Genomic DNA, 57,124 nt, shown 5'->3' with positions numbered 1-57,124 from the left:
TCGCCACGGTGACCGCGCTGGCGCTCGGCTATCTCGTGGCGCGCTACATGGTCACGTCCACCTACGGCAAGGTGCTGGTCGCCATCCGCGACGCGGAATCGCGCGCGCGCTTCCTCGGCTACCGGGTGGAGCACTACAAGCTCGTCGCCTTCACCGTCTCCGCCATGATGGCGGGCGTCGCCGGCGCCCTCTACGTGCCCCAGGTGGGCATCATCAACCCGAGCGAGTTCTCGCCCGCCAACTCCATCGAGGCGGTGGTGTGGGTCGCCGTCGGCGGCCGCGGCACGCTCGTCGGCGCGGCCCTCGGCGCCGTCGTCGTCAACACGGCCAAGTCCTGGCTCACCGGCGCCCTGCCGGAGCTGTGGCTCTTCGCGCTCGGCGCGCTCTTCATCATCGTCACTCTCTATTTGCCGAAGGGCATCGTCGGCACGCTCGCCGAGTGGCGGGACAAACGCCGGGCGACGGTCTCGGCAAAGCCGGCCGAGGTCGCGGCCGGGGCGGCGGAGTGAGGCCATGACCAACGCCGCCCTCACCAACACGGTGCTCTATCTCGACGGCGTCTCCGTCACCTTCGACGGCTTCCGCGCCCTCAACAAGCTCTCGCTCGCCATCGCGCCGGGCGAGATGCGCGCCATCATCGGCCCCAACGGCGCCGGCAAGACAACGATGATGGACATCATCACCGGCAAGACGCGCCCCGACGAGGGCGAGGTCTTCTTCGGCGGCATGATCGACCTGACCATGCTCGACGAGGCCGAGATCGCGACCCTCGGCATCGGCCGGAAGTTCCAGAAGCCCACGGTGTTCGAGAGCCACACCGTGGCCGACAACATCCGCCTGGCCCTCGCCGGCGAGCGCTCGCCCTTCTCCGCCCTGTTCGGAGCCCGCAACCGCATCCCGGAGGAGCGCATCGACGCCGTCCTGTCGACCGTGCGCCTCACCGAGCATCGCGAGCGCCTCGCCGCCGATCTCTCGCACGGCCAGAAGCAATGGCTCGAGATCGGCATGCTGCTGGCGCAGGATCCGAAGCTGCTGCTCGTCGACGAGCCGGTCGCCGGCATGACAGACGCCGAGACGGCCGAGACGGCGCATCTGCTCAAGGCCATCGCCCGCGAGCATTCTGTCATCGTCGTCGAGCATGACATGGCCTTCGTCCGCGAGCTCGGATGCAAGGTGACCGTCTTGCACGAGGGCTCGGTGCTGGCAGAAGGCTCCATCGACGCCGTCTCCGCCAACGAGCGCGTCATCGAAGTCTATCTCGGGCGGTAAGTGACATGCTGAGCGTCGATTCCATTGATCTGCACTACGGCGCCGCCCAGGCGCTGCGCCGGGTCTCGCTCGAGGCTGCGCCCGGCAAGGTTACCTGCGTGCTCGGCCGCAATGGCGTCGGCAAGACCTCGCTGATGCGCGCCATCGTAGGCCGGCAACCGATCTCGGCCGGCCGCATCACCCTCGATGGCGAGGACATCTCGCGGCTCGAGCCCTACGAGCGCGCCCGGCGCGGCATCGCCTTCGTGCCCCAGGGGCGCGAGATCTTCCCGCTGCTCACCGTGCGCGAGAACCTGGAGACCGGCTTCGCGCCGCTGAAGCGCGCCGAGCGCTACGTGCCCGGCGAGATCTTCGACCTCTTCCCGGTGCTCAAGGACATGCTCGGCCGGCGCGGCGGCGACCTCTCCGGCGGCCAGCAGCAGCAGCTCGCCATCGCCCGCGCGCTCGTCACCCGCCCGAAGGTGCTGGTGCTCGACGAGCCGACGGAAGGCATCCAGCCCTCGATCATCAAGGACATCGGCCGCGCCATCGACTATCTTCGCAGCAAGGGCGAGATGGCGATCGTGCTCGTCGAGCAGTTCTTCGAATTCGCCCGCGACCTGTGCGATACCTTCGCCGTAATGGAACGTGGCCAGATCGTCCTCGCCGGCACGCGCGACACCATGGTGGAGGACGATGTCCGCCAACGCCTTGCGGTCTGACATGCGGCCCGACATCGACCAGGCCGCCACGGCTGCGGCCGCACCCGTGCCGAACGTGCCCGCTTTCGTGCGCGCGAGGGGCGGCGTGCGCGTCGCCTTTGCCACGGCAGGCGGGCGCACGCATCCGCTGACGGTGGCGGAGAGCGGCGGCTACCGCATCCGCTTCCCGCGCAACGCGCAGACGTGCGAAGGCACCATCATCAACACCGGCGGCGGCATGACCGGCGGCGACCTGATGCAGGTCGATGTCGCCCTGGCGCCCGGCGCGCAGGCCCTCCTCACCAGCCAGGCGGCCGAGAAGCTCTACAGGGCCGAGGCGGACCCCACGCGCATCGAGGTCGCGCTGCGGCTTGGCGCGGGCAGCACCCTCGCCTGGCTGCCGCAGGAGATGATCCTCTTCGACAGGGCGCGCCTCGTGCGCCGCCTCACCGTCGACATGGCGCCGGACGCCTCCCTCACCCTTGCCGAAAGCATCGTCTTTGGCCGTACTGCCATGGGCGAGGAGGTCGTCGAAGGGCAGCTCGACGACCGCTGGTCCATCCGCCGGGGCGGCCGGCTCGTTCTCGTGGAGGCGGTGCGGCTCGAGGGCGCCGTCGCCGCCCGCCTTGCGCGCCGGGCCGTTGGCGGTGGGGCACGGGCGCTCGCCACGATCGTCCATATCGCCCCAGATGCGGAGGCGCGGCTGGAGGACATGCGGGCGGCCCTCGCCGGCGGCGCGAGCGAATGCGGCGCGAGCGCCTGGAACGGCCTCGTCGTCGCCAGGCTGATCGGCTCCGACCCGGCGGCCCTGCGCGCCGACCTGGTGCGCACGATCGAAACTTTCCGCGGCCAACGGATGCCGCGCTACTGGTAGCTGGAGGAACGCGATGAACCTCACCCCGCGCGAGAAGGACAAGCTCCTGATCGCCATGGCGGCCATGGTCGCCCGCCGGCGTCTGGAACGCGGCGTCAAGCTGAACTACCCCGAGGCCGTCACCCTCATCACCGACTTCGTCGTGGAGGGCGCGCGCGACGGCCGCTCCGTCGCCGAGCTGATGGAGGCGGGCGCGCATGTGCTCACCCCAGACCAGGTGATGGACGGCGTCGCCGAAATGATCACCGAGGTGCAGGTTGAGGCGACCTTCCCGGACGGCACCAAGCTCGTCACCGTGCACAATCCCATCCGCGGCGCGACCGGCAAGCTCCAGCCCGGCGAGACGCTGCCCGCCCCCGGCGAGGTCACCCTCAACGAGGGCCGCGAGACCGTGACGCTCACCGTCTCCAACACTGGCGACCGGCCGATTCAGGTCGGCTCCCACTACCACTTCTATGAAACGAACCCTGCCCTGTCCTTCGACCGGGAAAAGGCCCGCGGCATGCGCCTCGACATTCCCGCCGGCACGGCCGTGCGCTTCGAGCCCGGCCAGACGCGCGAGGTGACGCTCGTCGCCCTCACCGGCGAGCGCAAGGTCTACGGCTTCCGCCAGCAGGTCATGGGCAAGCTCTGAGGGAGACACGAACGATGGCCTACAAGTTCTCCCGCGCGGCCTATGCCGACATGTTCGGCCCGACCACGGGCGACAAGGTGCGGCTCGCCGACACGGACCTCTTCATCGAGGTGGAGCGCGACTTCACCACCTATGGCGAGGAGGTGAAGTTCGGCGGCGGCAAGGTGATCCGCGACGGCATGGGCCAGAGCCAGGCCACGCGGGCGCAGGGCGCGGTCGACACCGTCATCACCAATGCGCTCATCGTCGACCACTGGGGCATCGTGAAGGCCGACGTGGGCCTGAAGAGCGGGAGGATCGCGGCCATCGGCAAGGCAGGCAACCCGGACATCCAGCCGAACGTGACCATCGTCATCGGCCCGGGCACCGAGGTCATTGCCGGCGAGGGCAAGATCCTCACCGCCGGCGGCTTCGATACCCACATCCACTTCATCTGCCCGCAGCAGGTGGAGGATGCGCTGATGTCCGGCATCACCTCCATGCTCGGCGGCGGCACCGGCCCGGCGACGGGCACCAACGCGACGACCTGCACGCCCGGCCCCTGGCATATCGAGCAGATGATCCGCGCCGCCGATGCGCTGCCGGTGAACCTCGCCTTCGCCGGCAAGGGCAATGCGGCCCAGCCGGGCGCGCTCGTCGAGCAGATCGAGGCCGGTGCCTGCGCCCTGAAGCTGCACGAGGACTGGGGCACCACGCCAGCGGCCATCGACTGCTGCCTGTCGGTGGCCGACGATTACGACGTCCAGGTGATGATCCACACGGACACGCTGAACGAGTCCGGCTTCGTCGAGGACACCATCGCCGCCTTCAAGGGTCGCACCATCCATGCCTTCCACACGGAAGGGGCCGGCGGCGGCCATGCGCCTGACATTATCAAGGTGGCCGGGCTGCCGAACGTGCTGCCCTCCTCCACCAATCCCACGCGCCCCTTCACGGTGAACACGCTCGACGAGCATCTCGACATGCTCATGGTGTGCCACCATCTCGACCCGTCAATCCCCGAGGATCTCGCCTTCGCCGAGAGCCGCATCCGCAAGGAGACCATCGCCGCCGAGGACATCCTGCACGACATCGGCGCGCTCTCGATGATGTCGTCCGACAGCCAGGCCATGGGCCGCGTCGGCGAGGTCATCACCCGCACGTGGCAGACGGCGCACAAGATGAAAGTGCAGCGCGGCCACCTGCCGGGCGAGAGCGGCAACGACAACCTGCGCGTCAAGCGTTACATCGCCAAGTACACCATCAACCCGGCCATCGCCCACGGCGTCTCGGCCCACATCGGCTCGGTCGAGGTCGGCAAGCTGGCGGACCTGGTGCTGTGGTCTCCCGCCTTCTTCGGCGTGAAACCGGACCTCGTCATCAAGGGCGGCGCCATCGTCGCCGCCGCCATGGGTGACCCCAACGCCTCCATCCCCACGCCGCAGCCGGTGCACTACCGCCGCATGTTCGGCGCCTACGGCAAGGCGCTGACGGAGACGAGCGTCACCTTCGTCTCGAAGGCCGCCCTCGACCGCGGCATCGACCATCGGCTTGGCGTGGAAAAGAAGCTGCTGCCCGTCGAAAACACCCGGTCCGGCATCTCCAAGGCTTCGCTCATCCACAACGGCGCGACGCCCGACATCCGCGTGGACCCCGAGACCTATGCCGTGACGGCCGACGGGGAACTGCTGGTGTGCGAGCCAGCGAAGGTGCTGCCCATGGCGCAGCGGTACTTCCTGTTCTGATCGAGGCATGCCGACATGGGCGTTTCCTGCTACTTAACGCGGCACATGCCCGACTGAACTGGAGAACGTCATGCTCCGTGCCGCTTCCGTCGTCCGCCGCCCGGCCGTGAAGGCCGAGCGCGTCGTCGACACCGTCACCCTCGCCCACGATGACCGCCACCGCCGGCGCGTGACCCTCACCGCCGACGGCGGCCTCTCCTTCCTGCTCGACCTCGAGAAGGCGACCGTGCTCGACGACGGCGACGCCCTGAAGCTCGAGGACGGGCGGCTCGTCGTCGTACGCGCCGCGCCGGAAAAGCTCCTCGAGATCCGTGCGGAGAGCCCGGTCCGCCTGCTCAGGGTTGCCTGGCACATCGGCAACCGCCACACCCCGGCCGAGATCACCGCGGATGCCATCTACATCGCCGAAGACCATGTGCTCGCGGAGATGGTGCGCGGCCTCGGCTGTTCTGCCACGCCGGTGGAACGCCCCTTCCGCCCCGAACGCGGCGCCTACGATCACGGCGGGCACCATCATCATGGCCACGGGCACGCCCACGACCACGGCCATGCGCACGGCCATGCCCATGACCATGCGCATGACCATCACCACCACGATCATGGGCACTGCGGATGCGGCCAAGAGCATCACGACCACCCGCATCACGACCACCCGCATCACGACCACCACGGACACGACCACGGCCCCCACGATCATGGGCACGACCACCGGTGAGGCGGCGCCGGCCGGCGCTTCGCCCCTGCTGACCCTCATGACTTGGCTGTCGCCGGCCTTCCCAGTCGGCGCCTTCGCCTACAGCCACGGGCTCGAATGGGCGGCCGAGGCGGGCGACGTCCGGGATGCGGCGAGCCTGGAGGAATGGCTCGCCGACGTTCTCGCCCACGGCGCAGGCCGCAACGACGCCATCCTGCTCGCGGTCACCCACCGCGCCGTGACGACGGCAGACGGCACCGCCCTTGCCGGCGCGGCGGAACTGGCGCTCGCCCTCGCCACGAGCCGAGAGCGCCTGCTCGAGACCGTCACGCAGGGCAACGCCTTCGTGCTGACGGTCCGCAAGACATGGCCGACGCCCGCCTTGGACCTGCTGAGGGAAACGTGGGCGGGCGACGTGGCCTACGCGGTCGCGCTCGGCGTCGCCGCGGCCGGCCACGGCCTGCCGCTCGTCCAGACGCTCGAGGCCTTTCTCGCCGCCTTCGCCGCCAATCTCGTCTCCGCCGCCGTGCGCCTCGGCGTCGTCGGCCAGACGGACGGACAGGCGGTCACCGCGGCGCTCCTGCCGCATTGCCGCCGGATCGCGGCAGAGGCCGCCACGGCGGAGCTCGACGATATCGGCGGTGCCGCCTTTCGCAGCGATCTCGCGTCGCTCAGGCACGAAACGCAGTATACGCGCCTGTTCCGCTCGTGAACGGGCAGACACCAGGAGAAAGCCCCATGCCCTCCCCCAACGGTCCCCTGCGCGTCGGCATCGGCGGTCCCGTCGGCTCCGGCAAGACGGCGCTGATGGAGGCGCTGTGCAAGCGCCTCGCCAGCACCTACGACCTCTGCGCCATCACCAACGACATCTACACGAAGGAGGACGCCGAGATCCTGACGCGCGCCGGCGCCCTGCCGGCCGAGCGCATCATGGGCGTGGAAACGGGCGGCTGCCCACACACTGCCATCCGGGAGGATGCTTCCATCAATCTCGCCGCCGTGGAAGAGATGATGCGCCGGTTCCCGAAGCTCGACCTCGTGCTCATCGAATCGGGCGGCGACAATCTCGCCGCGACCTTCTCGCCCGAGCTCGCCGACCTCACCATCTACGTCATCGACGTCTCGGGCGGCGAGAAGATCCCGCGCAAGGGCGGGCCAGGCATCACGCGCTCCGACCTTCTCGTCATCAACAAGATCGACCTTGCGCCCCACGTCGGCGCCAGCCTCGAGGTGATGGAGCGGGACACGAAGCTCATGCGCCCCTCGCGTCCCTACGTCTTCACCAACATCCGCAGCGGTGAAGGCGTCGATGCCGTGGTGCGCTTCATCGTGGAGGCCGGCGGGTTGAAATCGGCCGCCTGACTGGCCCGACATTTGCTCCGCATCCGGCGACAGCGTAACCGAAGAGGCCATCCATGCCGAACAGAATTGCCCGCCTTGCCACCCTCGGCGTCCTTGCCCTCTCCGCTTCCCCCGCCCTCGCCCACACCGGCGCGGGCGCGGCCGTGAGCTTCATGGACGGGTTCGGCCATCCGCTCGGCGGGCTCGACCATGTCCTCGCCATGGTCTGCGTCGGCCTGTGGGCCGGCTTTACGGGCGGGCGCGCCACATGGGCCTATCCGCTCGCCTTCATCGCCTTCATGGCCGTCGGCGGCCTGCTCGGCATCGCCGACATCGGCCTGCCCGCCGTGGAGACCGGCATCGCCCTCTCGGTCGTGGTGCTGGGGGCGGCGCTCGCCTTCGGCCTTAAGCTGCCTGCCGCGTTGGGGGCAGCGCTCGTCGCCGCCTTTGCGGTCTTCCACGGCCACGCGCACGGGGCGGAGATGGCGGCCGGGGCCAACGCTGCCGGCTATGCCGCCGGCTTCATGGTCGCCACGGGCCTGCTGCACGGCCTCGGCATCGCGCTCTCGCCCCGCGCCCTGCCGCGCCTGCCGGTCGTGGCGGCCCGCGCCGCCGGCGGCGCCGTGGCGCTCGCCGGCATCAGCCTGCTCGTTCTCTAGGCAGATGCCCGCTCGGGCGGCAGCGCGTCAGGCGCGCGGGCGCCCCTCCACCGGGTAGGCCGGATCAATGTACTGCGGAATGGCCGTCGTGCCGGGGCGAACCACGGCATCGACGGCCGCCTCGTCTTCCGCATCGAGCGTCAGGTCAAGCGCAGCGAGATAGGCCTGCCACTGCTCCATGGTGCGCGGCCCGGCGATGACGCCCGTCATCAGGGGATTGGCCAGCACCCAGGCGGCGGCGAAGGCGCCCATGTCGTATCCCCGCCGGTCGCAATGGGCCTTGAGCCGCGCCGCGGCCTCGAGGTTGGCGGGGTGAAACTCCGTCTCGTTGATGCGCTTGTCGCCGCTCGCAGCGCGGCTGCCCTCGGGGGCAGGAACGCCGGGCGCGTACTTTCCGGTGAGCACGCCGCGCGCGAGCGGGCTGTAGGCGACGGTGCCGATACCCAGCGCCGCGCAGGCCGGGAGAAGCTCGACCTCCGCCGGCCGATAAAGCGCGTGGTAGTAGAGCTGGCACACCACCGGCCGGTCGATGCCGATCTCGTCGCAAAGCGCGGCGATGCGCGCCACGCGCCAGGCACGGTGGTTCGACACGCCGAAATAGCGCACCTTGCCGGCGCGGATCAGATCCGCCATCGCCCGCACGGTCTCCTCGAGCGGCGTCTCGTTGTCTTCCTTGTGCAGGTACTGGATGTCGATGGCATCGACGCCGAGCCGCCGCAGCGAATCCTCCGTCGCCTGCACGATCCAGCGGCGGGAGAGGCCGCGCCGGTTGGGCCCCTCGCCCATCGGATTGGCGACCTTCGTGGCGAGCACCCAGTCGAACCGGTGCGCCCGGATGGCGCGGCCGACAATCTCCTCCGACCGGCCATCATTGTACACATCCGCCGTGTCGATGAAGTTGACGCCCGCCTCGCGCGCATGGGCGATGATGCGGGCCGCCTCCGCCTCGTCGGTGCGCCCACCGAACATCATGGTGCCGAGCACGAGGCGCGAAACAGTCAGGCCCGAACGGCCGAGCCGCCGCATGGGCATCGTCTGGGTCACAGTATCTTCCCTCCCGGAATTGGCCGGACAGTCGCCAGTCACGGCAGCTCAACATGCCCGCAGCCCGGGAACAAGCCCCGCGCAGCCGCCGAACCTTACAGAACGATCGTGTCAGCTATGTCGGCCTCGCAGAGCACGAGCCCGGGAAAGAAGCCCCTGTCGAGGAAAGGCTGGCGGTCCGCTTCCTTCGCGACGAACACGGCCGTGCGGGCAGTGTCCGCCGGCTGCAGGCCCGCTTCGTCGGTCAGTACCGCGATGTCTTCCCGCAGGCCGAGCTCCCGCAGCATCTTCTCGAGCGCATCGGGATTGCTGAAACCCTTGAGAAGCAGCTTCTCCACCTCCGCAGCGCCGGACACGAGCAGTGCAAGCGACTGGACGGCAGCCGGCACCGCCAACGTTTGGCGGTACTGCTGCACCATAGGATGCTCGCCGAAGCCCGCATAGACGAGGCGGGAGCAGATCTCGTAGGCCCTGAGATAATCCTTCCGGTTCACCCACATGCGCATCGCAACCGACATGCGCGTGGCGGTGAACTGCTGGATCTGCTTGTCGAAGAGGGCCCGGCGCTCCGGCGTCAAGCGGACCACGCCGCGCCGTGCGCCGAAGTTGAGGTAGTACTCCAGCCCGCCGCGGTAGCGATCCCAGGCCGTCATCGCCTCCTCGTGCCCCGCCTGGGTGCGGTCGCGGCCGGCGGCCGACTGCATGACGGCACGATAGAATGGTTTCCGCAGAAACGCCACGGAACTCTTTGCCAGAAGATGCGCCAGGGTGGCGAAGAACACGAAGGCAAAATGCCGGTCCTGCCAGGCCGAACGCAGCACCGACGACCGGAAGACGGCGACCTCAGGAAACACATGCCGCTCGATGAGGAAGCTGAAGACCTGCTCGAAGGCATCCTTGGCGAACTTCAGATCGCTTGGATTCTCGTAGAAGAGGCCGGTGTCCATGCCCTCGACCTCGTTATGCAGGTACCAGGGCGCGTAACAGACCCCCACGTCGGGATGGGCGTCGAGGTAGTTGACGGCGTTCACGAGGCCGTCGATGACGAGACTGTCGTCGTCGGCGTGATACATGCTGTACACGCCCCGCGCGTGCCGGAACGCGCTGTCGATGTTGCGCACGCCGCCGCAGTTCTCGCGCTGGCGAAAGTAGCGGATAGGCAATCCCTTGGCCGTGAAGTGCTCCACGACAGCGCGGGTGTCGTCCTGCGAGGCATTGTCGGACACCACGATCTCGTAGGGAAAGGGGATCTCGTAATGGTCCGCGAAATTTGCCAGCGCCTTCTCGAGATGCCGCGCGCGGTTGTAGGTCGGGATGCAGATGCTCAGCTTGATGTCACTCATCCGGCGTCTCTCGGTGGAAGTTCTGGCGCGGCGAAGCCCGCAGCTCGCCAATCAGCGCCTGTTCTACCCCGCCACCCTCGCCTGAGCCTGTCGCCCCGGCGCGCCTGAAGATGACGCCTGGCTGCCTGCCTAGCTGCCCTGATGCGGCTGGAACAGACGGCCGCGCTCGGCCCACAGCACCACGGCGAGGCAGGCGACACCGAGGCCGAGGTAGCCGCCGCACAGCGGGATCACCGAGCCATCGAAGGTGCGGCTGATGAGGGCCCCGAGGATCGCGCTCGCCACCGTGGCGTAGAAGCCGATGAAGGACGAGGCCGTACCCGCGATGTCGCCCAGCTCGTCCATGGCCATGGTGTTGAAGTTGGGCATCGTCAGGCTGAACAGGAAGTGGCTGACGGCGAGCAGGCCGACGAAGACGGAGAGCGGCGGCAGCCCGCCCTCGGCCACGGCGATGACGAGCAGAACGCCCGTCGACAGGCAGAAGCCGCAGAGAGCGGCATGGGACATGCGGCGCATGCCGAAACGGCCGACGAGCCGCGAATTGAGATAAGACGCCACGCCCTGCGTGATGCCGAGCAGGCCGAAGACGATCGGGAAGCCGACCGGACCGAGGCGGTAGCCGTCCGTCTCGAAGATCTGCGCCGCAAGGCCGATGTAGATCATGATGCAGCCCTGCATCAGCATGATCGCGGTCGAGTAGCCGAAGGACATGCGCGAGGCGACGATGCGACGTACATCGGCGACCAGCGGTCTGACGGCGGGCGGCTTGCGGTAGGCTGGATTGAGGCTCTCCGGCATGCGCAGCCCGAACCAGGTGAACATGATCACCGCCATGACGAACATGGCGACGATGATCATGTGCCACTCGCTCGCCACCAGAATGGCGCTGCCGATGGCCGGCGCGACAATCGGCACTGTGATGAACAGCATCATGACGAGCGACATGACCCGCGCCATGTCGCGGCCGGAATAGCGGTCGCGCACCAGCGTCACCACCAGCACACGCGCCGCGGCCGCCCCCGTGCCCTGCACGAAGCGGGCGACGAGCAGCATGTGGAAGCCGTCCGCCAGCAACGCGAGCCCGGTGCCGACGACATAGATGGCAAGGCCTGCCATCAGCGTCGGCCGGCGGCCGACGACATCCGCCACCGGGCCGAAGACGAGCTGCATGATGCCGAAGCCCGCCATGTAGGCATAGACGACAAGCTGCAGGTCGTTGCCGTCGACGACGCCGAACTCCGCCTGGATGTGGCTGAAGGCCGGCAGGATGCTGTCGATGGAAAAGGCCGCTATGCTCATCAGCAGCGCGACAAGCGCCACGAACTCGAAGAACGGCGGGTATGCCGGCGCGAAGGGTTCGCCACCGGTCTGGGGCTGTGCTGACAAGTCGGCTCGCATGACAAATCCGTCGCATGCCTGCTGCAGGCAGGTGCGGCAATCGTTGTGTAGGCCCCTTCTACCCGTGATCGTCCTGCAGGGGCAAGGAAGTCCACGGCCTAGCTGACGGCGGGCGCATGCGCAATGCGCGGGTCTCTCGCTTTCCCTCTGTCAGGGAATTGCGACGAGCGCATGGCGCCGCGGGGCGGCTCACGCAATCCACGGCGGGCGCGGAATGGCGAGATGCGCCTGCCGAAGCGCCTGCGACCAGCGATCGCGCAGGTCGCGGAAATAGGGTTCGTCCGGTTCGATGCGATAGGAGACGGCGGCCTTCAGCTCGTCCGTGCGGCAGGCAGCCACATCGACCGGCAGACCGACGCTCAGGTTGGAACGCAGGGTCGAGTCCATCGAGATGAGCGCCAGCTTCAGCGCATCGAGCAGCTCCACATCGTAGGAGATGGAGCGGTCGAGGATGGGCTTGCCATATTTGTGCTCGCCGATCTGGAAATAGGGTGTGTCCTGCGTCGCCTCGATGAAGTTGCCTGCCGCGTAGACCTGGAAGAGGCGCAGCCTGCGGCCCTTGATCTGGCCGCCGATGAGGAAGGTCACGTCAAAGGACATGCTCTGCTGCTGCAGCGCCGGTCCATAGGTGGCGTAGACTTGGCGGATGGCCTCGCCCACAAGCCCGGCCGCCTCGAACATGCTCTCGACGTCCATCAGCGTCCGGCGCGTGCCGGCCTCGCTCTCGATGCCCTCGGTGAGCAGGCTCATGACGGACTGGGAGATCGACAGGTTGCCGGCGGTGGCGAGCATCATCACGCGCTCGCCCGGCCTTTCCAGCACAGTGAGCTTGCGAAAGGTGGCGATGTTGTCGAGCCCGGCATTGGTGCGGGTGTCGCCCAGCATCACGAGCCCCTCACGCACCAGGATGCCGACACAATACGTCATGGCTACGCCCGCCCTTTCCTCGAGCCACTCGCCGCCGCAGGCACGACGGCGTCGTGGCGATAGACCGAAGCCGTCCGCCGAGGCAAGCCCGCGCCACGCACTCAGCTTTGGATCTGGCGTCGGGCGTGCTCCACACGCACGCTGACGTCCAGGCTCTCCTGCCCACCGCCATAGCGGCTGCCGAGGACCGGCGCCGCTCCGTGATAGTCGAGGGCCGCGGCGAGCCGCACGTAGGCTTCCGTCGGCGAGATGGCGTGCGCCGGGTCGAAGCCGACCCAGCCGAGCCCTTCCACATGGGCCTCCGCCCAGGCATGTCCCGCCTCCTGCAGCACGAGGCCGTCCTCGCGCAGCAGGTAGCCCGACACATAGCGGGCGGGCACGCCGAGAAAGCGTGCAGCGCTGATGAAGATGTGGGCGAAGTCCTGGCAGACCCCGTGGCCGAGGGCGAGCGCCGTGCCGGCCTTGGTCGCCGTGGTCGTTGCCCCCGTGTCGAAGGCCATGCGGGCGTGGATCTTGCCCGACAGGTCGTGCAGGCCGGCGATGGGGTCCCGCCCCAACGTCTCGCGCACCTCGCCGGCAAGGGCGAGGATGGCATCGTCCGGCTCGGTGAGCGGCGTGGTGCGGAGGAAGAGACCGGGCGGAAAGCGCTCCACCGTGCCGCGCACGATGCCAGCCGTGTCCTGCGTCTCGACCTCGCCCTCAACCGTCACCGAGAAGGACTGGATCGGCCCCTCCAGCGTGAAGGAATGGGTGATGTTGCCGAGCGCATCCTCCCCCGCTTTCAGCCGGCACTGGGCATCGACGCCGATGCGCCACTGGCACACGTGCTGCCCCTCGTGGCTGCGCGGCGTCAGGCGCAGAAGCTGGATGGCCGACTTGGCAGGCGGGGAGTAGTCGTAGCGGGTGGTGTGGGAGACGCGGATACGCATGAGCCACCTCAGCTCAGATATTGCTCGGCAATGGCCGCGCCGAGCTCGTTGTTCTGGACAAGGAAGCTCTCGACGAACTCGTGCAGGCCCGACTGGAAGATGGTCTCGATCGAGGTGTTGCTGAGACGCATGTGGATGCTGCGCGCAAGGCGCTGGCTGTTGCCCTGCCAGCCGTAGGCAGCGGACAGCTCGTCGAGGTAACCGTTGATGCTGCGGTAGCAGGCGGCGAGCGAGCGCGGCATGTCCTCCTTGAGGATGAGCAGGTCCGCCACGAGCCACGGCTTCACGCTGTCGCGATAGACCCAGCGATAGCTCGTCAGCGCCGAGACAGAGCGCAGGATGGAGGCCCACTGGTAATAGTCGAGCCCGCCGCCGACGCGCGCATGGTCGGGCAGCAGCACGTGATACTTCACGTCGAGGATGCGGGCCGTGTTGTCCGCCCGCTCGATGCAAAGGCCGAGGCAGGTGAACCAGAAGGCGTCGGTGCGCAGCATGGTACGGTGGGCCGAGCCGTCGAAGCGCAGGGCCGCCTCCTTGGCGAAGGCGAGGAAGCGCGGCAGGTCGGCCAGCGAGACGCCGCGGTCAGCCCACCCCTGCATGGTCAGGTAGCTGTCGTTGATCGCCTCCCACATCTCGACGGTCAGCGCCGTGCGCTCGGCCCGGGCATTGGCGCGCGCTGTCTCGAGGCAGCGCCGGATGCTGGAGGGATTGTCCGGCGAGATGGCGAGGAAGTGGACGACATCCTCCGGCGTCGCCTTGCCGTGGGCCGCGGCGAAAGCCTCGGTGCAGCCCGCCGTGGCGAGCGCGGACTCCCACTCGCTCGTCAGCCCGCCATAGGCGGTGGGCAGCGAGGACAGACGATAGGCGGCGTCGAGAATGCGCGCGACGCTGTCCGCCCGCTCCATGTAGCGGGCCATCCAGAAGAGATTGTCGGCCGTGCGGGAAAGAAGCGTCATCGGTTGCTCGCCATCATTCGCCGAGGATCCAGGTGTCCTTGGTGCCGCCGCCCTGGCTGGAGTTCACGACCAGCGAGCCCTCGGTGAGCGCCACGCGCGTCAGCCCGCCCGGGACGATGCGAACCTTGTCGGCGCCGGTCAGGACGAAGGGACGCAGGTCGACATGGCGCGGCGCGATGCCGGAACCCACGAAGGTCGGACAGGTGGAGAGCGCCAAGGTCGGCTGGGCGATAAAATTGTCGGGCCGGCGCCTGAGCTTCTCGGCGAAGAGCCGTCGCGTCTCCGCGTCTGCCGCGGGCCCGACGAGCATGCCGTAGCCGCCGGAGCCGTTGACCTCCTTGACGACAAGCTCCTCGAGGTGATCGAGCACATAGGCGAGAGCCTCCGGCTCGCGGCAGCGCCAGGTCGGCACGTTCTGCAGGATCGGCTCCTCACCCAGATAGAAGCGCACGATCTCCGGCATGTAGCTGTAGATCGCCTTGTCGTCGGCGACGCCGGTGCCCACGGCGTTGGCGAGGCTAACGTTGCCGGCCCGGTAGGCCAGCATCAGCCCCGGCACGCCGAGAAGAGAATCCGGCCGGAAGACGAGCGGATCGAGAAAGTCGTCGTCGATGCGGCTGTAAATGACGTCGACCCGCTTAGGCCCCTGGGTCGTGCGCATGAACACCGTCTCGTCGCGCACGAAGAGGTCGCGGCCCTCCACCAGCTCGACGCCGAGCTTGTCGGCGAGGAAGGAGTGCTCATAGTAGGCGCTGTTGTATGGCCCCGGCGTGAGCAGCACTACACACGGCTCCTCGCCGCGGCGCGGCGCAATGGAATGCAGGGTGGCGAGCAACTCGTCGGGATAGCCATCTGCCGGGCGAACAGCTCGGGAAAGAGGCGGATCATCGCCTCCCGGTTCTCCAGCATGTAGGAAACGCCGGAGGGCGTGCGGGCATTGTCCTCGAGCACGTAGAACGTGTCGTCATCGACACGTACGACGTCGATGCCGGCAATGGCGACATAGACATCGCCGACCAGGCGCAGGTGCGCCATCTCCGGGCGGAAATAGGGATTGCGGAAGACAAGCTCCTCCGGGACGATGCCCGCGCGCACGATCTCACGATTGCCGTAGACGTCCCTGAGAAAGGCGTTGAGCGCCTTCACCCGCTGCTCGAGCCCGTGCGAGAGCCTGCGCCATTCGTCGGCCGCGAGGATGCGGGGAATAATGTCGAAGGGGATGAGCCGCTCCTGCGCCGCCTGCTCGCCGTAGACGGCGAAGGTGATGCCGATGCGGCGGAACAGAAGCTCCGCCTCCTTGCGCCGCTGATCAAGCAGGTCCGCCGGCGCATCGTCGAGCCACTGTTTCAGCGCCTCATAGCAGGGCTGCAACCCTCCCCGAAGCCGACCATCTCGTCGAAGGCTCCCGGCTTCATGTGCCCTCCCGCTTGTGCTGTCGTTGCGAGGAGAACCAATCAATTTGCGTGCCAGTTCACGTCCCAAAGCGCAAAACCTCGATGAGCCGCCATATCAACGCCCAAGAGTTGATCAAACTCGGCCCTGTCCGATTGAACACCCGACCTCCCCGGAACAGCCTGCCGGCTCTCGCATTCACACAGTGTATTGTCGTATTGTCGGCAGGCAGCAAAATTTTATGATTTTATCGATTCGTGAAATGCATGCGGGTCTGCACATGCTGCCATACCCGATCCCAGGGAATGAGGAGGCTCGCCTGCATTCCCTTGAGATGCTGGGCATCGTCGGCACACCGGCCAGGCCGGACTTCGATGCCGTCGTCCGGCTCGCTGCTTTTTTCTTCAATTGCCCGATCTGCGTGATCTCCTTCCTCGAGAAGGACAGGCAGTGGTTCAAGGCGCGGCAAGGGCTCGACATCGAGGAGACGCCGCGGTGCTACGCCTTCTGCATTTACGCCCCGGTCGAGAACGGCATCTTCCTCGTCAGAGATCTTCAGGCAGACCCGAACTTCGCAAACAACCCCTTCGTCCAGGGGCCGCCTTTTGCACGTTTCTACGCTGGCTGCCCGCTCCATGACGACGCCGGGCTGCGGCTCGGCACGCTGTGCCTGATCGACACGAAGCCGCGGGATTTCGATGCTGACCAGGCCCGGCTCCTGACGGAGTTCGGCCGGGTGGTCGAAGGGCTGATCCGGGCTCATGCCAATGCGGTCAAGCTCGCCCTGTCTGAAGCGAACGCCCGGCGGCAGAGCGAGGAGCTCGCCCGGCGCAACAGGCTGTTCGCGCAGACCGAGCGGCTCGCCTCACTGGGAGGATGGGAATACGACGCCGCAACCGGTGAGCTCACGTGGTCGGACGAATCCTACCGCCTCCACGGCCTCGAGGTCGGCAGCCCGCTCAAGCTCGACGCCGTTCTCGCGCGATACGAACCGAAGGCCGCCGCCGAGATCCGCCGTAAGCTGGAGGCGACGGTGAAGACCGGCGCCCCCTATTCCTTCGAGGCGGATCTCGTGACCGCCTCGGGCGAGCGGCGCACCATGCGCGCGGTGGGGGAACGTGTGGTCAGCAGCGAAGACGGCCATGTCCGCGTCATCGGCGTTGTCCAGGACGTGACGCACGAGATCGCGGCAACGCAAGCCCTCTGGCGGGCTGCGCATCTCGACGGGCTTACCGGCATCGCCAACCGCGCCGCCTTCAGGACGCACCTTGAGGCCGTGGTGGACCGGGCCTCCTCCCGCGGCGGGCGCGCCTCCCTCCTGCTGCTCGACCTCGACGGCTTCAAGGAGATCAACGACACCTGCGGCCACCACGTGGGCGACAGGGTGCTGATCGCGGTCGCGGAACGGCTGCGGCAGCTCTGCAACCGGGACATGTTCCTTGCCCGTCTCGGCGGTGACGAATTCGCCATCATCTTTGACGAGAGTGACGACGCGGACACTGCCGAGCGTGTCGCCGCACGCATCACCACCGCCATCCGCAAGCCCATCCGCATCGGCAACGACCGTCACTATGTGACGACAACGATCGGCCTCGCCTCCTATCCGGACGATGCCTCGACGGCCGACGACCTGCTGAAGTGCGCAGACGTCGCCCTCTACACCGCCAAGCGGCGCGAGCGTGGCGCGGTCGGCACCTATGCACCGGAAGTCGCGTCGCTGTTCGACGAACGACGGCTCGCGGTCGAAACGGTGCGCAAGGCTCTCGCGACCAACCGGCTGCTGCCGTTCTACCAGCCCATCGTGAAATTGCGGGACGACCGGCTCGTGGGCTACGAGGCGCTCGTGCGCATCCGCAACCGTGACGGCACGGTCCTGACGCCGCAGGCCTTCTCCCACGCCTTCGGAGACCAGGACAGCGCGCGGCGCATCGGCGAGCGTGTCCTCAGCCTGGTGACGGCACACCTTGCAGAGCTGCGCGCCGACGGTTTTGAAGGGCCGATCTCCATCGGCATCAATGCGAGCGCGGCGGAATTCGCAGGCGGCGACTATGCCGCGCGTTTCCTCAGCCAGCTGCGCATGCGCGACATTCCGCCCTCGTGGATAAAGCTCGAGGTCACCGAGACGGTGCTGATCGGCGAGCAGGCGCGCAACGTGCGCCTCGCGGTCGAGGAACTGAGTCGGGCGGGGGTGCCGATCGCGCTTGACGATTTCGGCACCGGCTATTCATCGCTGACACACCTCCGGGACTTCCCCATCGACTGCATCAAGATCGACCGTTCATTCGTCGCCGGAATCGGCAGGGAGGCGGAGAGCCCGGCTATCATCCGCGCGCTCATCGAGCTCGCACACAATCTCGGCCTGACGGTCACGGCAGAAGGTGTGGAGACGGACGTGCAGCTGGAGTTCCTGCGCGCCATCGGCTGCGACGCGGCGCAGGGCTTCCGGTTCAGCCAGGCCGGGCCGTTCGAGATGCTGCGTGCTCACCTGAGAGGGGAAAATCCCGGCGCTCTGCAGCAGACCGCACGGCTGCGCTGAGAACCGTGTCATAAGGCAAGGCTAGTGTTCGCCGGCTTCCTTGCTCACGCGCAGGTAATGCTCGGCAAACTGGTAGAAGCGTTCGGCCTCGATGCGGTGTCCGCTGCGCTCCTCGCCGCGGGCGAGCTCCAGATAGCGCTCATAGGCGCGTCGCGCCTCGGGGCCATTCGGCCGCCGGCCCGCGCGACGCGGACGGGCGGCCTGGGGGGATGGGTGGTTCATTGATCGTATCCGGGAAACCGGCCTTGCCGGCTTCCATTGCGCCGTGCCCGGCTCAGCCGAGCATATCGGCGACGATGCTGCGCAGCTCGTGCCGCGACAGGCCGCACGGTTCAGGACGCCAGGTTTCGTCGCGCAAGGCCGGTTCCTGCCCTCGGCGCAGCTGCGCCACGTTCGGTCGATGGGATGTCTCATGCCGCTGAACTCGCCCCGTCGCCACAATATGCGGCACCGGGCGCGTCCGAACGGCCGCGCTCTTCAAATTGTCCATAGTTCTCATGATATGTCCGCCGCAGGTATAAATGCGGCATTGTCCTTTTTGTTCTGGTTAGGCGGGCACCGGGGTGCGGTTTCTGCGGCCCCGAGATCAGCCATCCTCTTGGATTGGCAGTTCCTCCCGGCCCTATCGCATCCGCGTCAGGGCCTACCCGCAACGTTCATATGGGAGGACAATGTGGCGCTTTCAAGTCCCGCAACCATCGCGTGTCATGACAGGCGGCTGACGAGCACCTTGTCGATGCGCCGGCCGTCGAGGTCCACCACCTCGAACTTCCACGGGCCGAGCTGGAAGCTCTCCCCCACCTCCGGGAGATGGTTGAGCGTATTGAGGACAAGGCCGGCCACGGTCTCGAAATCGCCGTCCCGCTCGACGGGCGCGCCGATCTTGTCGGCAAACTCGTCAATCGGCATCCAGCCTGAGACGAGGAAGGAGCCGTCCTCGCGCACGACGTAGGGCGCCTCTTCCTCCCCCTCCTCGTGGAAGGCGCCGGTGATGGCCTCCAGAATGTCGGCCGACGTGATGATGCCCTCGAAGTGGCCGTATTCGTCGAAGACCAGCGCCATATGCACGGTCGAGGCCCGCATCGCCTGCAGGACATCAAGGGCACGGGCGTGGTCGGAGACGATCGGCACCTCCTGGATGATGCTGCGGATATCCGGCGTGTCGGAGGCGAGAAGCGGCACGAGATCCTTCACCGCGACGATGCCGATGATGCCGTCCGGCTCCTCCTCCCGCACTGGCAGGCGCGAGCGACGCGTTGTGCGCACCTGTTCCCGGATCGTCTCGATGTCGTCCGAGAGGTCGAGAAGCTCCACCTCGCGCCGCGGCGTCATCAGCGCCCTTGCCGTCCGGTCCGCGAAGCGCATCACGCCGGCAATCATGTCACGCTCCTGGCTTTCGAGGACACCCGCCTGCTCGGCCTCGGCGATGACGCTCTTCAGCTCCTCCTCCGTCACCGTCTCGTGCGAACGACCTCCCTGGCCAAGGAGACGCAGGACCGCGCCTCCGGACTTGTCGAGCAGCCACACCAGCGGCGCCGCAAGACGCGACAAGAGGGCCATGGCCGGGGCGACGCGCATGGCGATCCGCTCAGGATGGCGCAGGGCAATCTGCTTGGGCACGAGCTCGCCGACAATGAGCGACAGATAGGTGATCGCGACGACGACCACACCGACGCCGACGGCATCCGCCGCGCCGCGCGGCCAGCCGAGACCCTCGAGGATGTTCGCCAGCCGCACGCCGAGCGTCGCGCCTGAGAACGCACCCGACAGGATGCCGACGAGCGTGATGCCGATCTGCACCGTGGACAGGAAGCGGCCGGGTGTCTCGGCAAGCGACAGCGCGACACCGGCACCCTTCGAGCCCTGATTGTGGAGGACGCGCAACCGCGCCGGACGAGCGGAAACGACGGCCAGTTCCGACATGGCCAGGAGGCCGTTCAGGACCGTCAGCGCCACCACGAGGGCAAGCTCAAGTAACAAGAAGGCGCTCCATGATGCACGCGCGCAACCCATGGCGGCGGCTTCGCCTCATATGTGGACCACAGCCGCCGCGTGCGCCAGCCCCTTTTCCACAAGATCGCCGCGTGAATTTGATACGATTGTAAGAAGCGATTTACATATGTATAACCAAGTCGCATCCGAAACCGTCGATGAGCGGGTGACCTCATGGGCAAGGCTCTGTTTCTCCACGGCGCTCACGATGCACGAGTTGCCCCCTTCAACCTACGCGAAGGGCAGCCGGGCGAGGTGCTTCTGGAGGTGGCAGCCGTCGGCCTGTGCGGCAGCGACCTGCACTATTACAAGGACGGCGGTATCGGCTCGGCCAAGATTCTCAAGCCCTTCGTGCCAGGCCACGAGTTTGCCGGCTATCTCGCCGAGGATCTGCCGGCGCGCGGCCTCTCCCGCGGCGATCTCGTCGCCGTCGACCCCAACCACGCCTGCGGCCACTGCGACCATTGCCGCTCGGGCCACCCCAACCTGTGCCCCAACGTCCGTTTCATCGGCGCCCCGCCCTACGATGGCGCCATGACCGAGCGCATCTGGGTGCCGGAAGAGCTCATTGTGCCGCTCACGCCGCGCTTCACGCCGGAAGAGGCGGTGATGCTCGAGCCGCTCGGCGTCGCCATCCATGCGGTCGATCTCGCCAAGCCACGTCTTCTGGAAAGGGTGGCGCTCGTCGGCTGCGGCCCCATCGGCCTTCTCATCCTCCAGGTGCTGAAGGCCGCCGGCGCCGGCGAAATCCTCGCCGTCGATCCCCAAGCCCATCGCCGCGACCTCGCAGCAAAACTCGGCGCGGCCCGCACGGGAGCCTCGGTGGCCGAGATCCGCGAGTGGACCCATGGCGAGGGCTGTCCGCTCGTGCTGGAAGCCACCAATTCGCCCGATGGCTTCCGCGACGCCGTTCTCGCTGCCCGCATCGGCGGGCGCATCGTCCTTGTCGGCATCCCGGACGGGGACACCTATACGCTGCCGGCTGCCGAGGCGCGCCGGCGCGGCCTGAAGATCAAGTTCGCCCGGCGGATGGGCGAGGTCTATCCGCGGGCCATCGAACTCGTCGCGACCGGAAAGGTCGACGTGAACGCGCTGATCAGCCACCGTTTCACGCTGGACGAGGCGCCGGAGGCCTTCCGCCTGCACGCGGAAGACACTCCCGGCATGGTCAAGAGCATCATTTTTCCGAACGACAAAAGCCAGGGGAGGCGCTCATGAAACTGTTCACGCATGCTGCGGTCGGTGCGCTCGCACTCGCCGCCGCGGCCGTCTGCACACCGGCCGGGGCGCAGGAGTGGTCGCTCGAGAAGGCGGCCGAGCCCTACAAGGGCACGGAGATCAACGTCGTCTTCCTCGACCGTCCGGGCTATCGCGCCATCATCCAACTGCTGCCCGAGTTCGAGAAAAAGACCGGCATCAAGGTCAACTATGAAATCGTTCCCTACGAAAGCTCGCGCGAAAAGCAGGTCCTTAACTTCAGCTCCAACGGCGATCTGACCATCGCCCTCGTCGATCTCGTCTGGATCGGCGAGTTCGCCGAGAACGGCTGGATCGTGCCGATCGAGAAGTTCACCAGCGACCCGGCGATCACCGATCCCAAGCTCAACCTCGACGGCTTCTTCCCGCTGCTGCTCGATGCCTTCGGCTCTTGGGGCGGCAAGGTCTATGGCCTGCCGTTCGACAACTATTCGGGCCTGCTCTTCTACAACCAGTGCATGCTGAAGGAGGCCGGCTTCGACAGGCCGCCGGAGACCTGGCAGGAGCTCTACGAAGTCTACGGGCCCAAGCTCACCAACAAGGACAAGAACCAGTACGCCTTCGCGCTGCAGTCGCGCCGCGGCGAGACCCAGTCCGCAGACAGCTTCATGCGCGTGCTGTGGCCCTTCGGCGGCTCCCTGCTCGACAAGGAGTTCAAGTCGAACCTGCTGAGCAAGGAGAGCCAGGCGGGCCTCAAGTTCCGTCAGGACCTGATGAAATACATGCCGCCGGGCATCGTCTCCTATGACCATGCCGAGGCGGTCAACGCCCTCGCACAGGGCCAGGTCGCCATGATCACCGAATGGTCGGCCTTCTACTCGACGCTCATCGACCCGGCGACCTCGAAGATCGTCGACTGCCTCGCCGTGGCGCCCGAGCCCTCCGGCCCCGCCGGCCGCCTGCCTGCTCTCGGCGGCTTCTCGCTCGCCGTCGCCGCCCAGGCACCGGAGAAGGAGCAGAAGGCCTCCTGGCTCTTTATCCAGTGGGCGACGTCCGAGGAGATCGCCCGCGCCTACGTCGAGGCCGGCGGCGTCTCCGGCCGCAAGAGCGTCTACGAGGACCCCGACATCAAGGCCAAGTACAAGTTCGTCGAGCCGATGGTCGCCTCCTGGCAGAAGGGCGTGCCGGAGTTCCGTCCGCGCTTCCCCGCCTGGCCCGCGATCTCCGAGATCATCGCCGAGTGGGGCACCAAGATGATGCTCGGCGAGGTGTCGACCGAGGAAGGCGCCAAGGAGATCGGCACCCGCATGGAGGACATCCTCCGCAAGGAGGGGTACTACGACGGCAAGAAGGCGCTGCTGCAGTAACGAGAAGCCCCGCCGGCCCGGACGCGCCCGGGCCGGCGGCATCGGTCCCATCCGTCGCAGTACCGGTGGAGCCTTTCCATGTCCACGCTCTATCAGCGCGCGCTCGACGAGCTCGGCGCCGTCTTTTCCCGCATCGATGAGAAGGCCGTCGACGCCGCAGTCGAGCGCATCGCCGCGGCGCGGCGCATTGCCCTTTACGGGGTCGGCCGCGAAGGCCTACAGATCAAGGGCTTCGCGATGCGCCTCTTCCACCTCGGCCGCCAGGCCGCCGTGGTGGGCGACATGACGACGCCGCCCATCGGCCCGGGCGACCTGCTGATCGTCTCGGCCGGCCCCGGCGCATTCTCCACCGTTCTCGCCCTCATGGGGGAGGCGAAGAAGGCCGGCGCCTCCTGCCTCGTCGTCACCGCACAGCCGGGCGGCGAGGCCGCGAGGCAGGCCGACATGGTCCTGACCATCCCGGCCCAGACCATGGCCGACGACCGCGGCCCCACGACTTCCGTGCTGCCCATGGGCTCGCTCTACGAGGGCGCGCAATACATCCTCTTCGAGGTGATGATCCTCAAGCTCAGGGACAGGCTTGGCATCAGTCCCGAGGCCATGCGCGCCAACCACACCAATCTGGAATAGGGACGGGATGAGCGTCGAGGGACAGGCTTTGGCACAGGACGCGGCCCGGGCGGGGCCGGCACGCAGGCACCGGCTCGACCACGGCCGCTGGACGCCGTTCTTCTTCCTCGCGCCGGCAGTGGTGACGCTGCTCGCGATCGGCCTCTATCCGATGCTGTTCGCGCTCGTCACCTCCTTCCGCCGCTACAACATCACGCGGGCGCGGGAGGGCTTTCCCTTCGTCGGTTTCGAGAACTACAGCCGCGTGCTGAGCGACCAGACGTTCTGGGACACGCTGCTGCTGACGGGCCGGTTCTTCATCACCGTCATGCCGATCCAGGTGGTGCTCGGCCTCGTCATCGCGCTGATGCTGCACCGGCCGGGCTGGGGCTTCATGCGCTCACTGGCGCGCGTCTCGCTCGTCGTGCCGCTCGCCACGACCTATGCGGTCGTCGGCCTCCTCGGCAACCTCATCTTCAACCGCAACTTCGGCGTCGCCAACCAGTTCCTGTCCTGGTTCGGCTTCGCTCCCTTCGACTGGCTCGGCAACCCGAGCGGCGCCTTCGCCGCCATCGTCATCATGGACGTGTGGCAGTGGACGCCGTTCTGCGCCCTCATATTCCTGTCGGGGCTTTCCATGGTGCCCGTCGACATCGAGGAGGCGGCCCGGCTGGAGACGAAGAGCCACTGGGCCCTGCTGCGCCACGTGCAGCTGCCCTACCTGCTGCCTGGCCTCACCGCCATGCTGATCCTGCGTTCGGCGGATGTGCTGAAGCTCTTCGACATGATCTTCACCATGACGCGCGGCGGGCCGGGCACGGCGACGGAGCTCATCTCCATCTACATCCAGCGTGTCGGCTTTCGCGTCTTCGATCTCGGGGCGGCGTCCGCGCAGGCGATCCTGCTGCTCCTGCTCACGATCCTCCTGAGCCGGCTCTACATCCGTATCTTCTACCGGGAGATCCAGTGATGGTGTCGCGCCCCGCAGCGCGCTTCGCGCATCTGGCCGGCCTGGTGCTGGTCTTCGTCTTCGCGATGTTCCCGTTCTACTGGATGGTCTCGTCGAGCTTCAAGGACCAGGCGGACCTGCTTGCCTCGCCGCCCATGTGGCTGTTCGAGCCAACCATCAAGCACTACGCCGAGATCCTGGCCGACCAGAAGGTAACGAGTGCTATCGTCAACTCGCTCATCGTCGCTGTTTCCACGACGGCGCTCGCCGTCCTGCTCGGCACGCCGGCGGCCTATGCGCTTGCGCGCTTTGAGTTCCGCGGCAAGTCGGACCTGTGGTTCTGGTTCATCTCCAACCGCATGATCAGCCCGATCGTGCTCGCCCTGCCGGTCTATCTGCTGGCCCAGTCGCTCGGCCTGCTCGACACGCACCTTGTCCTCATCCTCATCTACCTCACCTTCAATCTGCCCATCGTGGTGTGGATCTGCACGGACCAGTTCCGCTCCATCCCGCCGGAGCTTGAGCAGGCGGCCCGGCTCGAGGGGGCAAGGCAGTTCGACATCTTCTGGCGCATCTACCTGCCGCTCGGCCTGCCGGGCGTCGCGGTGTCCGCCATCTTCAGCTTCATCTTTTCGTGGAACGAGCTGCTCTACGCGCTCGTCCTCACCCGCCGCAACGTGCAGACGGCTCCGGTGGCGGCCACGAGCTTCATGTCCGGCTACGAACTGCCCTGGGGCAAGATCATGGCGACCGGCACGGTCATCGTGCTGCCGGTCACCATCTTCGCCCTCGTCGTCTCGCGGCACATGATCCGCGGCCTCACCATGGGCGCGACCAAATAGGGAGACCACGATGGCACTCGGCATCAATCTCTCCTTCTGCGTCAAGCGCTGGGTGACGCCCGCGCTTTGGGCGCGGCTCGTGCGCGAGGAGCTCGGCCTGGGGCTCGTGCAGCTCTCCTTCGACCTCGTCGACCCGATGTGGCCGGACGACGTGCTCGACAAGGTGGCGGCCGACACGCGCAAGGCCTGCGCCGATCACGGCATCACCTTGCACAGCGGCTTTGCCGGCCTTGCCGCCTACACGTTCAACCTGCTGCTCCATCCCGAGCCTGCCGTGCGCGACGCCTCCGAGCGGTGGCTCACCCGCGCCTATGCCTTCTGCGAGAAGGCGGGCATCCGCGCCGCTGGCGGCCCGGTGGGCGCCATCGCCGCGCGCCCGGACGCCGTGGAGGCGGACGCGATCCCCGAGGCGGACTACGCCGACCTCGTCGCGCGCCTGACGCGCCTGGCCGACAGGGCAAAGGCGCATGGGCTCACCGAACTCTACATCGAGCCGACGCCGCTGCGTCGCGAATGGCCCTGGACGCCCGCGCAGGCGCGCCGCCTGATGGCGGATCTCGCCGGCACGGCTGTCCCGTGGCGCTACTGTTTCGACTGGGGCCACGCCATCCTGACGCCGCCCTACACGGCCGAGGAGGCGCGGGCCGAGCCATGGCTGGAGGCGGTCGCAGGCGACATCGGTGCCGTGCACATCCAGCAGAGCGACGGACGCCTCGACCGCCACTGGGACTTTACCGAACAGGGCATCGTCGACCCCGCGGCGGTGGCGGCCACGCTCGCGCGTTTCGGGCTTGCCGACCGGCCCGTCTTCCTCGAAGTCTTCTACCCGTTTGAGGAAACGGACGCCGTGGTGCTCGACAGGGTTCGCCGCTCGGTCGCGGCGCTCACGAGCGCCTTCGGCAGGGACTGATGCAATGAACGATCCGGTCGCGGGCACCGCCATGGCCGAGGCGCCGCGCGCTGCCAAGCGCAGCTTTGGCGACGAGGTCGCGGCCCGCGTGGTGTGGTACTATTACGTCGGCAACCTGACCCAGCAGGAGATCGGCGACCGGCTGGGGCTCACGCGCCTGCGCGTCAACAAGATCATCGGCCAGGCGCGCATGGACGGCTCCGTGCGCATCGAGGTGCGCCTGCCGCTCGCCTCCTGCGTCGCGCTGGAGGAGGAGCTCGCCGCCCGCTACGGCCTCGCGGAGGTGGCGGTGGTGCCGGCGGTACCGGGCTACGAGGACCAGCAGCGCGTCATCGGTGAGGCGGCGGGCGCGATGCTGAGCCGTCTCATGGCCGACGGCCAGTCCATCGGCATCGGCTGGGGGCGCACGCTGAGCGCCAGCGTCGCGAGCCTCGGCCGACGGCGTCTGCCTGCGAGCCGCGTGGTGTCGCTCATGGGCGGGCTCACCCGCGGCTCCGGCACCAACACGTTTGAAGTAGCGACACGACTCGCCGAGGCCATCGGCGGCGAATGCCACTATCTCGCCGCACCCATCTATTGCCCGAGCGAGCATAGCCGCAACGACCTGCTCACCCACTACGGCCTCGCCGACGTGATGCGCCGGGCACGCGCCGTCGACATCGCCCTCGTCTCCTGCGGCGACGTCTCCAGCCATTCGCTGCTCGCCACCACGCAGACGGTGCGTGAGTATCAGCACGACCTGGAGGCCCTGGGCACTGTCGGCGATCTGCTCGGCACCTTCCTCGACGCGCGCGGCCAGCCCATTCCCCACCGGCTCAACCAGTGCGTCATGGCCCTCTCGCCGCAGGAGCTGAAGGCCGTCGCACACTCCATCCTCGCCTCGGGCGGGCTCAACAAGGCGCCCGTCGTGCACGCCATCCTGACAGGCGGCTATGTCAACCGCCTCGTCACCGACGAGGACTGCGCCCGTGCCATCCTCGCCATGCCGCTGGAGAAGGCGCCATGACGCAAGCCCCCCAGCTCCTGCTCGCCGTCGATGTCGGCACACTCTCGGCCCGTGCCGGCCTGTTCGACCTCACCGGCCGGCTGCTCGCCACCGCCGCCTGCGAGTTCCCCCTGCTGCGCCCGGCCGAGCACCAGGCCGTCTACCGCATGGACGACATCTGGCAGGCGGTGGAGGAAGCGATCCGGCGCTGCCTCACGTCAGCGGGCGCGGATGCGGCCCGGCGTGTCGCCGGCCTCGCCTTCGACGCCACCTCCTCCCTCGCCCTGTCCTACGAGGGGTCGCCGCCGCTCGCCGGCGACGCGGACGTCTTCTGCTGGATGGACCATCGCGGCGAGGCGGAGGCCGAGGAAATCGGGGCAACGGGCGACTGGCTGCTCGACTATACCGGCGGCTCCATGTCGCCGGAGATGCACACGCCCAAGCTCGCCTGGCTGGCGCGGCATGACCCGCAGGCATTCGCCCGCGTCAGCGGCGTGCGCGACCTGTGCGACGAGCTCGCCCGCCGCGCTACCGGCGAGGACCATCATTCGCTGTGCGGCCTCGCCTGCAAGTGGGCCTATCTGCCGGCCGACGCCGAGCCGTGGCGCCACGCCCTGCTGGAGCGGCTCGGCCTCGCACGCCTGCCGCGGCTCGGCGCGCTGCCCGAGGGCCCCCTGCCCGTCGGCCGCCGGCACGGTCGGGTGATGGAGGCCGTCGCTGCACGGCTCGGCCTGCCTGCCGGCACGCCGGTCGCCATCGGCCTCATCGACGCCGAAGCGGGGACGCTCGGCGTCCTTGGTCGCGGCTTCGCCGCCAGCATGAACCGCACGGTGGCACTCATCGGCGGCACGTCCACCTGCTACATGGCCTTCGCACCGGACGAGCGGCGCATCCCCGGCGTCTGGGGGCCGTTCAAGGACGCCGTATTCCCCGGCTACTGGCTGCACGAGGCCGGCCAGTCGCTCGCCGGGGCTGCGCTCGATTCCGTGCTCGCCCACCATCCCGGGGGGCCGCACCGCGCCTCGGCCGAGGAGCATGCCGCCGCTGTCCGCGACATCCTCGCCCTGCTGGAGGCGGAAGGGCCGGCCTTCGCCGCGCGCCGCCATCTTGTGCCCGACTTTCTCGGCAACCGCTCGCCGCTCGGCGACGGCAGCGTGCGCGCCCTCCTCGTCGGCGTTGGCGAGGACACGAGCCGCCGCGCCTTCCTGGAGGCCTACTACGCCACTGCCCGCGCGCTCGCCCTGCAGGCCCGGCACATCATCGAGCATCTCAACGCCCACGGCTATGCGCTCGACCGCGTCGCCCTGTCGGGCGGGCACGTGCGCAATCCGCTCATGGTGCGGCTCTATCGCGACGCGCTCGGAGATGCCTCGCTCGTCCTCAGCGACAGCACCGAGCCGGTGCTGCTCGGCACGGCCATGGTCGCCGCAGTCGGCGCCGGCCTTCAGCCCGATCTCTTCGCCGCACTCGAGGCCATGGCCCCGGCGCAGGAAAGACTAACTCCGGACCCGCGCTGGCGCGCCGCGCACGAGGCGGCCTACCGCCTCTATCTGAAGCTGTTCGCCTTCCGCAACGAGATCGAGCGGGAGGCGAAGGCTCTCGCCGCCCCCGGCCAGGACTGACGAAAGGAGCCCGCCCGACATGAGCTTTCTCAAGCTCGAGAAGATCGTGAAACGCTTCGGCGACGCGACGGTCATTGACAATGTCGACATCGACGCCGAGCGCGGCGAGTTCGTCGTTTTCGTCGGCCCCTCCGGCTGCGGCAAGTCCACCCTGCTGCGCATGGTGGCCGGGCTCGAGGAAGTGACGGCGGGGGACATCTACCTCGACGGCGTGAACGTGACCTACACGGAGCCGGCCGACAGGCAGGTGTCCATGGTCTTCCAGTCCTACGCGCTGTTCCCGCACATGAGCGTGCGCGACAACATCTCCTTTGGCCTGCGCATGGCCAAGACGCCGCGCGAGGAAATCGACCGGCGCGTGGCCGAGGCCGCGCGCATCCTGCAGATCGAGAACCTGCTGGAGCGCAAGCCGCGCCAGCTCTCCGGCGGCCAGCGGCAGCGCGTCGCCATCGGCCGCGCCATCGTGCGCAATCCCAAGCTCTTCCTCTTCGACGAGCCGCTGTCCAATCTCGATGCCGAGCTGCGCAGCCAGATGCGCGTGGAGATCGCGCGCCTGCACCGCAACCTCGGCGTCACCATGGTCTACGTCACCCACGACCAGGTGGAGGCGATGACGCTCGCCGACCGCATCGTGGTCCTGCGCGCCGGCAAGGTGGAGCAGATCGGCTCCCCGGCCGACCTCTACGAGCGGCCTGACAACATGTTCGTCGCCGGCTTCATCGGATCGCCGAAGATGAACTTCCTCAAGGCTTCTGTCGCGGCGGTGAACGGCGGCACCGTCACGGTGCGCCACCCGGCGCTCGACGCTGACCTGACGCTGCCGACGCGCCATGAGCCGGCGGTGAAGCCGGGCGACGAGGTTGTGCTCGGGCTGAGACCGGAGCATCTCGCCGTCGGCGACGGCGGAGCTGCGCGCCTTACCCTGCGTGGCGAGTTCGCCGAAAGCCTCGGCGCCACCTCGCAGCTCTATGCGCAGACCGGTAGCGGCGAGACGATGATCCTGCAGGTTCCCGGCCGCCGCTCCCTCGCGGCGGGTGAGGAGATCCGCGCCGGGTTCGATCCCGCCCATGCCTACCTCTTTGACAGCACCGGTCGCGCCATCTGATCGGAGACCACCATGGCGACCTTCCTCGGGCTCGATATCGGAACCTCCTCGGTCAAGGCCCTGCTGCTCGACGACCGCCAGACGGCCGTGGTTGAGGCCACCGTCCCGGTCGGCATCTCGCGTCCCCATCCGCTGTGGTCCGAGCAGGATCCCGAGGAGTGGTGGCAGGCGACGCTCACCGCGGCGGCAAAGGTGCGGGACGCTGCGCCAAGGCAATGGCAGGACCTTGCCGGCATCGGCCTCTCCGGCCAGATGCACGGTGCCACGCTGCTCGACGGCAACGGGCGCGTGCTGCGCCCCGCCATCATCTGGAACGACGGGCGCTGCGCCGCCGAATGCCGCGAGCTGCACGAGAAGGTGCCGGACTTCACGCGCCGCGCCTCCAACATTGCCATGCCCGGCTTCACGGCACCGAAGCTGCTGTGGGTGCAAAAGCACGAGCCGGAGGTCTTCGCGGCGACGCGCAAGGTGCTGCTGCCGAAGGACTACATCCGCTTCCGCCTCACGGGCGGCTACGTGTCCGAGATGTCGGACGCTGCCGGCACGCTGTGGCTCGACGTCGCCGCCCGCCGCTGGGACGACGTGCTGATCGAGGCGTGTGGCCTGACGCGCGCCCACATGCCCGACCTTGTCGAGGGGTCGGACCTCTCGGGCCATCTCTGCGCCGAGGCGGCGGCGCTCCTCGGCCTTTCCGGCCGGCGCGTACCGGTGGCCGGCGGCGGCGGCGACAACGCCGCCTCGGCCGTCGGCATTGGTGCAACCCGGGCGGGCGAGGGCTTCCTCTCCCTCGGAACCTCGGGCGTGCTCTTCGCCGTCACCGACCGGCTCACCGCCTTGCCGGAACGCACGCTGCACGCCTTCTGCCACGCCCTGCCCGGTCGCTGGCACGGCATGGCCGTGACGCTGGCAGCGGCCTCGGCGCTCACCTGGGTCGCCAACCTCGTCGGCCGCGGCGGCGACATCGCCGGCCTCCTTGCCGATGTGGAGCGCTTTGCCACCAGCGAGCGCAACCGCATCCACGCGCCCATCTTCCTGCCCTACATCACGGGCGAGCGCACGCCGCACAACGATGCCGACGCCACCGGGCTGTTCGCCGGCCTGCGCGCCGAGCATGGGCCGGAGGCGTTCACCTATGCCGTGCTCGAGGGCGTCGCCTTCGGCCTCGCAGACGATCTCGACGTGCTCAACGAGGCCGGCGCCCGGCTCGAGAGCTGCATGCTCGTCGGCGGCGGCTCGCGCAGCCGCTTCTGGGGCCAGATGCTCGCGGACATCCTCGGCCTGCCGCTCGACCTGCCGGCGGGCGCCGAGGCGGGCGCGGCGCTGGGCGCGGCGCGGCTCGGCATGCTTGCCGCTGGGGCCGGCAGCGAGGCAGAAGTCTGCCGCAAGCCGCCGATACGCGAGCGCTTCTTGCCGCGCGGGCCCGACGGATATGCCGAGCGCCTCGCGCGCTTCCGCAGGCTCTATCCGGCCGAAAAGGCCACGCGCGGCGCGCACGCCTGACGCCCCTGTTGGCATTCGCCATTGTGATCACAGCCGGCAGGCGTATATCGGATGCGACAGGTTTCACCCAGGCAGGGCATCTCATGACCACGCACCAGCGCTCCATCGTCGCATCCATCGATCCCGTGAAGCTCGACAGGCTGGCGGAAGTCGCCGTCAAGGTCGGCCTGCAGCTTCGCGAAGGGCAGGACCTGTTCCTCACCGCGCCGGTCGCCGCCCTGCCGCTCGTGCGGCGCATCGCCGAGCACGCCTACAAGGCCGGCGCCGGCCTCGTCACGCCCATCCTGTCCGACGAGGAGCTGACGCTCGCGCGCTACCGCTTCGCCAACGACGCGAGCTTCGACCGCGCCCCCGCCTGGCTCTACGAGGGCGTCGCCAAGGCCTTCTCCGCCAACACGGCTCGCCTCGCCATCGTCGGCGACAATCCCATGCTGCTTGCCGGGCAGGATCCGGCCAAGGTCTCCCGCGCCAACAGGGCGAATTCGCTCGCCTACCAGCCGGCGCTGGAGAAGATCGCAGGCTTCGACATCAACTGGAACATCGTCGCCTACCCCACAGCGTCCTGGGCCCGGCAGGTCTTCCCCGGCGAGGAGGAGCACGTGGCGGTGGCGCGACTCGCCGAAGCCATCTTCGCCGCCTCCCGCGTCGATGGCGAGGATCCGATAGGGGCGTGGCAGGCGCACAATGCGGCGCTCAAACTGCGCACGTCCTGGCTCAACGGCGAGCGGTTCGCGGCGCTGCACTTCACCGGGCCGGGCACGGACCTCACCGTTGGCCTCGCGGACGGCCACGAGTGGCACGGCGGCGCCTCCACGGCCAAGAACGGCATCACCTGCAACCCCAACATCCCCACCGAAGAAGTGTTCACGACGCCGCACGCCGCACGCGTCGAGGGCCACGTCGTCAGCACCAAGCCGCTGTCCTACCAGGGCACGCTGATCGACGGGATCCAGGTGCGTTTCGAGGGCGGGCGCATCGTCGAGGCCCGGGCGAGCCGCGGCGAGGAGGTGCTGAACAAGGTGCTCGACACGGACGAGGGCGCGCGGCGCCTCGGCGAGGTGGCACTGGTGCCGCATTCCTCGCCCATCTCGAAGAGCGGGCTCCTCTTCTACAACACGCTCTTCGACGAGAATGCCGCCTGCCACATCGCGCTCGGCCAGTGCTACGCCAAGTGCTTCGAGCGCGGCAGCGAGCTGACGGCGGACGAGATCGCGGCCCGCGGCGGCAACAAGAGCCTCATCCACATCGACTGGATGATCGGCTCCGACGAGATCGACATCGACGGCATCAGGCAGGACGGCACGCGCGTGCCCGTCTTCCGCAAGGGCGAGTGGGCGTAGGGACGTCGAGCCCTCACCGGGTGGGGCGGTGCATCGAGCGCCACATCAGCCGCGTCTGACCGGCGGGAGAACATCTCGTCTACTTCTCGCATGACGGAACGGTGAAAAGCGCGCCGCGGCACAGACAGCCGCGCCCTATCATCCCGCGCGGCCTTCGCGCTCCTCCTGTTGCCGTCGCCAGGTCTCGTAGAGATCCGGGCGCCCGTCGAGCCGGACGGGGCTGTGGGCGATGGTCATCGACTGCTGGGCGAACGGACGGGCGAGATCGGCGTAGATCGCCGCCGTCGACAGGCCGTGCGGCGCACCGTCCTCGTTCGAATAGGCGTAGAAAACGGCGCCGACGCCCGACAGGCGCATGGCCGCGAGACACATCGGGCAGGGATGGCCGCTGGCATACACCGTGCAGCCGCGCAGATCGGGCGTGCCGAGCCGGCGCCCTGCCTCCCTGAGGGCGAGCAGCTCCGCATGTGCCGTCGGATCGAGCGTCGCGACCACCTCGTTGACGCCGGTGGCGACAACCTCTCCATCCCTGACAACGACCGCGCCGAAGGGCCTTCCGCCCCGCGCCACGTTGGCGAAGGCGAGCTCGATCGCCTCACGGAGGAAGCGTTGTGCCTGCGACGTGTCCCGTTCCGCGGCCATGGCCCTCACCTCCTCCTGCCGGATCCCGACGGAAGTCTAGCGCCACGGCCGGCGTGCTCAAACGGCGGAGCACCTCACCGCCTCGCCGCATCGGCGAGGATGAGGTCCGCCCCCTTCTCCGCGATCATGAAGACTGCCGCCTGGGTGTTGGCTGAGACGATGGTGGGCATGATCGACGCATCGACGACGCGCAGGCCCTCAAGCCCACGCACCCTGAGCTGCGGGTCGACGACGGCCCGCTCGTCCGTTCCCATCCGGCAGGTGCCGCAGGCGTGGTAGATTGTCTGGCCGTTACTGCGCGCGAAGTCGAGCCAGTCGTCGTAGCTGCGGCAGTCGGCGCCGGGGCTCATCTCGTAGGCGCGGAAGGGATCCATGGCCGGCTGCTCGATGATGCGGCGCGCGATGCGCATGCCCTCCACGATGCAGTCCCGGTCGACCTGCGTGGACAGAAAGTTCGGGCGGATTACCGGCGGTTCGAAAGGATTCGCCGAGCGCGCGTGGATGCTGCCCCGGGATTCCGGCCGCAGCTGCGTGACGCCGATGGTCATGCCCGGCTCGCGGTCGAGCTTGCGCTCGGCAGCGTTGGCATAGCTCGCGTGCATGAAGAAGTACTGCACGTCCGGCCCGGCAAGATCCGGCCGCGTCTTGACGAAACCGTGTGCGAGGCCGGTGCCGAGCGTCAGGATGCCCTTCCGCGTCAGGAAATATTGTGCGACCGCGAGCAGGAGGCGGTAGCCGCGCGTCGCCTCGTTGAGCGTCACCTTCTGCTTCACGCGCCAGTTCATGCGCGTGCAGAAGTGGTCGATGTAATTGGCCCCGACGCCGGCCAGCGCATGCCGCACGGGCACGCCGAGCCCGGCGAGCACCGCCGGATCGCCCACGCCCGACAGCTCGAGGAGCTGCGGCGTCTGAATGGCGCCGGCGGCAAGGATGACCTCGCCACGGGCCCGGACGCTGACATCGCGCCCCCCGCTGCGATAGGTGACGCCCACCGCCCTGCGGCCTTCGAAATCGATGCGCAGCACATGCGCATGGGTGCGCACGGCAAGGTTCGGCCGGCCGCGGGCAGGATGCAGATAGGCGTCGGCCGCGCTGACGCGCCGGCCGTTGCGCTGGTTGACCTGGTAGTAGCCGAAGCCTTCCTGGTCGCGGCCGTTGTAGTCCCTGTTCTGCCGGAAGCCGGCCTGCTGCGCCGCCGCGATAAAGGCCTCAGCCAGCACCGGCCGCTCGGCCACCGTCGTGATGGGAAGCGGACCATCGCGGCCACGGGTCTCGTCACCCTCGCCGCCGAAGGCCTCCAGCCTGCGGAAATAGGGCAGGACGTCGTCATAGCTCCAGCCCGTGCAGCCCATCTGCGCCCATGTGTCGTAGTCCTGCGGCTGGCCGCGCACGTAGATCATGCCGTTGATGAGCGTGGAGCCGCCGAGGCCCTTGCCACGAGGAATGGCGATGGTGCGGCCCTTGACGTTGTCCTCGGGCTCGGTAGCGAAGCGCCAGTTGTAGACATCGTCGACGAGCAGCTTGCTGAACCCGGCGGGGATCGGGATCCAGAAGCCGTTGTCGGGCCCGCCGGCCTCCAGCAGAAGCACGCTGTGACGCCCCCCGGCGCTCAGCCGGGCGGCCAGGACGCAGCCGGCATTGCCGCCGCCGACGATGACGAAATCGAAAGTCTCCATGTCGTCCATGCTCATCGCTTCACCGGGCGGCTCGCGCGATCATTCCGCCCCTCATCACGCCAGTGCCTCCAGCACCGCCGGGTCGAGCGGCCGCCCCTTCTCAGCCATCGTCCGCGCAATACCCGCGGCGATCTCCGCAGGGCCGGCGAAAGCGGCGCGTTCCAGCACCTTGGAAATGGTGGGCGAGGCCTCGCGGCCATGCACCCGCTGCACCGGCTGGTCGAGCCAGTCGAGATAGCGACGCTGGATCTCGTCGGCGAGCATGCCGCCGTAGGAGGTGCCGCGCGCGCCCTGCTCCACGATGAGCACGTTGTGCGTACGGCGGATGCTGTCGCCGACCGTTTCCCAGTCGAGGCCGAGGCGATCGAGCGTGCGCAGGTCGATGACCTCTGCATCGACGCCGAGCGCCACCACCGTCTCCAGCGTGCGATGGACCATCGCGGAATAGGTGAGGATGGTCATCTCCGTGCCGGGCCGGACGATGCGCGCCCGCCCGAGCGGGACGAGATAGTCGAGGTCGTCCGCCGGCACCTCCTCCATCATCGGGTAGAGATCGACATGCTCGATGACGAGGACGGGGTCGCGGCAGAGGAGCGCCGCATTCATCAGCCCCACGTAGTCGAAGGCTGTCGCCGGCGCCACGATGCGCCAGCCGGGCGCGGTGGCGAAGATGCCGGCAGGGTCGAGCGAATGCTGCGAGCCGTAGCCGGTGCCCATGGCGATCTTGGTGCGCAGGACGAGCGGCACGTCCGTGTCGTCCCCGAACATGTGGCGCGCCTTGCCCACCTGGTTGAACACCTGGTCAGCCGCGACCCACATGAAGTCCGGGTACATGAACTCGATGATCGGCCGGTAGCGCCCGTCGATGGCGAGCCCGCCGGCAAGGCCGGTGAAGGCACCCTCGCTGATCGGCGTCCCAAGCACGCGGCCGGGGAAGGCGTCGGCGAGGCCGCGCGTCGCCCCGTTGGTGCCGCCCTTGAGGCGGTGCACGTCCTCGCCCATGAGGATGAGGGAAGGGTCCGTGGCGAAACGGCGGTGGAGCACGTCCGCGATGGCATCGACGAAGCGGCGCTGCACCATCGGCAGGCGCCGCGCCTCCTCCTCGCCGCGGCGTCCGGGCGGGTGAGCCGGCAGGGGCGCACGGATGCCCACGTCGACGAAGGCCTTGTCCGGCCACAGGGACGGGCGGATGCGCCGGCGGTTGCCCTCCGGCTCGACGAGCCGCCCGGCGACATCGCGCATCAGCGCCTCGCAACGGTTCCGCAGATCGGCGACGGCCGCCTCGTCAATGAGCCTGCGGCGGATCATCTCGTCGGCGGTGCGCTTGAGGGGATCGCGCGCGCGCCACGCCGCCTCCTCCTCCTTCGTCCGGTATCCGAAGGCCGAACCGGGGAAGGGACCGTTCTGGTGGAAGTAGCGGTACACCTCCACCTCGATGAGGGCCGGCCCTCGCCCCTCGCGCAGCAGTGCCACGGCCTCGCTGGTGGCGAGATAGACGGCGAGCGGGTCCATGCCGTCCACGCGCCAGGCGGGAATGCCGAAGCCCGGCGCGCGGGCGGAGAGGCGCGCCTCGCGCGTCACCTCCTCTACATGGGTGGCGACGGCGTAGAGATTGTTCTCGACGAAGAAGAGGAGCGGCAGCGACCAGGCAGCGGCGAGGTTGAGCGTCTCCAGCGTCGCGCCGATGTTCATGGCCCCGTCGCCGAAGCAGGTGACGGTGATGTCACCGGTACCGGCGAGCTGGTGGGCCATGGCGGCTCCGGCCGCGAGCGGCACGCCGCCGCCCACGATGGCGTTGGTGCCGAGCGCCCCGGCCTCAGCCCAGCGCAGGTGCATCGAACCGCCACGCCCGTGGCCGAAGCCGGGCTCGAGCCCGAGGATTTCCGCCAGCGTCCGGTAGAGCACCTGGTCGACGGCGTCTGGAAATGCGCCCGTCGCGTCGAGCTGCGGCGCTGCATAGCCGAGCGCCTTGGCGAGGAACTGGTGATGGCCGCGGTGCGAACCGTTGACCTGGTCACTCGCCCGCAGCCCGACGATGGAGCCGACCGCCCCGCCCTCCTGGCCGATGGAGGAATGCGCCGGCCCGTGCACCAGCCCCTCGCCCGCCAGCTCCAGCACCTTCTCCTCGAAGGCGCGAATCAGGTGCATCTGCGCCAGCATCTTGCCGAGAAGCGCCGGATCGGCCGCATCCCAGTCCTCCGGGCCCGTCGCCAGCGCCGTCCAGGGCGCCGTTACGGACAATGACGTGCGGGTGACCATGGGCTGCCCCTAGATGTATCCGTAGGCGGTCCAGCCTCCGTCGACGCCGGCGACCTGGCCGGTGATGGCGATGGCTTCGTCCGATGCCAGGAAGGCCGCGAGGCGGGCAACCTCTTCCGGGCGGATGAGGCGGCCGATGGGCGTGCGGCCTTCCATGGCCTTGGGGTCGAGGCGGCCCCGCGCGATGAGATCCTCGAGAAAGGGCGTGCGCACGTAGCCCGGAGCGATGGCGTTGACGCGCACGCCGTGACGCGCCCATTCGATGGCGAGCGCCTTGGCCATCATGGCGACGCCCGCCTTCGACACGCAGTAGCCGACGCGCTCGGGGGCCGCGACGACGCCGTACATGGAGGATACGAGCAGGATGACGCCGCGCCCGCGCGGCACCATGCGCCGGCCCGCCTCCTGCGCGGTGACGAAGACGCCGTCGAGGTTGACGCTCATTACCCGGCGCCAGCCGGCGTAGTCGAGCTCCAACGTCGGGCAGTTCTGCGACACGCCCGCATTGGCGACGACAATGTCGAGCGGCCCCAGGCTCTGCTCCACCGCGTCGTAGATCCGCGCCACGGCGCCAGGATCCTCGACGCTGCCCGTATGCAGCTCAACGCCGGCCGGCAGGGCCGAAGCGACCTGCGGGTCGCGGTCGAGCACCGCCACGCGCGCGCCGCGCTCGGCAAAGAGCCGCACCATGGCCAGGCCAATGCCGGAACCGCCGCCGGTTACCAGTGCAACGCGGCCGGCAAGGTCATGAGAGCGATCGGTCGTCATGCGCGCATCCCCAGGAAATCGGCCATCAGGTCGAGCTGGCATTCGAGCATCGGCTTGCCCGGATGGACCCGGCAGCCGCGCGCCCGTGCCTCGGCCATGAGCCTGGTCTCGGCCGGCTGCATGATGATCTCGGCCACGGTCTGTGCGCCCGTCAGTCCGGTCAGGTCGACAGGCAGCGGGTCGTCCTCGCGCAGGCCGAGCGAGGTCGCGTTCACGACGAGGTCGTAGCCGCCGACGCCGGCCGGCTCCGTCGTCAGGGGCAGCGCGGGGAAGGCCTGCCTCAGGCGCGCGGCCAGATCATCGGCCTTCGCCCTCGTGCGGTTGGAAATGGCGAGGCGCGTCACCCCGGCCTCGGCAAGGGCGAAGGCGATGGCGTTCGCAGCCCCGCCCGCCCCGGCGAGGAAGGCGCTCTTGCCGGCGGGCTCGATGCCCTCGCGACGCAGGCCGGCAACGAAGCCCCTGCCGTCGAGCATGTCGGCAACGAGCCGGCCGTCCGCCTCGCGCCGCACGCAGTTGGAGGCGCCGACGCGCCGGACGGTCTCGGAGACCTCGTCGCACAGGGCGACGATCGCCGTCTTGTGCGGCACGGTGACGACGAAGCCGCCGAAGTTGCGCACGTTCCGCATGGCGCCGACGACGGCCGAAAGCTCGCCTGCGCCGACGTGCATCGGCACCATGACGCCGTCTACGCCGCGCGCCGCCATGATGGGATTGAGCGCCTGCGGCGTCTTCACATGGTGGATCGGGTCGGCAAGGATGGCCCAGACCCGCGTGGTTCCGGTGATGTTCATGATGCTTTCCCGCGGCTGTCAGATGCCGAGATACGCGGTCTTGATGTGCGGATCGGCGAGCATTCCGGCGCCCGTGTTCTCGAGGGCGATGCGCCCGTTCTCGATGACATAGGCGCGATGGGCGATCTTGAGCGCGTGGAACGCCTTCTGCTCGACAAGAAGCACCGTTGTGCCCATCTCACAGATGCGGTCGACGATGCCGAACATCTGCTGGACGATGATCGGCGCGAGGCCCAGCGAGGGCTCATCCAGCATCAGCAGCTTGGGGTTGGCCATGAGCCCGCGGGCGATGGCAACCATCTGCTGCTCGCCGCCCGAGAGGGAGCCGGCGAGCTGGTCCAGCCGCTCGCGAATGCGGGGAAAGAGCTCGAGCACCTCGGCGAAGCGCCTTTCGGCCCCCTCCCGCGCGGCGGGATGGTAGGCACCCATGAGCACGTTGTCGCGCACGCTCATGACGGGGAAGAGCTGGCGCGCCTCCGGCACCTGGATGAGGCCGCGGCCCACAATGTCCGCAGGCGCCATGCCGGCGATGTCGACGCCGTCGAAGGTGATCCGCCCGGCGGTGGGCTTCACGAGGCCCGAGATGGCGCGCAGCAGCGTCGTCTTTCCCGCACCGTTGGCGCCGATGATGGTGACGACCTCGCCGCGGCCCACCTCGATCGACACGTCCTGCAGGATGACGGTGCGCCCGTAGCCGGCGGTGACGTTAGAGACCTTGAGCATCGACGAAGTCCTCTCCGAGATAGGCCTCGATCACGCGGCGGTTGCGCACCACCTCCCTAGGATCGCCCTGCGCGATGACCTTGCCGGAATCGATCACGACGATCCGGTCCGACAGGCTCATGATGGCCTGCATGTTGTGCTCGATGGCGATGACGGTGACGCCCGTGTCACGGATGGCGCGGACGAGCTCCACCATCTTCTGCGTGTCGGCCTGGTTCTGGCCCGCCATCACCTCGTCGAGCAGCAGGATCGACGGCTCGGTGGCGAGCGTGCGCGCGACCTCAAGGCGCTTCAGGTCGCCGATGGGCAGGTTGCGCGCCTCCACATCCTTCACGTGCAGGAGGCCGACGAGCCGGGCGACGCGCAGGGCCGCCGCACGCGCGTCCTCCACCGAGGCGTGGCGCATGAAGGCGCCGATCATGATGTTCTCGATCACCGTCAGCTTGCCGAAAGGCTGCACGATCTGGAACGTGCGACCGACGCCGAGGCGGGCGAACTCGTCGGGCCTGGTCGGCATCACGGGCCGGCCGGCCGCGTCGTAGACGACGACGGTGCCGGACGTGGGCCTGAGGAAGCCTGACATCTGGTTGAACACCGTCGTCTTGCCGGCGCCGTTGGGCCCGATGACGCCGAGGATCTCGCCCCGCCTCAGCGTGATCGACACATGGTCGGTCGCCGTGAGGCCGCCGAACTTCATGACGAGGTCGCGCGTCTCCAGCACCGGCTCGCCGGGCTTGCCGTCGATCTTGCGCAGGGCGGGCTCCTCCCGGTCGGGCGCCGCGCGCCGGCCGGGCAGCCTGTCGATGAGCGCCGTCACACGCGGGCCGAAGGTTCCGACGAGACCACCGGGCAGCGTCAGCGTGATCAGCACCAGCACAACGCCGTAGACAAAACCGTGCAGTCCGTTGGCCGAAGCGCCGAGCCAGCCGCGCGCGAGCTCGGCGATCGGCACCACAAGCACGGTGCCGAGCAGCGGCCCCGCCACGGTGCCGAGCCCGCCGATGAGCGCGAACATGGCGACCGAGACGGAACCCGAGAGCGAAAACATCGTCTCGGGCTCGAGAAAGGTGAGGTACATGGCGTGGAAGGAGCCGAAGAGGCTCGTCAGCGCCGCCGAGATCATCGCCGCCTTGAGCTTGGCGGCGGTGTTGCTGATGCCGGCAGCCGAGGCGGCGTCCTCTCGCTCGCGCACGGCGATGAGATAGTAGCCGAGGCGCGAGGTGCGGATGGCGTAGGAGACGGCGAGCGTCGCCAGGAGCAAGCCGAAGGCGATGTAGAGATAGTTGATCTTGTCCTGGAAGATCATCCACGCCCAGCCGAGCTTCAGCGGCACGATGAGGCCGGCCGAACCGCCGGTGAAGCCGTTGAAGTGGATGGCGAGCAGGCGCACGACCTCGAGGAAGGCGATGGTCGCGAGCGCGAAGAACGGCCCCCGCAGGCGAAAGCACGGATAGCCAATGCACACCGACAGGACGACAGACAGGGCGGCGCCTACCCACATGCCGAGCCAGGGCGTAAGCTCGTAGTGCTGGATGAGCAGCGCCGTCGTGTAGGCACCGATGCCGTAGAACACCATGTGGCCGAGCGACAGCTGCCCGGCATAGCCGCCCACGATGTTCCAGGCCGTCGACAGGCCGGCGAAGACGCAGATCGTGACGAAGACGTGCACGATGAACGGCGAGTCGATGACGATCGGGATGACGAGAAGCAGAGACAGGGCCGCGAGCGCCATGTAGACGCGCGGATTGCCCAGCCAGGCCAGGAAGGCGGCCAGACGGCCAGCAGGCGGAGCTTCGCTCAATGAGACTCTCACGGTCATGGGCTCTCACTCCGTGCCGCGGCCGAAGCCGAACAGGCCGGTCGGCTTGAAGATGAGGATGAGGATGAAGATCGCGAAATAGACGACCTCCTTGAGGTCGGGCGCGATGTAGTAGCCGGACAGGCTGTCAACGATGCCGATGATCATGGCACCGAGAAAGGCGCCGTACATGCTGCGCATGCCGCCGAGCACCACGACGACGAAGGCGGTCAGCACGAAATAGGTTCCGATCGTGGGCGTCACGGGGAAGAGCGGCGAGATGAGCGCGCTCGCAAGCCCCACGCAGGCCGCCCCGAGGCCGAAGGCGATGACATAGATGCGATCGACCCTGACACCCATGAGCTGCGCCGCGTTGCGGTTCTGGGCGGTGGCGCGGATGGCGCGGCCGAGAGGGGTCTTCTGCATGAAGAGATGCAGGCCGGCGACGAGCACCAGCGCGCTCACGAAGATCACGACCTGGGCATAGAGGACCGTGTAGCCACCGATCGACAGCGGCTTGCGCAGACCGGGCTCCTGCACCGAGTAGAGATCGGCCCCGAAGATGAGGAGCGCGAGGTTGATGAGCGCCGTTGAGAGGCCGACCGTGGCGAAGATCTGGATGTGCTCGTCAGCCCCCAGGAGCGGCTGGATGATGAAGCGCTGCACCAGCGCCCCGATGGCGAACAGCATGAGCACCATCGGCACCGCCGAGACATAGGGGTGCAGGCCGAAATGATGCGACAGGAGATAGACCGCATACATCCCGACCATCAGGAATTCGCCGTGCGCGAAGTTGACGACCCTGACGATGCCGAAGATCAGCGTCAGCCCGACGCTGATGATGGCGTACATGGCGCCGAGCATGATGCCGTTGAGGATGAGCTGGACGAGCACGTCCATCGCGAGGCCTCCGGACCGCGGAAGTTTTTTCGTTGAAGGCCGGGGCGCGGCGCGCGCCCCGGTCCGGTGGCCGCGTTACTGCGCGCCGACGCCGGTCTTCATCTCGGCAACGGCCGCCTCAGGCGGGAAGACCGTGACGAGCTCGCCACCCTGCCACTGCATCAGGAAGGGCGTGGCACGCACGTTCTGGCCGGACTCGTCGAACTTCGCACCCCAGCCGGTCGCGGTCGTCCCCTCGGGCACATCCACCGCCATCACCGCCTCGCGGATCGCCGGGCCCGAGAGGTCCTTGGCGGCGGCCATCGCGTCGAAGAAGACCTTGGCGCCCATGTAGTTGGTGAGGCTGTGGCCGGAGCGCGGCGCCATGCCGTACTTGGCCTCGTACTTCTTCACGAACTCGTCGATGCCCGGGGCAGCCTTGGGATTGGTGCGGAACTGGGTGAAGTCGACGTTAAGCGCGCCTTCCATGTTCTCGGCCCCGACCGCCTGCATGGTGTCGCGCAGGGAGTAGCCGCCGCCGGCCCCCATCACCGCCTTGGGCTTGAAACCCTGCTCCTTCATCTGGCGGAAGAAGAGCACCGTGTCGTTCTGGTAGGAGGTCTGCAGCACGACGTCGACGCCGGCGGACTTGAGACGCAGGATGACCGGCGTGAGATCAACCGACTTCGCCGAGTAGGGCAGCGTTTCGACCACGTTCAGCCCCATCTCCTTGGCGCGCGCCTGCTGATAGCCGGCGACCGTCTGGCCGTAGAGCGAATCCTCGTGGATGATCGCGATCTTGAGGCTCTTGGGATCGACGCCGAGCGCCGGCGCCACGGCCTCGGCCACCGCACTGACCATGCGGTTGGCGAACATGCGCGCCGTCGGGTTGGTGCGGTAGACATTCTTGAAGCCGCGCTCGGTGATGGGATCAGAGACCGCACCGAGCTCGAAATAGGGCACGCCGGCGAGCTCGGCCACCTGGGTGGCGGCGAGCGACAGCGACGAGGAATAGGTGCCGAAGATCACCGACACCTTGTCGACCGACGTCAGGCGCCGGGCCTCGCCCACAGCCTGGTTGGGGTCCACCGCGTCGCCGCGCACGATCTCGAGCTTCCGGCCGTTGATGCCGCCGGCGGCGTTGCGCTCCTCCACGGCGATCTCCAAGCCGCGGAAGCTCTCGTCACCGAGCAGGGCGAGGCCGCCGGAGAACGGATAGAGCGCACCGATCTTGATGGTGTCCTGAGCAAAAGAAGGCGCTGCCGACAGCGCCAAGCCGGCGGCGAGCGCCGCCTTGATGAGAACCTTCATTTGTTTCCTCCTTCTACCCCGCGGCTGAGCCGCGCAGGCAGCCCCTTGGGCCGGCGGCCGGTCTTCTTCCTTCCCGGTCCGCGCGGATAATGAAGATAACCAAGTTGCCTGACAAGTGGCAAATTGCTACCAAGCAACGGCGAGGATTAGATGCGACGCGGCCCCTCGCGGGCCGGCAAGTTGCACAGCCGGAGGAAAGTCCATGACCGTTCCCGCTTCCATGCGGCAGGCCCGCTTCGACGGTGCCGGCGGCCCTGAGGTGATACGCGTCGAAACCGCCCCTGTCCCCACGCCGGGGCTTGGTCAGGTGCTCATCGAGGTGGCCGCCGCCGGCGTCAACCGGCCCGACTGCCTGCAGCGGGCCGGCAACTATCCTCCACCTCCGGGCGCCACCGACATTCCCGGCCTCGAAGTGGCGGGCACCGTCGTCGCCGTCGGCGAGGGTGTTACAAGCCCCCGCCTCGGCGAGAAGGTCTGTGCCCTCGTCGTCAGCGGTGGCTATGCCGAATACTGCGTCGCCGACGCGCCGCTGTGCCTGCCCGTGCCGGCGCCGCTCTCCCTCACCGAGGCGGCTGGCCTGCCGGAAACCTTCTTCACGGTCTACGACAACGTCTTCACCCGCGGGCGGCTGCGGCCCGGCGAGACCCTGCTGGTACATGGCGGCTCGAGCGGAATCGGCTCCACTGCCATCCAGCTCGCCAAGGCCTTCGGCGCCACCGTCTACACCACCGCCGGCTCGCAGGAGAAATGCACCTTCTGCCTCGACCTTGGCGCCGACGCCGCCATCAACTACCGGGAGAAAGACTTCGTCGCCGAGGTCAAGGCCCTCACCCAAGGCCGGGGCGTCGACGTCGTGCTCGACATGGTGGGCGGCCCCTACATCGCCCGCAACCTCAGCATCCTCGCTGTCGAAGGCCGGCTGGTGCAGATCGCCTTCCTGCAATCCAGCAAGGTGGAGCTCGACCTGATGCCGCTGATGTTGAAGCGCCAGACCATCACCGGATCGACGCTGCGCGCCCGTTCCGTGCCGCTCAAGAAGGCCATCGCCGACGAGCTGCTCGCAAAGGTCTGGCCCCTGCTCGAGGCAGGCAAGGTGCGCCCCGTCGTGCATGCCACCTTCCCGCTCGAGGAGGTGCGCGCCGCGCACGAGCTGATGGAGTCGAGCGCCCACCAGGGCAAGATCATGCTGGAGATGCGCCGTGCTTGATTCGGATTCCCACGCCGGCCGGGTGGCCCTCGTCACGGGCGCCGGCCGCGGTATCGGACGCGCCATCGCCGACGCCCATGCAGCCGCCGGCGCAAGCGTCATCTATCTCGACCACGATGCGGCGCTGGTGGAGGAGGCCGCCGCGGCCGCCACGGCGCGCGGCTGGCGCGCCGTGGCCGTGACGGCGGATGTCGCTGACGAGGCTTCGGTGGCGGAAGCCGTGCGAAGGGGCACCGAAGCGCTCGGCCCCGTCACGCTGCTCGTCAACAACGCCGGCATCTCGCCCAAGACGGGCAGTGCCGGCGGCAAGGCCTTCGTCTGGGATATGCAGGCGGACGAGTGGCGCCGGGTGCTCGACGTGAACCTGACGGGCGCCTTCCTGGTGACGCGCGCGGTGGTCCCGCAGATGCGCGAGGCGCGCTACGGCCGCATCGTCAGCATCTCCTCGGTCGCCGGCCGCACCTATTGCGACATCGTCGGCGTGCATTACGCAGCCACGAAGGCCGCCCTCATCGGCTTCACCAAGCACCTGGCGGGCGAGCTGGGCCCCGCGGGCATCACGGTCAACGCTGTCGCTCCGGGCCGCATCGACACGCCGCTGATGCGCGGCACCTCGGCCGAAACGAACGAGGCGGTGCGGCAGGCGACCCCGCTGCAGAGGCTCGGCACACCCGAGGAAGTCGCCGCGGTGTGCCTCTTCCTCACCTCCGACAAGGCCGGCTTCGTCACGGGCCAGGTCTGCGACGTCGCCGGCGGATGGCTGATGACATGAGCACCCCGACCATCGACTTCTCGGGCCGGACCCTACTGCTCACCGGCGCCAACGGCTCCATCGGCAGGGCCATCGCCCGCCTCTTCCATGCGCTCGGCGCGAACTGTGCCCTGACCGACCTCGACACTGACGGCCTTTCCGCCTTCGCGGCCGGGCTCGATCCTGCCGGCACCCGCACCCTCGTGCTGCGCCAGGACGCCACGTCGCAGCCGGACGCCGAGGCAGCGGCGCGGCGCACGGCGGAGCGGTTCGGCCGCATCGACCATGTCGTCACCAGCGCCGGGCTCTACCGTGAGCGGTACGTGAAGGATATGGACGCGGAGCACTGGCGCCGCTCGCTCGCCGTCAACCTCGACGGCGTGTTCTACACCTGCAGGGCCGCGGTGCCCTTCCTCGCGGATGGCGGCGCCATCGTGAACATCGCCTCCATGGCCGGCCATCGCGGCAGCCTTGCCCACGCCGACTACGCGGCCGCCAAGGGCGGTGTGCTCACGTTCTCGCGCTCGCTCGCGCTGGAGCTTGCGCCGCGCATCAGGGTCAATGCCGTCTCGCCGGGGTTGATCGAAGGGCCCATGGTGCAGCATTTGATGGATGCGCGGGGACCAGAGCTTCTCGCCCAGACGCCGCTCAGGCGTCTCGGGACGCCGGACGAGGTGGCCCGCGTCGTCGCCTTCCTCTGCTCCGACTGGGCCGCCTTCGTCACCGGCGAAACGGTCCACGTCAACGGCGGGCTGTATGTTGCGAGCTGACGCCGGCACAGGGGCGGGGGAGGCAAATCGATGCCTGGATTGATGCGATGACCCAGTCCCACGAGTTTCTCGACCGCGCTCCCTCGCTGGCCGACACGCTAGCACAGAAGCTGCGCCAGGAGATCGCGGCCGGGCGCATGCGACCGGGCGAACGCCTGCCGACCGAACAGCAGATCTCCGAACGCTTCGGCGTCAGCCGGCCGACGGTGCGCGAGGCCATTGGGCGCCTCAAGCATGACGGCCTCGTCGTCACGCGGCAGGGGGCCGGCGCCTTCATTGCCGAGCCCGGCGCGGCCACCGCCTTCCGTCTTGATGTCGAGGACTTCACCAACCGCGACGAGATCCGAAACATCGTGGAGCTGCTCATGGCGGTGGAGGCCACGGCGACGGAGCTCGCCGCCCAGCGTCGCAGCGAGGAGGATCTCGCCGCCATCCAGGCCCAGCTCGACGCCATGCAGGCCGCCATCGACCGTGGCGAGCCCGGCGTCGAGGAGGATGTCGCCTTCCATCGCGCCATCGTCGACGCGACGGGCAACCCCTTCTTCCGCGACCTCTCGGATTTTCTCGACCGGCGCGTGCGCCACTTCATCCGCACCGCCCGTGCCAATACGGCGCGCATGGGCGGGCTGACCCAGAGCGTCCAGGCCGAGCACCAGGCGATCTTCGACATGATCGCCAGGGCCGACCCGGCTGGCGCCCGGCGCGCGGCAGAGACCCACCTGCGCAACGCCGCCGAGCGCCTGTCGCTCTACCTGGCAAAGTAGCGCGCTCCACCGTCGGCAGGTCGACAAACCGCCGGAAAAGGCCGCGGCCGCCGGCTGCGTAGACGCATCGCCCCCGGCGGGGTGATCCCGCCGTCCGGGCGCGAATGGCGGGAAAGCTTGTCCTGCCGGTTGGCAAGGGCGCTTCGCTCATCCGATCCGATTAGCCCGCCATCATGCCTTGGCTGCCGGCTTGCTCTAGAGTTCGAGCCGGGGCCAAGACGACCGCCGAAGCACGCGCTCCCGGCGCGACTGGCCTTCCAATCCACCGTGCATGGGAATCCGCCGACGCGAGGTTCGAGGGACGGTCATGACGTTACCCACTGGCCCCGCCCCTGCGACAAGCGGTGTGATGACAGCATGGGCACAGCTCGTCGACCAGATCTTCACCGTCTGGCGGGAGGCCGGCCTCGTATGGAAGCCGCGCGTGCGCTGGTTTCCACGCATCCCCCCGCACCTCGACATCGTCTTCGGCTGGCTGTTCGACCCGGCCGACGGAGACGACGCCGATGCCATCCTCTTCTGTGATGAGCGCAGCTGGTCGCCGCTGCATGACATCCGCGACCATGCGGGCGGGCTGCAGCTGCCGATGATCGACATCAGGGGCCGGGCCGGCGAGTTCGCCGATGCCGCCTTCGACATCATGCAGCCGCCAACCTGGAGCGAGACGGCAAGGCGCATCGTCGGTTTCCGCCGGCAGCGCGAAAAGCTCGCGCCGCAGTACAGGCAGACGGGCGAGCCGGACCTCCAGCTTCTCGCCCACATGTATGTGTCCGGCCGCCCCCTGCGCGGCATGCGCTATCCCCTCACGCCGGAGGCCGTCTGCTATCCCGGCTTCTTCTCGGCCGCCAGGGTTGTTCCCATCGCTGAGGAGCTCGCCCTGCGCGGGCTCCTCAGGAAGACATTCCTCGATCGCCTGCACGAATGCCGCATCTGCCGGTCCCGCCGGCTGAGCGCGCGCGAGGAGTGCCCCTCCTGCCGCTCGGCGGACCTGCGCGAGACCGGCCTCATCCACCACTACCAATGCGCCGCCCTGCTGCCGGAAGAGCAGTTCCGCCGCGGCGCCGCCCTCGTCTGTCCTAAATGCAGCCGGCAGCTGCGCAACTACGGCAAGGACTACGACCGCCCCGGCCACGCCTACGTCTGCAACACATGCGACGCGACCTCCTCCGAACCGGAAGTCGGCTTCGTCTGCCTCGATTGCAGCGCGCGGATGGACGGCGACGCCGCCGAGCGGGTGGACATCTTCAGCTACTCGCTCACCGATGCGGCGAGGGCCCTTCTGGAAGGTCGCGGGCCGATGCTGGCGGCGCGCATGCCCGTGTCGCTGCAACGGGAGGTGGCCCGCATCAACGCCACGGCCGGTATGCGCGCTGGCATCGCCGAAATCCGTTTCGCCGGGAAGGAGGAGCTCATCGCCACCCATGGCCCCACGGCCTTCCGCAAGTCGCGCGACCTGCTCGTCGAGAACCTGCGCAACAGGCTCGCCGGTGTCGGCTCGGTGCACGTGGCGGAGGATGCCGTCTATATCCTCATCGAGCGATTCGAGGCCCAGGCGGAGGCATGGCTGCGCAGCCTCCTCCTCCGCAGCGAGAACCTGTTGCGGCACAAGCTCGACGCCCGCCTCACCATCGCGAAGATCCTGGGAACCGCCCAGCCGTGACCACGCTCGAACTCGGCCTTTCCTTCCTTCTCGGCCAGTCGACCCTCAGCATCGTGGTCGTCTTCTGGTACACGCTGATCTTCGAGTTTCCGCGCTACATCCTGCCTTTTCTCGTGGTCGGCCTCGTCATGCGCTCGCGGGAGGAGGCGCCGCCAGCCACGGCGGAGACGGAGCCCCGATTCCGGCCGAGTGTCAGCATCATCCTCGTCGGCCACAACGAGGAGCGGGCGCTGGAGGCCTGCGTGCGCTCCCTCCACGAGCAGTCGCTGACCGATTTCGAGATCGTCATCGCCAGCGACGGTTCGACGGACCGCATGCGCGCAGTGGCCCGCGACCTCGTGCGGCGCGGCCTCGCCACACGGGCTCTCGCCACGGACCTGCGCGGCGGCAAGCCGAGCGGCATCAACCTTGCCAGCACCTTCGTCACCGGCGACATCATCGTCAACGTCGACTGCGACTGCTCCTTCGACCGCTATGCCATCGAGCGCCTCGTGGAGCCCTTCGCAGACCCGCGCGTCGGGGCGGTGTGCGGCGACATCGCGCCGCGCAACAGCGAGGCGAGCGTCATTGCGCAGTTCCAGGAGATCGAATACCTGCAATCGATCTCCGTCGGAAAGCGCATCGCCAACGCCATCGACCAGGTGGTCTGCGCCTCCGGCGCCTTCAGCGCCTTCCGACGCCAGGCACTGGAGGACATCGGCGGCTTCGAGGCCGGCGGCGGCGAGGACCTCGACACGACGATCCGCCTGCGCCGCAAGGGCTGGCGCGTCGTCTTCGCGCCCGAGGCCGTCTGCTACACCGACGTGCCGGAGACGCTCTATCAATACATCCGCCAGCGGCTGCGCTGGGACCGGGACTCCATCTGGATCCGCTTCCGCAAGCACGCGCGGCTGATGAGCCCGCTGTCGCCGGCCTTCCGCCCGGGCGAGGCCTTCCACCAGTGGGACTTCGCACTGTTCAACGTGGCCGCCGCCTTCGCCTTTCCCGTCTATCTCGCCTGGCTGTTCGCGCAGTTCGGCTCCTTCGCGATCGCCATCCTCATCGCCATGCAGATCGGCCTGATGCTCGTCGATGCGCTCATCCTCGCCGTCTCCACCTGGTGCACGGGCCGGCGCGTTTTCCTGCGCAACCTGCCCTTCCTGCCGGGCTACTCGCTGTTCATGACGTACGTCATGCGCCTCGTGCGCCTGTACGCCTACATCGAGGAATGGGCGTTCTCGGGCTCGCACCGCGACAACTATACGCCGCTCAAAGTCCGCCTGCAGCGGCCCTGGTAAGACGGGGGCCCACGTGAAACGCCTTCGCAGACAACCGCGTGTCGATCGCCTCGATGCTCAGCAGCGCTCCGCCTCGGGCCGCCTCGGCCGCACCGTCTACCTCGTGCTCGTCACCCTCTTCTTCGGCTCGCTGGCCTATTACATGGTCGGCAACATGTTCGTCCTGTCGCTCGACGGCACGGTCCTCACGGAGCGCTATTCGGTTGGGGCGAGCTATCCCGGGCGCGTCATGGAGGTCTACGTCAAGGAAGGAGACAGGGTGGAGGCGGGCATGCCGCTCATCCGCATCGAATCCTTCGAGATGATCCGGGAGCTCGCCAACTTCGCCCTGCGCGACAGCGAGCTGTCCATCCGCGAAGGGCAGCTCAACGGCCGGCTGACGACCATCGCGGCCATCGCGCCGCTGGCCGAGCGAACGGCGCGGGAGACCGGCGCCACCGCCACCCAGTTCGACACCATCTCCGGCCGCGGGATCGTCTCCCTGCTGTCCAAGGACGACGCCCTGCGCAATAGCCTGCAGGCCGCCGAGCGCCTCGCCGCGCTGCAGAGCGAGAAGATCGCGACCGAGAACGAGCTCGTCCTGCTCAGGCGCTCCCGCGCCATCTTCCGCGAGGCCATCGACAAACTCAACGGCCTCTACGACGACGGCTACCTGCGCGCCGGCGCGCCTGGCGTCGTCGGTGCCAAGGTGCCGATCCCGGGGCAGATCGTGAAGTTCGGCGACGAGCTGATGCAGATCAACTTCGGCCGGTCCTACATCCTCGCCTACCTGCCGGACGCCTACCTGTTCGAGGTCAGCGAGGGCATGCCGGTGCGCGTGAAGGGCGGCCCCCACTCGGCGCGCGGCCGCATCGAGGCGATTCTGACTGTCGCCGACGCCCTGCCGGCGGAGTTCCAGAACATGTTCCGCCCGCGCGACCGCTCACGCCTCGTACGCATCGGTCTCGAGCAGCCGAACCCCTTCGCCGTGTCCCAGAAGGTGACGGTCACGGGCTGCGCCTTCGGCTATTGCTGGACGCGGTGATGGGGCGTGCCGGGACGGGGCAACGGATGCGGCAGCAAATCTGTCCGTCCGAACCGTCGGCCATAGCAATGGCAGCGGAGGAGGGATCCGAACCTCCAAAGCCCGCTAAGTCATTGCTGAAAATCCACAAAAACGGGGCTTTCTCACGCATGGACCTGTGTATGCGCATACCCAGGTCTGGGCTGCGCGTCAAGGAGTTCATCGCTGCCCCTGGACCTCGGCATGCGACGTCCAGCATGAAGTCCGCCAGCAGCTCCTTCAGCCTGCGACCCTTGCCCTCGAGGCTCTTCAGTCGCCGGGCTTCCGCGACCTCCGGTTCGCAGCGCCGGAGTACCCTCCCGTGATTACGCACGTCGCAGCGTTCACCGCACGGATGGTGCCCGACGCGCTGAACTCCATGGGGACGAGGACGAGGTGCATGCTTTGGCTCCGGCGGCCGGGAGTGGCCTTATTTAGGTCAGCGGCAACGATTGGCGATCCCGATTGGATAACGCGGCGTTACGGGTTTGTGCTGTCATATGAGCCTTTGCATGAGAGGCTTATGCTAGGAAGCTTGGCCGGAGTCGATCGGAAACTGGAGAGTTTCTTGAAAGATGCAGTGGTCTATTAGGTCGTTGCCGTCCGCGCGTCAGCAATACCACTAAATCATGCATCCGGCTCGTTAACCAACCGTAGGACCAGGAGACCATTGGCCGGGGAAAAGCCGCCGGCGGCAGATCCCGCATATTGACGCTTTCATCCGCCCCCTCCACCATATCTGGTAGTTCATGGGTCCTTGACGATGAGTCGAGGCTAAGAGGGAATCCGGTGAGCCGAGAGGCGAATCCGGGGCTGCCCCCGCAACTGTGAGCGGCGAGTTTCCTGCCATCCAGTGTCACTGGTGAGCAATCACCGGGAAGGCCGGCAGGAGGCGATGACCCGCAAGCCAGGAGACCTGCCCGGAACTGTCGATCATGTCCTCGGGCGGGGTGCCCCGTTGGATCGCTTGGTGAACCGCGCGTCTTCGCGGTCTCGTTTTGCGTTCCTCGGCCCATGCCCCCTACAGTTTGGGGTTGCCGAATGTCTTCTTCCCTCCACGCCGACCATGCCGCTGCTCCGGCGGTGATAACAATATCGTCGACCACCGCCCGCCCAGGTGGTTCCGAGCCGGGTTATCAGATCATCCGCCGCAACGGCGCAGTCACGCCCTTCGATCCCACCAAGATCGCCGTTGCGCTCACCAAGGCCTTCCTCGGCGTCGAGGGCTCCTCGGCCGCTGCCTCCCGGCGTGTGCACGACATCGTTGAAGACCTGACGCGCGAGATCGTCTCCGCCCTGACACGCCGGGCCGAGGCGGGTCGGACCTTCCACATCGAAGATGTTCAGGACCAGGTCGAACTCGCCCTCATGCGCGCCGGACACCAGAAGGTCGCCCGCGCTTACGTGCTCTGTCGGGAGGAGCGGGCCGCGGAACGGGCCAAGGCAATCCCGCAAGCCGTCCCGGCCGCGCCCAGCCTCCAGATGCGCCTCGAGGATGGCACGCGCGTTCCTCTCGACATGGCTCGTCTCTCCGCGATCGTGAGCGAGGCCTGCGAGGGACTGGCCGATGTGTCGGCGGAGGCGATCCTCACCGAAACGATGCGCAACCTCTACGACGGCATCACCGAAGACGAACTGGCCCAGGCTCCCGTCCTGGCTGCCCGCACCCTGATCGAGCGTGAGCCGAACTATGCCTACGCCAGCGCTCGCCTGCTTCTCGATAGCCTGCGCCGCGAGGCGCTCTCGGCCGTTCATGGCGGATCGCAGCAGGCGACCCAGGCCGAGATGGCAAGCCGCTATGCTGATTATTTCCCGGTCTATGTGAGAAAGGGCATCGAGGCCGAATTGCTCGAACCGGAGCTCGGCCGCTTCGACCTGGCGCGTCTGGCCTCGGCGCTGAAGCCCGAGCGCGATCTGGAGTTCCAGTATCTCGGCCTCCAAACCCTCTACGACCGCTACTTCCTGCACATCGAGGGCGTCCGCTTCGAGCTGCCGCAGGCCTTCTTCATGCGCGTCGCCATGGGATTGGCGTTGCGTGAGATCGACCGCGAGGCCAAGGCCATCGAGTTCTATGACCTTCTGTCCTCGTTCGACTTCATGGCCTCGACGCCGACCCTATTCAATGCGGGCACCACGCGCCCGCAGCTCTCGTCCTGCTTCCTCACCACGGTGCCCGATGATCTCGAGGGCATCTTCAAGTCGATCAAGGACAACGCCCTGCTCGCGAAGTACTCCGGCGGCTTGGGCAACGACTGGACACCTGTCCGCGGCCTCGGCGCCCACATCAAGGGCACCAACGGCGAGAGCCAGGGTGTCGTGCCGTTCCTGAAGGTTGCCAACGACACGGCAATTGCTGTCAATCAGGGTGGCAAGCGAAAGGGGGCGGTCTGCGCCTACCTTGAGACCTGGCACATCGACATCGAGGAGTTCCTCGACCTGCGCAAGAACACGGGCGACGACCGCCGCCGCACGCATGACATGAACACCGCCAACTGGGTGCCGGACCTGTTCATGCAGCGCGTGGCCGAGGATGGTATCTGGACCCTGTTCTCACCGGACGAAACGTCAGACCTGCACGACCTCTACGGCCCGGCGTTCAAGACCGCCTACGAGGCTTATGAGGCCAAGGCGGCCGCGGGCGGGATCAAGGTGTTCAAGCAGGTGCGCGCCGTCGATCTCTGGCGGCGGATGCTGACCATGCTGTTCGAGACCGGGCATCCCTGGATCACCTTCAAGGACCCGTGCAACATCCGCTCGCCGCAGGGCCATGTGGGCGTCGTGCACTCGTCCAACCTGTGCACCGAGATCACCCTCAACACGTCGCGGGACGAGGTGGCGGTGTGCAACCTCGGCTCCGTCAATCTCGCCCGCCACGTGACGGCCCAGGGCCTCGACCATGCTAAGCTGGAGCGCACGGTGCGCATCGCCATGCGCATGCTCGACAACGTGATCGACATCAACTTCTACACCATCCCGGAGGCCCGCCGCTCGAACCTGCGCCACCGCCCGGTGGGGTTGGGCCTCATGGGCTTCCACGACGCGCTCCAGACCCTGCGGCTACCCTACGCCTCGGACGGGGCCGTGCAGTTTGCCGACGAGAGCATGGAGGTGCTCTCCTACCACGCCATCGCCGCCTCGGTGGATCTGGCCGCCGAGCGCGGGCGCTATCCGAGCTTCGAGGGCTCGCTGTGGTCGAAGGGTATCCTGCCCATCGATTCCGTCCGGCTCCTGGCCGATGCCCGCGGCGTCACCCTCGAGGCCTCCTCGACCCTGGACTGGGACACCCTCCGGCAGCGGGTGAAGACCATCGGCATGCGCAATTCGAATTGCATGGCCATCGCTCCGACCGCCACGATCTCGAACATCTGCGGCGTGTCGCAGTCCATCGAGCCTTCCTTCCGCAACCTCTTCGTGAAGGCCAACATGTCCGGAGACTTCACGGTGGTGAACGCCTCCCTTGTCCACACCCTCAAGGAGCGCGGTCTGTGGGACGAGGTGATGATCGCAGACCTGAAGTACTTCGACGGCAGCCTCGCCTCCATCGACCGGGTGCCGGACGATCTGAAGGCACTCTACGCCACGGCGTTCGAGATCGATCCCTCCTGGCTGATCGAGGCTGCGGCACGGCGGCAGAAGTGGATCGATCAGGCGCAGTCTCTGAACCTCTACATCGTCAATCCGAACGGCCGGAAGCTCGACTCCATGTACCGCCTGGCCTGGGAACGTGGGCTCAAGACCACCTACTACCTGCGCGCCACGTCGGCGACGCATGTGGAGAAGTCCACGCTGAAGGGCACTGACGGCAAGCTCAACGCCGTGCAGGTCATGCCCATTGCCATGCCGGCCAGCGTGGTGCCCGAGGGCAAGGTCTGCTTCATCGACGATCCCGAGTGCGAGGCCTGCCAGTAGCGCCGGCCCGCACCTGACCGCGGCCACGCCGGATGGCGTGGCCGCTCATACCCGTCTTTCAAGTCATTAAGGATTGCACCATGCTCGATTGGTCTGAACCCAACCACGCCTCTGTTTCCGCTCCGAACCCGACCCCTGTTCCATTGCAACCGACTGCGGCCACGGGCCTGGGCACCATCGATCGCGCGGGTGGCCGTGTCAGCGTCGACGACAAGCGGATGATCAACTGCCGCGCCGACGTGAACCAGCTCCTGCCGCTCAAGTACAAGTGGGCCTGGGAGAAGTACCTCGCCGCCTGCAACAACCATTGGATGCCGACCGAGGTCTCCATGCAGGCCGACATCGCATTGTGGAAGTCGCGCGACGGGCTGACCGAGGATGAGCGGCGCATGGTCAAGCGCAACCTCGGGTTCTTCGCCGCCTCCGAGAGCTTGGTGGCCAACAACATCGTGCTGGCGATCTACCGCCACCTGACCAACCCGGAATGCCGCCAGTACCTGCTGCGTCAGGCCTTCGAGGAGGCGGTGCATACACACACCTTCCAGTACATCGTGGAAAGCCTCGGCCTCGACGAAGGCGAGCTGTTCAACATGTACCGCGAAGTTCCCTCGATCACCGACAAGGCAGCTTGGGCGCTCAAGCACACACAAGGCATCGAGAACCCGGAGTTCAGGACGGGCACCCCGGAGGCGGACCAGGCTTTCCTGCGCGATCTCGTGGCCTTCTACGTGATCTTCGAGGGCATGTGGTTCTACACGGGCTTCGCGCAGATCCTGTCGCTCGGCAGACGCAACAAGATGGTCGGCATCGCCGAGCAGTACCAGTATATCCTGCGCGACGAGAGCCTCCACCTGAACTTCGGCATCGACGTCATCAACCAGATCAAGATCGAGAACCCGCACCTGTGGACGCAAGCGTTCCAGGACGAGATCAGGTCCATGCTACGGGAAGGCGCCCAGCTCGAGGCAGCCTATGGCCGGGACACGATGCCGAACGGTTTCCTCGGCCTGAACGCGGCATCCTGCGAGCAGTACATGCACTTCATCGCCAACCGCCGCTGCGGCCAGCTCGGGCTCCAACCCGTGTTCCCGGAAGCCGAGAACCCGTTCCCATGGATGTCGGAGGCCATGGACCTGAAGAAGGAGAAGAACTTCTTCGAGACCCGGGTCATCGACTACCAGAGCGGCGGTGCACTCGCCTGGGATTAGCGCCTATCGTCATGCCCTCCCTTGCAGGGGGCGTGTGGTTTGCCCTCCAGGGTGGACCACGTAGCGTTCGCTTCAGGAAGGGCACTCCTCAACCGAAGGGCGGAGTTTTCGCGGCTCGCGAAGACGGTCGCGGAACCCCATCGATCGAGATGGTATCATTACAGGGCGGCCTCGCTCAGGCGAAGTGCCCATCATTTCCTCGCGCTCCGAATTGAGCGCGGAAAATAGCTGCTTCACGGGCACTGACCCGTGTGTTGGCGGCCTCTTCTACCGAATGCCGCGTCAGTTCATCTCGAAGGCGAACGCCAATTCTTGCCGGCACACCCCCTGTCTCGACATACAGGTAGCCGATCCGGCAGCAGGCCAGACATATGCTCCCAGCGACTTGTTCACGTTCCCGCCTTGGGCTATGTGTTCTGCATGATGTTTATGTCCACGTTCTTCCCGCTGATCTGAACGACTGAAGGTCGTTCCGGTGCTTTGGCGCCATTGAGATCAAACGGCTCCGCTTGACGCGGTAGCCGGACGGAGAACGTGCAATGCCCAACATCGATCATGTCGGCCTGACCCCCGGTCAGGTCCAGAGCTTCATCGACGATGGTTTCGTCAGAATCGAAAATGCCTTCAGCGCCGACCTTGCAAGGCAATGCCGGGACGCGTTGTGGGCCGAGATAGGCCTGTCGCCGGATAAGCCCGAGCAATGGGCTCGCCCCGTCGTTAGGGTGGGGTTCAAGTCCTCGCCCCCCTTCGTTGCAGCCGCCAACACGCCGCAGCTTCGTATCCCTCCGGTGACGGCCGCCTTGCGGTCTGAGGGCGAACGTCGGAAGTCCTAGGGACAATCCTAGGAGTAGCCCTATGACGATGCCGCGAG

50 protein-coding genes, 1 pseudogene and 1 riboswitch (1 of these 52 cut by a window edge) are annotated in these 57,124 nt (G+C 67.8%); of the genes and pseudogenes, 32 read left to right on the top strand and 19 right to left on the bottom strand.

What is annotated here, in order from left to right:
- The 10 genes from urtC to HNQ73_RS16725 form a co-directional block, all read left to right on the top strand.
- A protein-coding gene (gene urtC, locus HNQ73_RS16770; protein ID WP_183336371.1) for an urea ABC transporter permease subunit UrtC crosses the window boundary here: on the top strand, positions 1-509 show its end. 637 nt of this gene lie to the left of the window's left edge; 509 of the gene's 1,146 nt are visible here — the last part of the coding sequence; its start codon lies beyond the left edge, outside the window; its stop codon occupies positions 507-509.
- 4 nt (positions 510-513) lie between these two features.
- Positions 514-1,269 carry an urea ABC transporter ATP-binding protein UrtD gene (urtD, locus tag HNQ73_RS16765; RefSeq protein WP_183336369.1) on the top strand — a complete coding sequence of 252 codons (756 nt, stop codon included), beginning with the start codon at positions 514-516 and terminating at the stop codon, positions 1,267-1,269.
- Positions 1,270-1,274: 5 nt separating this feature from the next.
- Complete coding sequence (gene urtE, locus HNQ73_RS16760) at positions 1,275-1,970, top strand: urea ABC transporter ATP-binding subunit UrtE (protein ID WP_183336367.1); 696 nt, start codon at positions 1,275-1,277, stop codon at positions 1,968-1,970.
- Complete coding sequence (locus HNQ73_RS16755) at positions 1,945-2,823, top strand: urease accessory protein UreD (protein ID WP_183336365.1); 879 nt, start codon at positions 1,945-1,947, stop codon at positions 2,821-2,823. Before urtE ends, HNQ73_RS16755 begins: the two co-directional genes overlap by 26 nt.
- Before the next feature lie 13 nt (positions 2,824-2,836).
- On the top strand, positions 2,837-3,457 hold the full coding sequence (locus HNQ73_RS16750; protein WP_183336364.1) for an urease subunit gamma: 621 nt from the start codon (positions 2,837-2,839) through the stop codon (positions 3,455-3,457).
- A 14-nt stretch (positions 3,458-3,471) separates the two neighbouring features.
- Entirely contained in the window at positions 3,472-5,181 is a 1,710-nt protein-coding gene (gene ureC, locus HNQ73_RS16745) for an urease subunit alpha (RefSeq protein ID WP_183336361.1), read from the top strand.
- Between the two features lie 70 nt (positions 5,182-5,251).
- On the top strand, positions 5,252-5,896 hold the full coding sequence (locus tag HNQ73_RS16740) for an urease accessory protein UreE (protein WP_183336359.1): 645 nt from the start codon (positions 5,252-5,254) through the stop codon (positions 5,894-5,896).
- The gene (locus HNQ73_RS16735; RefSeq protein ID WP_183336396.1) at positions 5,781-6,587 is read left to right on the top strand and encodes an urease accessory protein UreF; all 807 of its coding nucleotides are present in this window, start codon (positions 5,781-5,783) and stop codon (positions 6,585-6,587) included. Before HNQ73_RS16740 ends, HNQ73_RS16735 begins: the two co-directional genes overlap by 116 nt.
- Before the next feature lie 26 nt (positions 6,588-6,613).
- On the top strand, positions 6,614-7,237 hold the full coding sequence (ureG, locus tag HNQ73_RS16730; protein ID WP_183336356.1) for an urease accessory protein UreG: 624 nt from the start codon (positions 6,614-6,616) through the stop codon (positions 7,235-7,237).
- A gap of 53 nt (positions 7,238-7,290) precedes the next feature.
- Entirely contained in the window at positions 7,291-7,875 is a 585-nt protein-coding gene (locus HNQ73_RS16725) for a HupE/UreJ family protein (protein WP_183336354.1), read from the top strand.
- Positions 7,876-7,902: 27 nt separating this feature from the next.
- On the opposite strand, the gene HNQ73_RS16720 is transcribed toward HNQ73_RS16725, so the two are convergent.
- The 7 genes and pseudogenes from HNQ73_RS16720 to HNQ73_RS16690 all read right to left on the bottom strand — a co-directional run bounded on the left by HNQ73_RS16720 (position 7,903) and on the right by HNQ73_RS16690 (position 15,887).
- Entirely contained in the window at positions 7,903-8,907 is a 1,005-nt protein-coding gene (locus tag HNQ73_RS16720) for an aldo/keto reductase (RefSeq protein ID WP_183336395.1), read from the bottom strand.
- A 107-nt stretch (positions 8,908-9,014) separates the two neighbouring features.
- The gene (locus HNQ73_RS16715) at positions 9,015-10,262 is read right to left on the bottom strand and encodes a glycosyltransferase family 2 protein (RefSeq protein WP_183336352.1); all 1,248 of its coding nucleotides are present in this window, start codon (positions 10,260-10,262) and stop codon (positions 9,015-9,017) included.
- A 129-nt stretch (positions 10,263-10,391) separates the two neighbouring features.
- Complete coding sequence (locus HNQ73_RS16710) at positions 10,392-11,648, bottom strand: multidrug effflux MFS transporter (protein ID WP_306415747.1); 1,257 nt, start codon at positions 11,646-11,648, stop codon at positions 10,392-10,394.
- A 201-nt stretch (positions 11,649-11,849) separates the two neighbouring features.
- Positions 11,850-12,587: a proteasome-type protease gene (locus HNQ73_RS16705; RefSeq protein WP_183336348.1), complete on the bottom strand. Its 738-nt coding sequence runs from the start codon at positions 12,585-12,587 to the stop codon at positions 11,850-11,852.
- Positions 12,588-12,688: 101 nt separating this feature from the next.
- On the bottom strand, positions 12,689-13,516 hold the full coding sequence (locus HNQ73_RS16700; protein ID WP_183336346.1) for a transglutaminase family protein: 828 nt from the start codon (positions 13,514-13,516) through the stop codon (positions 12,689-12,691).
- A gap of 8 nt (positions 13,517-13,524) precedes the next feature.
- Entirely contained in the window at positions 13,525-14,472 is a 948-nt protein-coding gene (locus tag HNQ73_RS16695; RefSeq protein ID WP_183336344.1) for an alpha-E domain-containing protein, read from the bottom strand.
- Positions 14,473-14,485: 13 nt separating this feature from the next.
- A pseudogene (locus HNQ73_RS16690) lies at positions 14,486-15,887 on the bottom strand (circularly permuted type 2 ATP-grasp protein).
- Between the two features lie 311 nt (positions 15,888-16,198).
- On the opposite strand from HNQ73_RS16690, the gene HNQ73_RS16685 reads away from it, so the two are divergent.
- Positions 16,199-18,400 (top strand): sensor domain-containing phosphodiesterase, encoded by a 2,202-nt coding sequence (locus HNQ73_RS16685; protein ID WP_183336342.1) that lies wholly within the window; start codon positions 16,199-16,201, stop codon positions 18,398-18,400.
- A 21-nt stretch (positions 18,401-18,421) separates the two neighbouring features.
- On the opposite strand, the gene HNQ73_RS16680 is transcribed toward HNQ73_RS16685, so the two are convergent.
- From HNQ73_RS16680 to HNQ73_RS16670, 3 genes are all read right to left on the bottom strand, one after another.
- Positions 18,422-18,622: a DUF4167 domain-containing protein gene (locus HNQ73_RS16680; protein ID WP_183336341.1), complete on the bottom strand. Its 201-nt coding sequence runs from the start codon at positions 18,620-18,622 to the stop codon at positions 18,422-18,424.
- 52 nt (positions 18,623-18,674) lie between these two features.
- Positions 18,675-18,890, bottom strand: coding sequence for a hypothetical protein (locus tag HNQ73_RS16675; protein WP_183336397.1), 216 nt, complete (start codon positions 18,888-18,890; stop codon positions 18,675-18,677).
- 215 nt (positions 18,891-19,105) lie between these two features.
- On the bottom strand, positions 19,106-20,380 hold the full coding sequence (locus HNQ73_RS16670; protein ID WP_276513671.1) for a hemolysin family protein: 1,275 nt from the start codon (positions 20,378-20,380) through the stop codon (positions 19,106-19,108).
- A gap of 186 nt (positions 20,381-20,566) precedes the next feature.
- Here HNQ73_RS16670 and HNQ73_RS16665 point away from each other — a divergent pair, with 186 nt between their 5' ends.
- The 11 genes from HNQ73_RS16665 to HNQ73_RS16615 all read left to right on the top strand — a co-directional run bounded on the left by HNQ73_RS16665 (position 20,567) and on the right by HNQ73_RS16615 (position 32,818).
- Positions 20,567-21,610, top strand: a complete 1,044-nt coding sequence (locus HNQ73_RS16665) for a zinc-dependent alcohol dehydrogenase (RefSeq protein ID WP_183336339.1) — start codon at positions 20,567-20,569, stop codon at positions 21,608-21,610.
- A complete protein-coding gene (locus tag HNQ73_RS16660) occupies positions 21,607-22,956 on the top strand; it encodes an ABC transporter substrate-binding protein (RefSeq protein ID WP_183336338.1) in 1,350 nt (449 codons plus the stop codon). Before HNQ73_RS16665 ends, HNQ73_RS16660 begins: the two co-directional genes overlap by 4 nt.
- Positions 22,957-23,034: 78 nt before the next feature.
- Positions 23,035-23,586, top strand: coding sequence for an SIS domain-containing protein (locus HNQ73_RS16655; protein ID WP_183336337.1), 552 nt, complete (start codon positions 23,035-23,037; stop codon positions 23,584-23,586).
- Positions 23,587-23,593: 7 nt separating this feature from the next.
- The gene (locus HNQ73_RS16650) at positions 23,594-24,535 is read left to right on the top strand and encodes a carbohydrate ABC transporter permease (protein WP_183336336.1); all 942 of its coding nucleotides are present in this window, start codon (positions 23,594-23,596) and stop codon (positions 24,533-24,535) included.
- On the top strand, positions 24,535-25,356 hold the full coding sequence (locus HNQ73_RS16645; protein WP_183336334.1) for a carbohydrate ABC transporter permease: 822 nt from the start codon (positions 24,535-24,537) through the stop codon (positions 25,354-25,356). Before HNQ73_RS16650 ends, HNQ73_RS16645 begins: the two co-directional genes overlap by 1 nt.
- 10 nt (positions 25,357-25,366) lie before the next feature.
- Positions 25,367-26,266 (top strand): sugar phosphate isomerase/epimerase family protein, encoded by a 900-nt coding sequence (locus HNQ73_RS16640; protein WP_183336333.1) that lies wholly within the window; start codon positions 25,367-25,369, stop codon positions 26,264-26,266.
- 4 nt (positions 26,267-26,270) lie between these two features.
- Positions 26,271-27,272, top strand: coding sequence for a sugar-binding transcriptional regulator (locus HNQ73_RS16635; protein WP_210305373.1), 1,002 nt, complete (start codon positions 26,271-26,273; stop codon positions 27,270-27,272).
- Entirely contained in the window at positions 27,269-28,873 is a 1,605-nt protein-coding gene (locus HNQ73_RS16630; protein WP_183336331.1) for an FGGY-family carbohydrate kinase, read from the top strand. Before HNQ73_RS16635 ends, HNQ73_RS16630 begins: the two co-directional genes overlap by 4 nt.
- Before the next feature lie 19 nt (positions 28,874-28,892).
- The gene (locus HNQ73_RS16625; protein ID WP_183336329.1) at positions 28,893-29,978 is read left to right on the top strand and encodes an ABC transporter ATP-binding protein; all 1,086 of its coding nucleotides are present in this window, start codon (positions 28,893-28,895) and stop codon (positions 29,976-29,978) included.
- A 12-nt stretch (positions 29,979-29,990) separates the two neighbouring features.
- Entirely contained in the window at positions 29,991-31,478 is a 1,488-nt protein-coding gene (xylB, locus tag HNQ73_RS16620) for a xylulokinase (RefSeq protein ID WP_183336327.1), read from the top strand.
- 83 nt (positions 31,479-31,561) lie between these two features.
- Positions 31,562-32,818, top strand: coding sequence for an aminopeptidase (locus HNQ73_RS16615; RefSeq protein ID WP_183336325.1), 1,257 nt, complete (start codon positions 31,562-31,564; stop codon positions 32,816-32,818).
- Between the two features lie 138 nt (positions 32,819-32,956).
- Here the strand turns inward: HNQ73_RS16615 and HNQ73_RS16610 are convergent, their stop codons facing one another.
- The 9 genes from HNQ73_RS16610 to HNQ73_RS16570 all read right to left on the bottom strand — a co-directional run bounded on the left by HNQ73_RS16610 (position 32,957) and on the right by HNQ73_RS16570 (position 43,665).
- Complete coding sequence (locus tag HNQ73_RS16610; RefSeq protein WP_183336323.1) at positions 32,957-33,460, bottom strand: nucleoside deaminase; 504 nt, start codon at positions 33,458-33,460, stop codon at positions 32,957-32,959.
- Positions 33,461-33,534: 74 nt separating this feature from the next.
- Complete coding sequence (locus tag HNQ73_RS16605; RefSeq protein ID WP_244650011.1) at positions 33,535-35,151, bottom strand: GMC family oxidoreductase; 1,617 nt, start codon at positions 35,149-35,151, stop codon at positions 33,535-33,537.
- 39 nt (positions 35,152-35,190) lie between these two features.
- The gene (locus HNQ73_RS16600) at positions 35,191-37,395 is read right to left on the bottom strand and encodes an alpha-ketoacid dehydrogenase subunit alpha/beta (RefSeq protein ID WP_183336321.1); all 2,205 of its coding nucleotides are present in this window, start codon (positions 37,393-37,395) and stop codon (positions 35,191-35,193) included.
- 9 nt (positions 37,396-37,404) lie between these two features.
- A complete protein-coding gene (locus HNQ73_RS16595; RefSeq protein WP_183336319.1) occupies positions 37,405-38,163 on the bottom strand; it encodes an SDR family NAD(P)-dependent oxidoreductase in 759 nt (252 codons plus the stop codon).
- A complete protein-coding gene (locus HNQ73_RS16590; RefSeq protein ID WP_183336317.1) occupies positions 38,160-38,954 on the bottom strand; it encodes a shikimate dehydrogenase family protein in 795 nt (264 codons plus the stop codon). The genes HNQ73_RS16595 and HNQ73_RS16590 overlap by 4 nt, the downstream gene beginning before the upstream one ends.
- Positions 38,955-38,972: 18 nt before the next feature.
- A complete protein-coding gene (locus tag HNQ73_RS16585; protein WP_183336315.1) occupies positions 38,973-39,677 on the bottom strand; it encodes an ABC transporter ATP-binding protein in 705 nt (234 codons plus the stop codon).
- Positions 39,661-41,478 (bottom strand): branched-chain amino acid ABC transporter ATP-binding protein/permease, encoded by a 1,818-nt coding sequence (locus tag HNQ73_RS16580; protein ID WP_244650012.1) that lies wholly within the window; start codon positions 41,476-41,478, stop codon positions 39,661-39,663. Before HNQ73_RS16580 ends, HNQ73_RS16585 begins: the two co-directional genes overlap by 17 nt.
- A 24-nt stretch (positions 41,479-41,502) precedes the next feature.
- Positions 41,503-42,375, bottom strand: coding sequence for a branched-chain amino acid ABC transporter permease (locus tag HNQ73_RS16575; protein ID WP_183336313.1), 873 nt, complete (start codon positions 42,373-42,375; stop codon positions 41,503-41,505).
- Between the two features lie 75 nt (positions 42,376-42,450).
- A complete protein-coding gene (locus HNQ73_RS16570; protein WP_183336311.1) occupies positions 42,451-43,665 on the bottom strand; it encodes an ABC transporter substrate-binding protein in 1,215 nt (404 codons plus the stop codon).
- Between the two features lie 202 nt (positions 43,666-43,867).
- Between HNQ73_RS16570 and HNQ73_RS16565 the strand changes: the two genes are divergently transcribed.
- The 10 genes from HNQ73_RS16565 (at position 43,868) to HNQ73_RS16520 (ending at position 57,086) form a co-directional block, all read left to right on the top strand.
- Positions 43,868-44,872, top strand: a complete 1,005-nt coding sequence (locus HNQ73_RS16565) for an NAD(P)H-quinone oxidoreductase (RefSeq protein ID WP_183336310.1) — start codon at positions 43,868-43,870, stop codon at positions 44,870-44,872.
- Positions 44,865-45,644, top strand: a complete 780-nt coding sequence (locus HNQ73_RS16560) for an SDR family oxidoreductase (protein ID WP_183336307.1) — start codon at positions 44,865-44,867, stop codon at positions 45,642-45,644. The genes HNQ73_RS16565 and HNQ73_RS16560 overlap by 8 nt, the downstream gene beginning before the upstream one ends.
- Positions 45,641-46,393 carry an SDR family NAD(P)-dependent oxidoreductase gene (locus HNQ73_RS16555; protein WP_183336305.1) on the top strand — a complete coding sequence of 251 codons (753 nt, stop codon included), beginning with the start codon at positions 45,641-45,643 and terminating at the stop codon, positions 46,391-46,393. The genes HNQ73_RS16560 and HNQ73_RS16555 overlap by 4 nt, the downstream gene beginning before the upstream one ends.
- A 47-nt stretch (positions 46,394-46,440) precedes the next feature.
- A complete protein-coding gene (locus HNQ73_RS16550) occupies positions 46,441-47,157 on the top strand; it encodes a FadR/GntR family transcriptional regulator (RefSeq protein WP_183336303.1) in 717 nt (238 codons plus the stop codon).
- A 349-nt stretch (positions 47,158-47,506) separates the two neighbouring features.
- Positions 47,507-48,817 carry a TackOD1 domain-containing metal-binding protein gene (locus tag HNQ73_RS16545; protein ID WP_183336301.1) on the top strand — a complete coding sequence of 437 codons (1,311 nt, stop codon included), beginning with the start codon at positions 47,507-47,509 and terminating at the stop codon, positions 48,815-48,817.
- Positions 48,814-50,094 carry a glycosyltransferase family 2 protein gene (locus tag HNQ73_RS16540; protein WP_183336299.1) on the top strand — a complete coding sequence of 427 codons (1,281 nt, stop codon included), beginning with the start codon at positions 48,814-48,816 and terminating at the stop codon, positions 50,092-50,094. The genes HNQ73_RS16545 and HNQ73_RS16540 overlap by 4 nt, the downstream gene beginning before the upstream one ends.
- Positions 50,095-50,107: 13 nt before the next feature.
- Positions 50,108-51,118, top strand: coding sequence for an HlyD family secretion protein (locus HNQ73_RS16535; RefSeq protein WP_183336297.1), 1,011 nt, complete (start codon positions 50,108-50,110; stop codon positions 51,116-51,118).
- Between the two features lie 751 nt (positions 51,119-51,869).
- A riboswitch (cobalamin riboswitch) is annotated at positions 51,870-52,074 on the top strand.
- 103 nt (positions 52,075-52,177) lie between these two features.
- Entirely contained in the window at positions 52,178-55,045 is a 2,868-nt protein-coding gene (locus tag HNQ73_RS16530) for a ribonucleoside-diphosphate reductase subunit alpha (protein WP_183336295.1), read from the top strand.
- An 80-nt stretch (positions 55,046-55,125) separates the two neighbouring features.
- Positions 55,126-56,253, top strand: coding sequence for a ribonucleotide-diphosphate reductase subunit beta (locus HNQ73_RS16525; protein ID WP_183336293.1), 1,128 nt, complete (start codon positions 55,126-55,128; stop codon positions 56,251-56,253).
- A 539-nt stretch (positions 56,254-56,792) separates the two neighbouring features.
- Positions 56,793-57,086, top strand: coding sequence for a hypothetical protein (locus HNQ73_RS16520; protein WP_246512321.1), 294 nt, complete (start codon positions 56,793-56,795; stop codon positions 57,084-57,086).
- Positions 57,087-57,124 lie beyond the last annotated feature (38 nt).

This window comes from Chelatococcus composti, assembly GCF_014201415.1.
GTDB lineage: Bacteria > Pseudomonadota > Alphaproteobacteria > Rhizobiales > Beijerinckiaceae > Chelatococcus_A > Chelatococcus_A composti.
The sequence above is the reverse complement of the archived record's forward strand: the minus strand, read 5'-3'. Positions and strand labels throughout refer to the sequence as shown.

What these genes read in the sequence shown, in the direction of transcription:
- HNQ73_RS16740 (WP_183336359.1), top strand. Translation starts at nt 5,252, where the DNA reads ATGCTCCGTGCCGCTTCCGTCGTCCGCCGCCCGGCCGTGAAGGCCGAG.
- HNQ73_RS16625 (WP_183336329.1), top strand. Translation starts at nt 28,893, where the DNA reads ATGAGCTTTCTCAAGCTCGAGAAGATCGTGAAACGCTTCGGCGACGCG.
- HNQ73_RS16520 (WP_246512321.1), top strand. Translation starts at nt 56,793, where the DNA reads ATGCCCAACATCGATCATGTCGGCCTGACCCCCGGTCAGGTCCAGAGC.
- HNQ73_RS16590 (WP_183336317.1), bottom strand. Translation starts at nt 38,954, where the DNA reads ATGAACATCACCGGAACCACGCGGGTCTGGGCCATCCTTGCCGACCCG.
- HNQ73_RS16750 (WP_183336364.1), top strand. Translation starts at nt 2,837, where the DNA reads ATGAACCTCACCCCGCGCGAGAAGGACAAGCTCCTGATCGCCATGGCG.
- ureG (WP_183336356.1), top strand. Translation starts at nt 6,614, where the DNA reads ATGCCCTCCCCCAACGGTCCCCTGCGCGTCGGCATCGGCGGTCCCGTC.
- HNQ73_RS16705 (WP_183336348.1), bottom strand. Translation starts at nt 12,587, where the DNA reads ATGACGTATTGTGTCGGCATCCTGGTGCGTGAGGGGCTCGTGATGCTG.
- HNQ73_RS16660 (WP_183336338.1), top strand. Translation starts at nt 21,607, where the DNA reads ATGAAACTGTTCACGCATGCTGCGGTCGGTGCGCTCGCACTCGCCGCC.
- HNQ73_RS16755 (WP_183336365.1), top strand. Translation starts at nt 1,945, where the DNA reads ATGTCCGCCAACGCCTTGCGGTCTGACATGCGGCCCGACATCGACCAG.
- HNQ73_RS16570 (WP_183336311.1), bottom strand. Translation starts at nt 43,665, where the DNA reads ATGAAGGTTCTCATCAAGGCGGCGCTCGCCGCCGGCTTGGCGCTGTCG.
- HNQ73_RS16655 (WP_183336337.1), top strand. Translation starts at nt 23,035, where the DNA reads ATGTCCACGCTCTATCAGCGCGCGCTCGACGAGCTCGGCGCCGTCTTT.
- HNQ73_RS16575 (WP_183336313.1), bottom strand. Translation starts at nt 42,375, where the DNA reads ATGGACGTGCTCGTCCAGCTCATCCTCAACGGCATCATGCTCGGCGCC.
- HNQ73_RS16605 (WP_244650011.1), bottom strand. Translation starts at nt 35,151, where the DNA reads ATGAGCATGGACGACATGGAGACTTTCGATTTCGTCATCGTCGGCGGC.
- HNQ73_RS16615 (WP_183336325.1), top strand. Translation starts at nt 31,562, where the DNA reads ATGACCACGCACCAGCGCTCCATCGTCGCATCCATCGATCCCGTGAAG.
- xylB (WP_183336327.1), top strand. Translation starts at nt 29,991, where the DNA reads ATGGCGACCTTCCTCGGGCTCGATATCGGAACCTCCTCGGTCAAGGCC.
- HNQ73_RS16650 (WP_183336336.1), top strand. Translation starts at nt 23,594, where the DNA reads ATGAGCGTCGAGGGACAGGCTTTGGCACAGGACGCGGCCCGGGCGGGG.
- HNQ73_RS16600 (WP_183336321.1), bottom strand. Translation starts at nt 37,395, where the DNA reads ATGGTCACCCGCACGTCATTGTCCGTAACGGCGCCCTGGACGGCGCTG.
- HNQ73_RS16545 (WP_183336301.1), top strand. Translation starts at nt 47,507, where the DNA reads ATGACAGCATGGGCACAGCTCGTCGACCAGATCTTCACCGTCTGGCGG.
- HNQ73_RS16700 (WP_183336346.1), bottom strand. Translation starts at nt 13,516, where the DNA reads ATGCGTATCCGCGTCTCCCACACCACCCGCTACGACTACTCCCCGCCT.
- HNQ73_RS16550 (WP_183336303.1), top strand. Translation starts at nt 46,441, where the DNA reads ATGACCCAGTCCCACGAGTTTCTCGACCGCGCTCCCTCGCTGGCCGAC.
- HNQ73_RS16725 (WP_183336354.1), top strand. Translation starts at nt 7,291, where the DNA reads ATGCCGAACAGAATTGCCCGCCTTGCCACCCTCGGCGTCCTTGCCCTC.
- HNQ73_RS16715 (WP_183336352.1), bottom strand. Translation starts at nt 10,262, where the DNA reads ATGAGTGACATCAAGCTGAGCATCTGCATCCCGACCTACAACCGCGCG.
- HNQ73_RS16665 (WP_183336339.1), top strand. Translation starts at nt 20,567, where the DNA reads ATGGGCAAGGCTCTGTTTCTCCACGGCGCTCACGATGCACGAGTTGCC.
- HNQ73_RS16735 (WP_183336396.1), top strand. Translation starts at nt 5,781, where the DNA reads ATGGGCACTGCGGATGCGGCCAAGAGCATCACGACCACCCGCATCACG.
- HNQ73_RS16675 (WP_183336397.1), bottom strand. Translation starts at nt 18,890, where the DNA reads ATGGACAATTTGAAGAGCGCGGCCGTTCGGACGCGCCCGGTGCCGCAT.
- HNQ73_RS16685 (WP_183336342.1), top strand. Translation starts at nt 16,199, where the DNA reads ATGCTGGGCATCGTCGGCACACCGGCCAGGCCGGACTTCGATGCCGTC.
- HNQ73_RS16585 (WP_183336315.1), bottom strand. Translation starts at nt 39,677, where the DNA reads ATGCTCAAGGTCTCTAACGTCACCGCCGGCTACGGGCGCACCGTCATC.
- HNQ73_RS16610 (WP_183336323.1), bottom strand. Translation starts at nt 33,460, where the DNA reads ATGGCCGCGGAACGGGACACGTCGCAGGCACAACGCTTCCTCCGTGAG.
- HNQ73_RS16530 (WP_183336295.1), top strand. Translation starts at nt 52,178, where the DNA reads ATGTCTTCTTCCCTCCACGCCGACCATGCCGCTGCTCCGGCGGTGATA.
- HNQ73_RS16640 (WP_183336333.1), top strand. Translation starts at nt 25,367, where the DNA reads ATGGCACTCGGCATCAATCTCTCCTTCTGCGTCAAGCGCTGGGTGACG.
- urtE (WP_183336367.1), top strand. Translation starts at nt 1,275, where the DNA reads ATGCTGAGCGTCGATTCCATTGATCTGCACTACGGCGCCGCCCAGGCG.
- HNQ73_RS16695 (WP_183336344.1), bottom strand. Translation starts at nt 14,472, where the DNA reads ATGACGCTTCTTTCCCGCACGGCCGACAATCTCTTCTGGATGGCCCGC.
- HNQ73_RS16720 (WP_183336395.1), bottom strand. Translation starts at nt 8,907, where the DNA reads ATGCCCATGCGGCGGCTCGGCCGTTCGGGCCTGACTGTTTCGCGCCTC.
- HNQ73_RS16525 (WP_183336293.1), top strand. Translation starts at nt 55,126, where the DNA reads ATGCTCGATTGGTCTGAACCCAACCACGCCTCTGTTTCCGCTCCGAAC.
- HNQ73_RS16645 (WP_183336334.1), top strand. Translation starts at nt 24,535, where the DNA reads ATGGTGTCGCGCCCCGCAGCGCGCTTCGCGCATCTGGCCGGCCTGGTG.
- HNQ73_RS16680 (WP_183336341.1), bottom strand. Translation starts at nt 18,622, where the DNA reads ATGAACCACCCATCCCCCCAGGCCGCCCGTCCGCGTCGCGCGGGCCGG.
- urtD (WP_183336369.1), top strand. Translation starts at nt 514, where the DNA reads ATGACCAACGCCGCCCTCACCAACACGGTGCTCTATCTCGACGGCGTC.
- HNQ73_RS16630 (WP_183336331.1), top strand. Translation starts at nt 27,269, where the DNA reads ATGACGCAAGCCCCCCAGCTCCTGCTCGCCGTCGATGTCGGCACACTC.
- HNQ73_RS16555 (WP_183336305.1), top strand. Translation starts at nt 45,641, where the DNA reads ATGAGCACCCCGACCATCGACTTCTCGGGCCGGACCCTACTGCTCACC.
- ureC (WP_183336361.1), top strand. Translation starts at nt 3,472, where the DNA reads ATGGCCTACAAGTTCTCCCGCGCGGCCTATGCCGACATGTTCGGCCCG.
- HNQ73_RS16595 (WP_183336319.1), bottom strand. Translation starts at nt 38,163, where the DNA reads ATGACGACCGATCGCTCTCATGACCTTGCCGGCCGCGTTGCACTGGTA.
- HNQ73_RS16565 (WP_183336310.1), top strand. Translation starts at nt 43,868, where the DNA reads ATGACCGTTCCCGCTTCCATGCGGCAGGCCCGCTTCGACGGTGCCGGC.
- HNQ73_RS16635 (WP_210305373.1), top strand. Translation starts at nt 26,271, where the DNA reads ATGAACGATCCGGTCGCGGGCACCGCCATGGCCGAGGCGCCGCGCGCT.